At 72.3% G+C, this 55434-nt stretch carries 53 protein-coding genes and 1 tRNA gene (1 of these 54 only partly in view); 26 read left to right on the top strand and 28 right to left on the bottom strand.

Features of this window, described 5'->3' with window-relative positions:
• Window positions 1-1075 carry the 3' portion of a Zn-dependent alcohol dehydrogenase gene (locus tag AB0J12_RS26240; RefSeq protein WP_363266862.1) on the top strand. Its footprint begins 5 nt before the window's first position, so only the last 1075 of its 1080 coding nucleotides appear in the window; its start codon lies off the left edge, out of view; its stop codon occupies window positions 1073-1075.
• 194 nt (window positions 1076-1269) lie between these two features.
• Entirely contained in the window at window positions 1270-2592 is a 1323-nt protein-coding gene (locus AB0J12_RS26235) for an MFS transporter (RefSeq protein ID WP_363266861.1), read from the top strand.
• Here AB0J12_RS26235 and AB0J12_RS26230 read toward each other — a convergent pair.
• From AB0J12_RS26230 to AB0J12_RS26220, 3 genes are all read right to left on the bottom strand, one after another.
• A complete protein-coding gene (locus tag AB0J12_RS26230) occupies window positions 2584-3528 on the bottom strand; it encodes a DMT family transporter (protein WP_363266860.1) in 945 nt (314 codons plus the stop codon). The genes AB0J12_RS26235 and AB0J12_RS26230 overlap by 9 nt on opposite strands.
• 79 nt (window positions 3529-3607) lie before the next feature.
• Window positions 3608-4318, bottom strand: a complete 711-nt coding sequence (locus AB0J12_RS26225; protein WP_363266859.1) for a winged helix-turn-helix domain-containing protein — start codon at window positions 4316-4318, stop codon at window positions 3608-3610.
• Between the two features lie 47 nt (window positions 4319-4365).
• Entirely contained in the window at window positions 4366-4995 is a 630-nt protein-coding gene (locus AB0J12_RS26220; protein WP_363266858.1) for a TetR/AcrR family transcriptional regulator, read from the bottom strand.
• A 90-nt stretch (window positions 4996-5085) separates the two neighbouring features.
• Between AB0J12_RS26220 and AB0J12_RS26215 the strand changes: the two genes are divergently transcribed.
• The 3 genes from AB0J12_RS26215 to AB0J12_RS26205 all read left to right on the top strand — a co-directional run bounded on the left by AB0J12_RS26215 (window position 5086) and on the right by AB0J12_RS26205 (window position 7336).
• Window positions 5086-6237, top strand: coding sequence for an acyl-CoA dehydrogenase family protein (locus AB0J12_RS26215; RefSeq protein WP_363266951.1), 1152 nt, complete (start codon window positions 5086-5088; stop codon window positions 6235-6237).
• 69 nt (window positions 6238-6306) lie between these two features.
• Complete coding sequence (locus AB0J12_RS26210) at window positions 6307-6594, top strand: YiaA/YiaB family inner membrane protein (protein WP_363266857.1); 288 nt, start codon at window positions 6307-6309, stop codon at window positions 6592-6594.
• A 118-nt stretch (window positions 6595-6712) separates the two neighbouring features.
• A complete protein-coding gene (locus tag AB0J12_RS26205) occupies window positions 6713-7336 on the top strand; it encodes a TetR/AcrR family transcriptional regulator (RefSeq protein WP_363266856.1) in 624 nt (207 codons plus the stop codon).
• A gap of 17 nt (window positions 7337-7353) precedes the next feature.
• Here the strand turns inward: AB0J12_RS26205 and AB0J12_RS26200 are convergent, their stop codons facing one another.
• Window positions 7354-7815: a MaoC family dehydratase gene (locus tag AB0J12_RS26200; RefSeq protein WP_363266855.1), complete on the bottom strand. Its 462-nt coding sequence runs from the start codon at window positions 7813-7815 to the stop codon at window positions 7354-7356.
• Between the two features lie 130 nt (window positions 7816-7945).
• On the opposite strand from AB0J12_RS26200, the gene soxR reads away from it, so the two are divergent.
• On the top strand, window positions 7946-8407 hold the full coding sequence (gene soxR / locus AB0J12_RS26195; RefSeq protein ID WP_363266854.1) for a redox-sensitive transcriptional activator SoxR: 462 nt from the start codon (window positions 7946-7948) through the stop codon (window positions 8405-8407).
• 22 nt (window positions 8408-8429) lie between these two features.
• Here the strand turns inward: soxR and AB0J12_RS26190 are convergent, their stop codons facing one another.
• Both AB0J12_RS26190 and AB0J12_RS26185 read right to left on the bottom strand, forming a co-directional pair.
• Window positions 8430-9500: an RNA ligase (ATP) gene (locus AB0J12_RS26190; RefSeq protein WP_363266853.1), complete on the bottom strand. Its 1071-nt coding sequence runs from the start codon at window positions 9498-9500 to the stop codon at window positions 8430-8432.
• Between the two features lie 328 nt (window positions 9501-9828).
• A complete protein-coding gene (locus AB0J12_RS26185) occupies window positions 9829-10431 on the bottom strand; it encodes a hypothetical protein (RefSeq protein ID WP_363266851.1) in 603 nt (200 codons plus the stop codon).
• 258 nt (window positions 10432-10689) lie between these two features.
• Between AB0J12_RS26185 and AB0J12_RS26180 the strand changes: the two genes are divergently transcribed.
• Window positions 10690-13479, top strand: a complete 2790-nt coding sequence (locus AB0J12_RS26180) for a penicillin acylase family protein (protein ID WP_363266850.1) — start codon at window positions 10690-10692, stop codon at window positions 13477-13479.
• A 3-nt stretch (window positions 13480-13482) separates the two neighbouring features.
• Here the strand turns inward: AB0J12_RS26180 and AB0J12_RS26175 are convergent, their stop codons facing one another.
• Together AB0J12_RS26175 and AB0J12_RS26170 are read right to left on the bottom strand one after the other, a co-directional pair.
• Window positions 13483-14796, bottom strand: coding sequence for a serine-threonine protein kinase (locus AB0J12_RS26175; RefSeq protein ID WP_363266849.1), 1314 nt, complete (start codon window positions 14794-14796; stop codon window positions 13483-13485).
• A gap of 150 nt (window positions 14797-14946) precedes the next feature.
• Window positions 14947-16185 (bottom strand): DUF1343 domain-containing protein, encoded by a 1239-nt coding sequence (locus AB0J12_RS26170; RefSeq protein WP_363266848.1) that lies wholly within the window; start codon window positions 16183-16185, stop codon window positions 14947-14949.
• 165 nt (window positions 16186-16350) lie between these two features.
• Here AB0J12_RS26170 and AB0J12_RS26165 point away from each other — a divergent pair, with 165 nt between their 5' ends.
• Genes AB0J12_RS26165 through AB0J12_RS26155 form a run of 3 tightly spaced genes read left to right on the top strand, consistent with a single transcriptional unit; the run spans window position 16351 to window position 19395 of the window.
• The gene (locus AB0J12_RS26165; RefSeq protein ID WP_363266847.1) at window positions 16351-17112 is read left to right on the top strand and encodes an SDR family oxidoreductase; all 762 of its coding nucleotides are present in this window, start codon (window positions 16351-16353) and stop codon (window positions 17110-17112) included.
• Window positions 17109-18776: an AMP-binding protein gene (locus AB0J12_RS26160; protein ID WP_363266846.1), complete on the top strand. Its 1668-nt coding sequence runs from the start codon at window positions 17109-17111 to the stop codon at window positions 18774-18776. The genes AB0J12_RS26165 and AB0J12_RS26160 overlap by 4 nt, the downstream gene beginning before the upstream one ends.
• A 25-nt stretch (window positions 18777-18801) precedes the next feature.
• A complete protein-coding gene (locus AB0J12_RS26155) occupies window positions 18802-19395 on the top strand; it encodes a TetR/AcrR family transcriptional regulator (protein ID WP_363266845.1) in 594 nt (197 codons plus the stop codon).
• Here AB0J12_RS26155 and AB0J12_RS26150 read toward each other — a convergent pair.
• The 3 genes from AB0J12_RS26150 to AB0J12_RS26140 all read right to left on the bottom strand — a co-directional run bounded on the left by AB0J12_RS26150 (window position 19334) and on the right by AB0J12_RS26140 (window position 22686).
• Complete coding sequence (locus tag AB0J12_RS26150; RefSeq protein WP_363266844.1) at window positions 19334-20284, bottom strand: LysR family transcriptional regulator; 951 nt, start codon at window positions 20282-20284, stop codon at window positions 19334-19336. The genes AB0J12_RS26155 and AB0J12_RS26150 overlap by 62 nt on opposite strands.
• A gap of 158 nt (window positions 20285-20442) precedes the next feature.
• A complete protein-coding gene (locus AB0J12_RS26145; RefSeq protein ID WP_363266842.1) occupies window positions 20443-21657 on the bottom strand; it encodes an acyl-CoA dehydrogenase in 1215 nt (404 codons plus the stop codon).
• A 3-nt stretch (window positions 21658-21660) separates the two neighbouring features.
• The gene (locus AB0J12_RS26140) at window positions 21661-22686 is read right to left on the bottom strand and encodes a phosphotransferase family protein (protein WP_363266841.1); all 1026 of its coding nucleotides are present in this window, start codon (window positions 22684-22686) and stop codon (window positions 21661-21663) included.
• Window positions 22687-22868: 182 nt separating this feature from the next.
• Here AB0J12_RS26140 and AB0J12_RS26135 point away from each other — a divergent pair, with 182 nt between their 5' ends.
• Window positions 22869-23804 (top strand): NADP-dependent oxidoreductase, encoded by a 936-nt coding sequence (locus tag AB0J12_RS26135; RefSeq protein WP_363266840.1) that lies wholly within the window; start codon window positions 22869-22871, stop codon window positions 23802-23804.
• A gap of 115 nt (window positions 23805-23919) precedes the next feature.
• Here AB0J12_RS26135 and AB0J12_RS26130 read toward each other — a convergent pair whose 3' ends face one another.
• The 4 genes from AB0J12_RS26130 to AB0J12_RS26115 all read right to left on the bottom strand — a co-directional run bounded on the left by AB0J12_RS26130 (window position 23920) and on the right by AB0J12_RS26115 (window position 26430).
• The gene (locus tag AB0J12_RS26130) at window positions 23920-24258 is read right to left on the bottom strand and encodes a DUF202 domain-containing protein (RefSeq protein ID WP_363266839.1); all 339 of its coding nucleotides are present in this window, start codon (window positions 24256-24258) and stop codon (window positions 23920-23922) included.
• Window positions 24255-24647 (bottom strand): DUF202 domain-containing protein, encoded by a 393-nt coding sequence (locus tag AB0J12_RS26125; RefSeq protein ID WP_363266837.1) that lies wholly within the window; start codon window positions 24645-24647, stop codon window positions 24255-24257. The genes AB0J12_RS26130 and AB0J12_RS26125 overlap by 4 nt, the downstream gene beginning before the upstream one ends.
• 36 nt (window positions 24648-24683) lie before the next feature.
• Window positions 24684-25199, bottom strand: a complete 516-nt coding sequence (locus tag AB0J12_RS26120; RefSeq protein WP_363266836.1) for an NUDIX domain-containing protein — start codon at window positions 25197-25199, stop codon at window positions 24684-24686.
• A gap of 337 nt (window positions 25200-25536) precedes the next feature.
• The gene (locus AB0J12_RS26115; RefSeq protein ID WP_363266835.1) at window positions 25537-26430 is read right to left on the bottom strand and encodes a DMT family transporter; all 894 of its coding nucleotides are present in this window, start codon (window positions 26428-26430) and stop codon (window positions 25537-25539) included.
• Window positions 26431-26864: 434 nt separating this feature from the next.
• Here AB0J12_RS26115 and AB0J12_RS26110 point away from each other — a divergent pair, with 434 nt between their 5' ends.
• The 4 genes from AB0J12_RS26110 to AB0J12_RS26095 all read left to right on the top strand — a co-directional run bounded on the left by AB0J12_RS26110 (window position 26865) and on the right by AB0J12_RS26095 (window position 30845).
• Window positions 26865-27815, top strand: coding sequence for a hypothetical protein (locus AB0J12_RS26110; RefSeq protein ID WP_363266834.1), 951 nt, complete (start codon window positions 26865-26867; stop codon window positions 27813-27815).
• Between the two features lie 50 nt (window positions 27816-27865).
• Window positions 27866-29419 (top strand): APC family permease, encoded by a 1554-nt coding sequence (locus tag AB0J12_RS26105; RefSeq protein ID WP_363266833.1) that lies wholly within the window; start codon window positions 27866-27868, stop codon window positions 29417-29419.
• Window positions 29420-29497: 78 nt separating this feature from the next.
• The gene (locus AB0J12_RS26100) at window positions 29498-30232 is read left to right on the top strand and encodes a molybdopterin-dependent oxidoreductase (protein ID WP_363266832.1); all 735 of its coding nucleotides are present in this window, start codon (window positions 29498-29500) and stop codon (window positions 30230-30232) included.
• Window positions 30216-30845: a cytochrome b/b6 domain-containing protein gene (locus tag AB0J12_RS26095; RefSeq protein WP_363266830.1), complete on the top strand. Its 630-nt coding sequence runs from the start codon at window positions 30216-30218 to the stop codon at window positions 30843-30845. The genes AB0J12_RS26100 and AB0J12_RS26095 overlap by 17 nt, the downstream gene beginning before the upstream one ends.
• Before the next feature lie 33 nt (window positions 30846-30878).
• Here the strand turns inward: AB0J12_RS26095 and AB0J12_RS26090 are convergent, their stop codons facing one another.
• Together AB0J12_RS26090 and AB0J12_RS26085 are read right to left on the bottom strand one after the other, a co-directional pair.
• Entirely contained in the window at window positions 30879-32276 is a 1398-nt protein-coding gene (locus AB0J12_RS26090; protein WP_363266829.1) for a gluconate:H+ symporter, read from the bottom strand.
• 95 nt (window positions 32277-32371) lie between these two features.
• The gene (locus AB0J12_RS26085; protein WP_363266827.1) at window positions 32372-32893 is read right to left on the bottom strand and encodes a gluconokinase; all 522 of its coding nucleotides are present in this window, start codon (window positions 32891-32893) and stop codon (window positions 32372-32374) included.
• Window positions 32894-33023: 130 nt separating this feature from the next.
• Here AB0J12_RS26085 and AB0J12_RS26080 point away from each other — a divergent pair, with 130 nt between their 5' ends.
• On the top strand, window positions 33024-33725 hold the full coding sequence (locus AB0J12_RS26080) for a FadR/GntR family transcriptional regulator (protein ID WP_363266826.1): 702 nt from the start codon (window positions 33024-33026) through the stop codon (window positions 33723-33725).
• A 39-nt stretch (window positions 33726-33764) separates the two neighbouring features.
• Here AB0J12_RS26080 and AB0J12_RS26075 read toward each other — a convergent pair whose 3' ends face one another.
• Together AB0J12_RS26075 and AB0J12_RS26070 are read right to left on the bottom strand one after the other, a co-directional pair.
• Window positions 33765-34142 carry a YchJ family metal-binding protein gene (locus tag AB0J12_RS26075; protein WP_363266825.1) on the bottom strand — a complete coding sequence of 126 codons (378 nt, stop codon included), beginning with the start codon at window positions 34140-34142 and terminating at the stop codon, window positions 33765-33767.
• A gap of 75 nt (window positions 34143-34217) precedes the next feature.
• Window positions 34218-34302, bottom strand: a tRNA-Leu gene (locus AB0J12_RS26070).
• A 228-nt stretch (window positions 34303-34530) separates the two neighbouring features.
• On the opposite strand from AB0J12_RS26070, the gene AB0J12_RS26065 reads away from it, so the two are divergent.
• The 3 genes from AB0J12_RS26065 to AB0J12_RS26055 all read left to right on the top strand — a co-directional run bounded on the left by AB0J12_RS26065 (window position 34531) and on the right by AB0J12_RS26055 (window position 37225).
• The gene (locus tag AB0J12_RS26065; RefSeq protein WP_363266824.1) at window positions 34531-35856 is read left to right on the top strand and encodes a M20/M25/M40 family metallo-hydrolase; all 1326 of its coding nucleotides are present in this window, start codon (window positions 34531-34533) and stop codon (window positions 35854-35856) included.
• 154 nt (window positions 35857-36010) lie between these two features.
• A complete protein-coding gene (locus tag AB0J12_RS26060) occupies window positions 36011-36244 on the top strand; it encodes a chaplin (protein WP_363266823.1) in 234 nt (77 codons plus the stop codon).
• Window positions 36245-36418: 174 nt separating this feature from the next.
• Entirely contained in the window at window positions 36419-37225 is an 807-nt protein-coding gene (locus AB0J12_RS26055; protein WP_363266822.1) for a chaplin, read from the top strand.
• Between the two features lie 72 nt (window positions 37226-37297).
• Here the strand turns inward: AB0J12_RS26055 and AB0J12_RS26050 are convergent, their stop codons facing one another.
• A complete protein-coding gene (locus AB0J12_RS26050; RefSeq protein WP_190206279.1) occupies window positions 37298-37486 on the bottom strand; it encodes a DUF5703 family protein in 189 nt (62 codons plus the stop codon).
• A gap of 47 nt (window positions 37487-37533) precedes the next feature.
• Here AB0J12_RS26050 and AB0J12_RS26045 point away from each other — a divergent pair, with 47 nt between their 5' ends.
• Window positions 37534-38223 carry a hypothetical protein gene (locus tag AB0J12_RS26045; RefSeq protein ID WP_363266821.1) on the top strand — a complete coding sequence of 230 codons (690 nt, stop codon included), beginning with the start codon at window positions 37534-37536 and terminating at the stop codon, window positions 38221-38223.
• A gap of 106 nt (window positions 38224-38329) precedes the next feature.
• On the opposite strand, the gene AB0J12_RS26040 is transcribed toward AB0J12_RS26045, so the two are convergent.
• Complete coding sequence (locus tag AB0J12_RS26040) at window positions 38330-40567, bottom strand: helix-hairpin-helix domain-containing protein (protein ID WP_363266820.1); 2238 nt, start codon at window positions 40565-40567, stop codon at window positions 38330-38332.
• Window positions 40564-41550: an aldo/keto reductase gene (locus tag AB0J12_RS26035; RefSeq protein ID WP_363266819.1), complete on the bottom strand. Its 987-nt coding sequence runs from the start codon at window positions 41548-41550 to the stop codon at window positions 40564-40566. The genes AB0J12_RS26040 and AB0J12_RS26035 overlap by 4 nt, the downstream gene beginning before the upstream one ends.
• A 182-nt stretch (window positions 41551-41732) precedes the next feature.
• On the opposite strand from AB0J12_RS26035, the gene AB0J12_RS26030 reads away from it, so the two are divergent.
• A complete protein-coding gene (locus tag AB0J12_RS26030) occupies window positions 41733-42788 on the top strand; it encodes an LLM class F420-dependent oxidoreductase (protein ID WP_363266818.1) in 1056 nt (351 codons plus the stop codon).
• Between the two features lie 258 nt (window positions 42789-43046).
• Entirely contained in the window at window positions 43047-43835 is a 789-nt protein-coding gene (locus AB0J12_RS26025; RefSeq protein ID WP_363266817.1) for a ferritin-like domain-containing protein, read from the top strand.
• A gap of 30 nt (window positions 43836-43865) precedes the next feature.
• Here the strand turns inward: AB0J12_RS26025 and corA are convergent, their stop codons facing one another.
• Window positions 43866-44861 carry a magnesium/cobalt transporter CorA gene (corA, locus tag AB0J12_RS26020; protein ID WP_363266816.1) on the bottom strand — a complete coding sequence of 332 codons (996 nt, stop codon included), beginning with the start codon at window positions 44859-44861 and terminating at the stop codon, window positions 43866-43868.
• 62 nt (window positions 44862-44923) lie between these two features.
• Here corA and AB0J12_RS26015 point away from each other — a divergent pair, with 62 nt between their 5' ends.
• From AB0J12_RS26015 to mshC, 4 genes are all read left to right on the top strand, one after another.
• Window positions 44924-45610 carry a histidine phosphatase family protein gene (locus tag AB0J12_RS26015; protein ID WP_363266814.1) on the top strand — a complete coding sequence of 229 codons (687 nt, stop codon included), beginning with the start codon at window positions 44924-44926 and terminating at the stop codon, window positions 45608-45610.
• A gap of 71 nt (window positions 45611-45681) precedes the next feature.
• Window positions 45682-46272, top strand: a complete 591-nt coding sequence (locus AB0J12_RS26010; RefSeq protein WP_363266813.1) for a DUF3090 domain-containing protein — start codon at window positions 45682-45684, stop codon at window positions 46270-46272.
• Entirely contained in the window at window positions 46236-47057 is an 822-nt protein-coding gene (locus tag AB0J12_RS26005) for an SCO1664 family protein (protein ID WP_363266812.1), read from the top strand. Before AB0J12_RS26010 ends, AB0J12_RS26005 begins: the two co-directional genes overlap by 37 nt.
• A gap of 103 nt (window positions 47058-47160) precedes the next feature.
• Window positions 47161-48390 (top strand): cysteine--1-D-myo-inosityl 2-amino-2-deoxy-alpha-D-glucopyranoside ligase, encoded by a 1230-nt coding sequence (gene mshC, locus AB0J12_RS26000; protein ID WP_363266811.1) that lies wholly within the window; start codon window positions 47161-47163, stop codon window positions 48388-48390.
• 60 nt (window positions 48391-48450) lie between these two features.
• Here the strand turns inward: mshC and AB0J12_RS25995 are convergent, their stop codons facing one another.
• From AB0J12_RS25995 to AB0J12_RS25975, 5 genes are all read right to left on the bottom strand, one after another.
• Complete coding sequence (locus AB0J12_RS25995) at window positions 48451-49356, bottom strand: PAC2 family protein (RefSeq protein ID WP_363266810.1); 906 nt, start codon at window positions 49354-49356, stop codon at window positions 48451-48453.
• Between the two features lie 251 nt (window positions 49357-49607).
• Window positions 49608-51224 carry a glycerol-3-phosphate dehydrogenase/oxidase gene (locus tag AB0J12_RS25990; RefSeq protein ID WP_363266809.1) on the bottom strand — a complete coding sequence of 539 codons (1617 nt, stop codon included), beginning with the start codon at window positions 51222-51224 and terminating at the stop codon, window positions 49608-49610.
• 8 nt (window positions 51225-51232) lie between these two features.
• Window positions 51233-52771 carry a glycerol kinase GlpK gene (gene glpK / locus AB0J12_RS25985; RefSeq protein WP_363266808.1) on the bottom strand — a complete coding sequence of 513 codons (1539 nt, stop codon included), beginning with the start codon at window positions 52769-52771 and terminating at the stop codon, window positions 51233-51235.
• Window positions 52772-52882: 111 nt separating this feature from the next.
• Window positions 52883-53677: an MIP/aquaporin family protein gene (locus AB0J12_RS25980; protein ID WP_363266807.1), complete on the bottom strand. Its 795-nt coding sequence runs from the start codon at window positions 53675-53677 to the stop codon at window positions 52883-52885.
• A 362-nt stretch (window positions 53678-54039) separates the two neighbouring features.
• A complete protein-coding gene (locus AB0J12_RS25975; protein ID WP_363266806.1) occupies window positions 54040-54804 on the bottom strand; it encodes an IclR family transcriptional regulator in 765 nt (254 codons plus the stop codon).
• Window positions 54805-55434: the final 630 nt, after the last annotated feature.

Below are 55434 nucleotides of genomic sequence, written 5' to 3'. Positions count from 1 at the left end.
TCGCGCTGCCGTCCTGCCCGCCGTGGGCGCCCCGCTGGAGATCACGGACATCCAGCTGCCCGATCCCGGCCCCGGTCAGGTCCGGGTCCGTCTCGCCGCCGCCGGTGTCTGCCACTCCGACCTGTCACTGTCCAACGGCACCATGCGCGTGCCGGTGCCCGCCGTGCTCGGCCACGAGGGCGCCGGCACGGTCGTCGCCGTCGGCGAGGGCGTCACGCATGTGTCGCCCGGTGACGGAGTCGTCCTCAACTGGGCACCGGCCTGCGGAAGCTGTCCCGCGTGTGCGCGCGGTGAGGTGTGGCTGTGCGCCAACGCCCTCAACGGCGCCGCGGACGTCCACGCCCGCACCGCCGACGGCACCGAGCTGCACCCCGGGCTCAACGTCGCCGCCTTCGCCGAGGAGACCGTCGTCGCCGCCTCCTGCGTGCTGCCGCTGCCGGCCGGCGTCCCGCTCACTGACGCGGCCCTGCTCGGCTGCGCGGTCCTCACCGGCTACGGCGCCGTCCACCACTCCGCGCAGGTGCGGCCGGGCGAGAGCGTCGCCGTGTTCGGCGTCGGGGGAGTGGGGCTGGCCACCCTCCAGTCCGCCCGGATCGCCGGGGCGTCGACGATCGTCGCGGTCGACGTCTCGCCCGAGAAGGAGGAGCTGGCCCGCGCCGCGGGCGCCACGCACTACGTCGTCGCCTCCGAGGACACCGCCCGTGAGATTCGCGCCCTGACCGGCAAAGAGGGCGTCGACGTGGCCGTGGAGTGCGTGGGCCGCGCCGTGTCGATCCGGGCCGCCTGGGACTCCACCCGGCGCGGCGGCCGCACCACGGTCGTCGGCATCGGCGGCAAGGACCAGCAGGTCACCTTCAACGCCCTGGAGATCTTCCACTGGGGCCGCACGCTGTCCGGCTGCGTCTACGGCAACTGCGACCCGGCCGCCGACCTGCCGGTGCTCGCCGAACACGTGCGGGCCGGCCGCCTGGACCTGTCGGCGCTGGTGACCGAACGCATCGCGCTGGACGGCATCCCGGCGGCCTTCGAGAACATGCTCGCGGGTAAGGGAGGCCGCGCCCTGGTCGTGTTCTGACCCGGCGCGCACCCCCGTCCCCGGCCGTCAGCGGCGGCCGGGGACACCGGCGTGCGCGCTGCCGGAACGAGTGCCACGTACAGGTAAAAGTCGGGGTGCGCGACCCGTTGACGACCATACCGTCCGGTCAGTACGGTCCCGGGAATTCGAGCCGCCCCCCGTTCCGTCCCCCGCACCCACCGGAGTGTGCACGCATGGACACGGCACCCCCCGCTCAGCCGCTCCCCACCACCGCACCCGCCACCGGCAACCGCCGCCGCGTCGCCACCGCCGCGGCCCTCGCCTCGGCGGTGGAGTGGTACGACTACTTCGTCTTCGGCATCGCCGCCGCGCTCGTCCTCGGCGACCTCTACTTCCCCGCCGGCAGCCCCTCCGCCGGGGTCCTCGCCTCCTTCGCCACCTTCGCCGTCGGCTTCCTCGCCCGCCCCCTCGGCGGCATCGTCGCCGGACACCTGGGCGACAAGCGGGGCCGCAAGCCCATGCTGGTCCTCGCGCTCACCCTCATGGGCCTGGCCACGACCGGCATCGGCCTGCTCCCGACGTACGACACGATCGGTGTCGCCGCCCCCGTCCTGCTGGTCGTCCTGCGCGTCGTGCAGGGCGTGGCCGTGGGCGCGCAGTGGGGCGGAGCCATGCTGCTGGCCACCGAGTACGCCCCCGAGGGCAAGCGGGGCATCTACGGCAGCGTCGTCCAACTCGGCGTCCCCATCGGCGTGGTCACCGCCAACACCGTCTTCCTGCTGGCCGGCGCCTTCACCTCCGACGCCGCCTTCGCGTCCTGGGCCTGGCGCATCCCGTTCCTGGCGGGCCTGCTCGTGCTGGTCCTCGCCTGGTACATCCACACCCGCGTCGAGGAGACTCCCGAGTTCCGGCAAGCCGAACAGGCGCTCGCCCAACGGGAGAAGACCGAGACCGCCTCACCGCTGCGCGCGATCCTGCGCCACCACCTCGGCACGGTCCTGCTGGCCGGCGGCTCCTTCGCGGTGAACACCGCGACCTTCTACATCCTCATCACCGGCGTCCTCGACTACACGACCCGCGAACTGCACATGAACCGCGGCGCCGTGCTCACCGTCTCCCTGTGCGTCAGCCTCACCCAGCTGGTGCTGATCCCCGCCTCCGCCGCGCTGTCCGACCGGGTCGGTCGCATCCGGATCTACGCCTTCGGCGCGGCCGGCATCGCCCTGTGGGCCGTACCGCTGTTCCTGCTGATCGACACCGGCTCGCTGCTGTGGCTCGCCGTCGGCACCTTCGTCGCCAGCTGCTTCCTCAGCATCATGTACGGCCCGCAGGCCGCCCTCTTCGCCGAACTGTTCACGCCGGAGATGCGCTACACCGGTGCCTCCCTCGGCTACCAGATCGCCGCGGTGGCCGGCGGTGGTCTGGCGCCCTTCGTGATGGTGCTGCTGCTGGAGGCGACCGGCACTTCGATGTCCGTCGCCGGCTACATCATCGGCCTGTCGGTCATCGCCCTGCTGTCCATCAAGGTGCTCGCCTCACGCGCGCGTTCACGCTGACTCGCGGGCCTTCTCGGGTCGTGACGAACCTGCCGTCACGACCCGGGCGGCCCGCGACCGGGAGCGGGAGACCGCCACCCCGGCCAGGCACAGCACCCCGCCCACCAGCGTGAACAGCCCCGGCACCTCACCGAGCGCCAGCCACGACATCAGCACCACCAGCGCGGGCACCGCGTACGTCGTCGCGCCCATCCGGCTCGCCGTGGTCCGGGCCAGCGCGTACGCCCACGTCGTGAAGGCCAGCGCGGTCGGGAACACGCCCAGGTAGACCATGTTCAGCGTGGCCGACACCGGGGCGCCGGCCGCCTCGTGCACCAGCTGCCCGGCGAACGGCAGGCACACCACCGCACCGATCAGACAACCGAACGTGGTCGCCTGCAGCGGGGTCGCCTTCCCCAGCGCCGGCTTCTGCGCGACGACACCGCCCGCGTAGGCGATGGCGGCCAGCAGGCACAACGCCACTACGAGCACCGAGGAGCCGCCCTCACCGGACATCGACAGACCCACGGTCACCGCGCCCGCGAAGGACACCGCCATCCCCGCCAGCAGCCGCGGCGGCATCGGGTCGCCGAGCAGCCGGGAGCCGAGCAGCGCGATCAGGATCGGCCCGATGTTCACCACCAGGGCGGCCGTACCGGCGTCCACCTGCTGCTCGCCCCAGTTCAGCACGACCATGTACAAGCCGAACCACAGCACCCCGGACATCGCGATCCCGCGCCAGGCGGCCCGCGGTGGCCACCCCTCGCGCCGTATCAGGCAGATCAGGCCGAGCGCCAGCGCGCCCGACAGCAGGCGCCCGAGGGCCAGCGCGCCGGGGGAGTAGGCGGCGCCCGCGCTGCGGATGGAGACGAAGGCGGAGGCCCACAGGACCACGGTCACCGTGGCCGCGGCCGTGGCGAGCAGTTCGGTGCGGCGGGACGGGGAGGTGCTCATCATGCTCCCGAGGCTAGGGGGACCGAAGTCAGGGGTCTCGCGGTTTTCGGGCCTGACGGTGGGTGCCGTGCAGGAGGGACGGTCAGTGCAGCGCGGCGGGCTCGATGCCCAGGAGTTCCGACAGGGCGCGTTCGCCGCTCGCCGTCACCTTCACCGCCCGCTCGGAGCCGATCCGTACGCACCAGCCGGCGTCCAGGGCGTGCCGGCACAGGGCGGCGCCCGCGATTCCGGCCAGGTGCGGCCGGCGCTCGGTCCAGTCGAGGCAGGCCCGGGCGAGCGGACGGCGCGCCGAGCGCTTCAGGCCGATGCCGGCGCATCCGAACCAGGTCACCCCCGCGTCCGTGAGCGCGAACCCCGTGTCCTGCCGCAGCAGTCCGCGCGCGGTGAGGGCGTCCGTGACCGCGATGCCGAGCCGGCCGGCGAGATGGTCGTAGCAGGTGCGCCCGCGGGCCATGGCCGACCCGGCGCTCACCGCGCGCAGCGACCGCGGCCGTACGACGGCATCCTGCGCGACCTGCCCGGCCAGGTCCTCCACGAGCTGCGCGACCCGGGCGTCGGCGAGCCGTACGTACCGGTGGCGGCCCTGGCGTTCCTCGGCGAGCAGGCCGCCCGCGACGAGCTTGCCGAGGTGCTCGCTGAGCGTGGACGCCGCGACCCCGGCGTGCCGGGCCAGCTCACCCGCGGTCCACGCCCGTCCGTCGAGCAGCGCGAGCAGGCAGGCGGCCCGGGTCTCGTCCGCGATCAGCGCGGCCAGCCGGGCCAGGCCCGGGGCTTGGGGATCCCTGGTGGTCATGCGCTCCAGCATGCGGCACCGATGCTTCGGCGCTCACCGAAGTGTCGTTACAGCAGCGCGTACTGCTGGGCCAGTCCGTCCAGCAGTGCCGTCAGACCGGTCTCGAAGGCCCGCTCGTCGATCTTCTCCTGCTGCTCGGCGAGCAGATGAGCCTGGCCGAGGTGCGGGTAGTCGGCGGGGTCGTAGGCGCTCGGGTCCTCGACGAAGCCGGCCGCGAACGAGCCGAGCGCGGAGCCCATGATGAAGTACCGCATCAGCGCGCCGATGCTGGTCGCCTGGGCCGGTGGCCAGCCCGCGTCCACCATCGCGCCGTAGACCGCGTCGGCCAGCCGCAGGCCCGCCGGGCGGCGGCCGGGGCCGCGGGCCAGGACCGGGACGATGTTCGGGTGGTCGCGCAGGGCGGCCCGGTAGGAGACGGCCCAGTCGTGCAGCGCGGTCCGCCAGTCCCTGCCGTCCTCGAACATCGACAGGTCGACCTGGGCGCTCACCGAGTCCGCGACCGCCTCCAGGATCTCGTCCTTGGTGCGGAAGTGGTTGTACAGCGACGGCCCGCTCACTCCCAGCTCGGCGGCGAGACGGCGGGTGGAGACCGCCGCGAGCCCCTCGGTGTCGACGAGTTCCCGCGCCGTGTCGACGATGCGGTCGGTGCTCAGCAGGGGCTTGCGCGGTCGGGCCATGGCGCACATAGTAGGGCTGCACATCGAAACTAGCAGTGCTAATTTAAATGTGCAGCTTTCAAGGTCCTTTGTCTGTGGGGTGATCGCGTGGTGAACCTGGAGCTGAGCGAGGAGCAGGTGGCAGTCCGCCGGCTGGCGCGGGACTTCGTGGAGCGGGAGATCGCCCCCAACGTCGTCGCGTGGGACCGAGCCGAGGAGGTCGACCGGGCCATCGTGAAGAAGCTCGGCGAGCTCGGCTTCCTGGGCCTGACGATCGACGAGGAGTACGGCGGGTCAGGCGGCGACCACCTGGCGTACTGCCTGGTCACCGAGGAGCTGGGCCGCGGTGACTCCTCCGTGCGCGGGATCGTCTCCGTCTCCCTCGGCCTGGTCGCCAAGACGATCGCGGCCTGGGGGAGCGAGGAGCACAAGCGGCGGTGGCTGCCCGGGCTCACCGCCGGCGAACTCGTCGGCTGCTTCGGCCTCACCGAGCCCGGCACCGGCTCCGACGCGGGCAACCTCGCCACCCGGGCGGTGCGCGACGGCGGCGACTACGTCCTCAACGGCACCAAGATGTTCATCACCAACGGCACCTGGGCCGACGTCGTGCTGCTCTTCGCGCGCTCCACCGACGCCCCCGGCCACAAGGGCGTGACCGCCTTCCTCGTCCCCACCGACACGCCCGGCCTGACCCGCCGCACCATCCACGGCAAACTCGGCCTGCGCGGCCAGGCCACCGCCGAGCTGGTCCTCGAGGACGTGCGCGTCCCGGCGTCGGCGATGCTGGGCGAGGAGGGGCAGGGCTTCAAGGTCGCCATGTCCGCCCTCGCCAAGGGCCGGATGTCGGTGGCGGCCGGCTGCGTCGGCATCGCCCAGGCCGCGCTGGACGTCGCCGTGCGCTACGCCGGTGAGCGCGAGCAGTTCGGCAAGACCATCGCCCACCATCAGCTGGTGCAGGAGCTGATCAGCGACATCGCCGTCGACGTCGACGCGGCCCGGCTGCTGACCTGGCGCGTCGCCGACCTCATCGACCGCGGGCAGCCGTTCGCCGTGGAGTCCTCCAAGGCCAAACTGTTCGCCTCCGAGGCCGCGGTGCGCGCCGCCAACAATGCCCTGCAGGTCTTCGGCGGCTACGGCTACATCGACGAGTACCCGGCGGGCAAGCTGCTGCGCGACGCCCGCGTGATGACCCTCTACGAGGGCACCAGCCAGATCCAGAAGCTGGTGATCGGGCGGGCGCTGACCGGCGTGTCGGCGTTCTGAGCGGCTTTGAGTACGTCCTGAGTATCCCGGCGGATGTGGCGGGCGCCACGTCCGCCGAGGCTTGTCCCCATGAGTGACACACCGGTCAAGCAGCAGAGCACGGCAGCCTTCCACGGCCAGGCCGTCGCCTCCTTCGCCGTGGCCATGGCCGCCACCGCCGTCGGCATCTTCCGGCTGAACGCCGACGCCTGGGTGCGCGGCTTCCTCGCCATCGCCGTCCTCTACCTTGTCACCTCCGCCTTCACCCTGGCCAAGGTGATCCGGGACCGGCAGGAGGCCGGGCAGATCGTCAGCCGCGTCGACCAGGCCCGGCTGGAGAAGCTGCTCGCCGACCACGACCCCTTCGAAAAGCTGTGACGCCGGAGCCCGGCGCCGGGCCGCGAGTCTTCCGGCCCCGACCCGCCGCCTGCTCTAAGCGGCCGCTCAGCTTCGGCGGTATGGTGGTGTCCCTGTCACCGGAAGGGGCGAGCAGCAGATGAGTACGGCGGAGGAGACGGCCGGCGGCGAGAGTGAGCCGTGGGACGAGGTCACCCCTGAAGCGGCCCGGCGGCTGCTGGTCGCCGCCGTGGAGGCCTTCGCCGAGCGGGGCTACCACGCGACGACCACCCGCGACATCGCGGGCCGCGCCGGCATGAGCCCGGCAGCGCTCTACATCCACTACAAGACCAAGGAGGAGCTCCTCCACCGCATCAGCCGCATCGGCCACGACCGCGCGCTGAGCATTCTGCGCACGGCGGCCCGCGGCGAGGGCAGTGCGACCGAGCGGCTCGCCGAGGGCGTCAGCTCCTTCGTCCGCTGGCACGCGGGCCGGCGCACCACCGCCCGGGTCGTGCAGTACGAACTCGACGCGCTCGGCCCCGAGGCCCGCGCCGAGATCCTCGCGCTGCGCCGCCAGGTCGACGCCGAGGTGCGGGGCATCATCGAGGAGGGCGTGGCGAGCGGCGAGTTCGACGTGCTGGACGTGCACGGCACCACCCTCGCCGTGCTCTCGCTGTGCATCGACGTCGCGCGCTGGTTCAACGTGGACGGCCCCCGCACGCCGGAGGAGGTCGGCGCGCTCTACGCCGACCTCGTGCTCCGGATGGTGGGGGCCAAGTAGGCCACGCCGCGCGGGCTCTAGACGTAGTACCGGGCCACCGACTCCGCGACGCACACCGGCTTGTCGCCGCCCTCGCGCTCCACGGTGAAGGCGACGCTCACCTGCACCCCGCCCGGCACGTCCTCCACGCCCGTGATCGCCGCCGTGGCGCGCAGCCGGGAGCCGACCGGGACGGGGGCGGGGAAGCGGACCTTGTTGGTGCCGTAGTTGACGCCCATCTTCACGCCCTCGACCGCGATCAGCTGGGGGCCGAAGAGGGGCAGCAGCGACAGGGTGAGGTAGCCGTGCGCGATGGTGGTCCCGAACGGGCCGGAGGCGGCCTTCTCCGGGTCGACGTGGATCCACTGGTGGTCGCCGGTGGCCTCAGCGAACAGATCGATCCGCTTCTGGTCGATCTCCAGCCAGTCGGTGTACCCCAGCTGCTCGCCCACCGCCGCCTTGAGCTCGTCGGTGGACGTGAAGATCCTCGGCTCTGCCATGGTCCGGCCTCTCGCGTCGCCTGTCGGGGAATCGACCCCACAATGTCTAAGCAACTGCTTAGCATGGTCGCGCGAGCGGCCGCTGTCAACGACGAACAGTCCCCGCGGTGCGGTCGGTAGGCTTCGAGGAGTGCCTCAGATTCCGGAGAAGATCCACGAGCTCACCGTCGGGCAGCTGTCCGCCCGCAGCGGCGCCGCCGTCTCAGCCCTGCACTTCTACGAGGCCAAGGGGCTGATCAGCAGTCGCCGCACCTCGGGCAACCAGCGCCGCTACACCCGCGACACCCTGCGCCGGGTCGCCTTCATCCGCGCCGCCCAGCGCGTCGGCATCCCGCTGGCCACGATCCGCGACGCCCTGGCCCAGCTCCCCGAGGAGCGCACGCCGACCCGCGAAGACTGGGCGCGGCTGTCGGAGACCTGGCGCTCGGAACTGGACGAGCGCATCAAGCAGCTCAACCGGCTGCGCGACCACCTCACCGACTGCATCGGCTGCGGCTGCCTGTCCCTGGAGAACTGCGTGCTGTCCAACCCGGACGACGTGTTCGGCGAGCGTTTGACCGGGTCCCGGCTCATGGCGGAGCCGAAGCGCTGACGCTCCGGCTCCCGCCCGGGCCCTATTCGAACTCGGTGCCGCCCTTGCGGGTCAGATACGCCGGGCTCACCGCCTTGGCGATCGCCAGGCCCCCGGTCACCGGGCTGTACCGCTCGCGGGCGGGCCGCACGACCACGCCCTCCCGCAGATGCAGCCCGCGCCCGGAGACGGTCTCCCGCCCACTGGCCCACTCCAGCACCCGCTCGATGGCGAACGGCCCCTCGTACAGCCGCGGCACCAGCGGCAGCTCCCCGTCGAGCAGCGTGGCCGCGTCCAGCCACCGCACCGACCCGTCGATCTCCGCGGACACGTCGAACACGGCGTACCCCAGCGCGTGGTCCCGGCGCCCGTCGGCCCCGTACGCCAGGTCCTGCACGCCCGCCCCGTAGACCTCGCCGAAGATCCCGACCCGGCGCGCGCCCAGCCGCCGCGCGAGCCGGGCCGCCGCCCCGGCGACGCCGTGCGCCCGCACGGCCCGCCAGTACAGGTTGCGCGCGTCCTCCTTCAGCGCCAGCGATTTGGCGCCGAAGCCCTTGGACGACACGTACACGCGGTCGTCGTCGGCCACGTACGTCACCAGGCACGCGGACCCGTGCAGCTTCTCCGTGAGCACCACCGGCTCGCCCGGCGCGAAGACGTCCGGGTACCGCTGGATGTTCTCGATGTCGACCCACGGCAGCAGCTCGGGCGCGGACTCCACCTCACCGTCCATCGTGGGTGGCACCGGCGGCACCCACTTGGTGATGCCGAGCAGCGCCGCGAAGTCGGTGCCGTCCTGCGCGGCCTGCGCCAGGTCGACACCGGCCAGCGCCTTCGGCCGGCACACGATGCCCTGCGACAACTCACCGCGCAGCCGCACCGCCTTGACCCGGTTCGCCGCGCCACCCGCCAGCCGCCCGGTCAGCCCCAGCTCCTCGATCAGGTCCGCGGGCAGCACGGCCTGCTCGGGGATGTAGACGGCGGCCTCACCCGTGCGATACCCGCCCTTGGCGACCACCGCGCGGTACAGGCCCACCTGGGCCAGCTCCAGCGCGTCGGCGTCGGGATGCTCGTGCACGGTCAGCACTTCGGCGGTGACGCGGAGGGTCGACATCGGTAACTCCCTGCTCGATCAGCGGTGTTCATCACCTCCGACTCTCCACGAGCCAAACCGCTGGATCGAACGAATTACCGGCTGCTAACGTCCTGCGCGCCACGGCGTCGGCGCACCCGCGTACGGCGGGAAGGGGCCGGGGGGGGTGTCCGCCCCGGCCCCGACTCGCAACGCACCGCAGGCGCCACAGCGACCGGCCGCCGGACAGCGACGGGCCGCCGCAGGCACCCAAGGGGTGCGGGGAACGGGGCGAGCAACCACGACGCACCCGCACCGGCCGCCGCAGGCATTCACGCGGAGTCACGCCGCCGCAGGCATTCACGCCAGGTCACGCCGACACCAGCACCCTCCCGCTCCGGGCGTACGCCAACGCCTCCGGACTGAGCACCGGCCGCGGCACCAGGATCCCGCAGTGAACACAAACCGGCCCCGCGGAGGGCTCGTGGTCCAGGCCGTGGCGCCACACCAGGCGGGAGCCGTCGCACACCGGGCAGGTCGCGCCCGGCTCGCGCTCCAGCGCCGCGATGATCCGGCGCAGCACCTCCGCCAGCGGCTCGCGCGGATGCACCCGTGGGTCGTCGCACCAGGCGACCCCGAATCCGCCCCAGGTCATCCGGTGCCAGTCGTCCACGCTGCCCGGCCTGCGCAGCCCGTCGTGCTTCTCCTTCCTGCGCCGCTCGGCGAACTCCACCTCATAGGCGAGCCACACCGACCGCGCCTCCTCCAGCTCGCCCAGCGCGGCCACGAGCCGCGCCGGGTCGGCCGACCTGTCCTCGGGTCCGAACCCCCACCGGGTGCACAAGTGGTCCCAGGTCGCCCTGTGCCCGTAGGGCGCGAACCGTTCGAGGCACTTGCGCAACGAGTAGCGGCGTAGCGCCAGATCGCTCCGCGGATCACGTACCTGTCTCGCCAGACTCCGGAAACCGGCCATCGCCTTGCACCTCCGTCACACCTGCACCTGTACTTCGGTCACGTCGGCGTCGTCGTGCGGACGTCGCCGAATAGACGTATCGACACGCGATTCGGCTCCATCCGTTTTCCGATGCCGTCCATAAGCGCCCCCCGCTTGACGCCCGACTTCCCCCGCACCAGCAGGAGTTGACCTCCAAACTTGACGCATGTTCATCTTCAAACGCGGGGATACCGCCGGTAACATCCGGCCAGCCCCCCACGTCGGTAGGAGCCGCCCATGTCTTGGCGCACCGCACGAAGCACGCTGAACAGACTGAGAACTCCCCGCAGATTCCCCGGGTTCCTGAAGACCGCCTCGGTATGCGTCCTCGTTGCCGGGCTTTTGTCACCCTTTTCCCAAACCGTGGCGGCAGCCACCGAGGCTACCGCCGCCAACGACCACTGCACGGGGCAGTGTTCGGACATCCTGCCGCCCGGTGAGAACGGCAACGCCACCCTCGCCCAGATCCTGCTCAACCAGGCCTTCGGCACCCAGCCGGGCCACGCCGAGGACCAGCTCGGCCCCTACGCGAACCTGGCCGGCGGCTACCCGTCGCTGACCACCAACAAGATCAACACCTTCTTCAACGACGCCTCCTTCGGCGTGGCCGCCGACCAGGTCGCGTCCACGCTCAAACCCGCGGGCCGCGGCGACGTCACGATCGTCCGCGACAAGAAGACGGGCGTGCCGCACATCACCGGCACCACCCGCTACGGCACCGAGTTCGGCGCGGGCTATGCCGCGGCCCAGGACCGGCTGTGGCTGATGGACGTCTTCCGGCACGTCGGACGCGGTCAGCTGACCTCCTTCGCGGGCGGCGCGCCCTCCAACCAGGGCCTGGAACAACAGTTCTGGCGCAACGCTCCCTACACCGAGGCCGAACTGCAGTCCCAGATCGACCGGGCCGTCGCCACCGCCGGCGCCCGCGGGCAGCAGGCGCTGGCCGACGTGGGCGCCTACCTCGACGGCGTCAACGCCTACATCGACGCCTCCGACAGCGGCCGCTACTTCCCCGGCGAGTACGTCCTGACCGGCCACAAGGACTCCGTCACCAACGCCGGCACCATCGAGCACTTCAAGGTCACCGACATGGTCGCGCTGGCCTCCGTGATCGGCGCGCTGTTCGGTTCCGGCGGCGGCGGTGAGGTGAACAACGCGCTCTCCCTGCTCGCCGCCCAGCAGAAGTACGGCGTGACGGAGGGCACCCGGGTGTGGGAGTCCTTCCGTGAGCGCAACGACCCCGAGGCCGTCCTCACCCTCCACGACGGCGAGCGCTTCCCCTACGCCACCCGGCCCGACGACCCGCAGGGTGAGGCCCTGCCGGACGCCGGTTCGGTCACCGAGGAACCGCTCGTCTTCGACCGCACCGGCAGCGCGGCCACGGCCGGCGCGCGCACGACGTCCAGGACGGCCGCGAGCAGCGCCGTGTCCTCGGCCCGGCGCGGCATGTCCAACGCCCTCGTCGTCAGCGGCGCGCACACGGCGAGCGGTCACCCCGTGGCCGTGTTCGGCCCGCAGACCGGCTACTTCGCGCCCCAGCTGCTGATGCTCCAGGAGATCCAGGGCCCGGGCCTGAGCGCCCGCGGCGCCTCCTTCGCCGGGCTGAGCATGTACGTCGAACTCGGCCGCGGCCAGGACTACGCCTGGAGCGCCACCACGTCCGGCCAGGACATCATCGACACCTACGCCGTCGAGCTGTGCCAGGACGACCACCACTACCTCTACCGCGGCACCTGCACGCCGATGGAGCAGATCGAGCGGAAGAACGCCTGGACGCCGACCGTCGCCGACGGCACCGCGGCCGGCTCCTATGCGATGCGGGTGTGGCGCACCAAGTACGGCCCCGTGCAGTACCGGGCCACCGTGGGCGGCAGGAAGGTCGCCTACACCACTCTGCGCTCGTCCTACCTGCACGAGGCCGACTCCATCATCGGCTTCCAGATGCTCAACGACCCGGACTACGTCAAGGGGCCGAAGGACTTCCAGAGCGCGGTGCAGCACATCAACTACACCTTCAACTGGTTCTACGCCGACGCCGCGCACACCGCGTACTACAACAGCGGCGACAACCCGGTCCGCGCGGGCGGCGTCGACGCCGACTTCCCGGTGTGGGCGCGGGCCGCGTACGAGTGGCGCGACTGGGACCCGGCGTCCAACACCGCCTCCTACACCCCGTCCTCCGCGCACCCCAACTCCGTCGACCAGGACTACTACATCTCCTGGAACAACAAGCAGGCCGAGGACTACGCGGCCGCACCCTGGGGTGAGGGGTCCGTGCACCGCGGCAACCTCCTCGACGACCGGGTGAAGAAGCTGGTCGCGGCCGGCGGCGTCACCCGCGCGTCCCTGACGCGCGCAATGGCCGAGGCGGGCCTGACCGACCTGCGCGCCGAGGACGTCGCGGCGGACCTGCTGAAGGTCATCAACAGCGCCCCGGTGACCGACCCGACGGCCGAGGCGGCCGTCGAGAAGCTGCAAGGCTGGCTCGCCGCGGGCGCCCGGCGCACCGAGACCTCGGCCGGGTCGAAGACGTACGCCGACGCCGACGCGATCCGGATCCTGGACGCCTGGTGGCCGCTGCTGGTGAAGGCCGAGTTCGAGCCGGGCCTCGGCACCGACCTGTACACCGCCATCGGCCGCAACCTGCCGATCGACGAGGCCCCGTCGGCCGGCCACGGCCCCACCGGGGCGCACGCCGGAAGCTCCTTCCAGTACGGCTGGTGGAGCTATGTCGACAAGGACGTCCGCGCGGTGCTCGGGGAGCCGGTGCGGGGCCCGCTGGCGCAGAAGTTCTGCGGCGGCGGCAACCTCGCGGCCTGCCGCGACCTGCTCGTCAGCACGCTGAAGGAGGCCGCAGGCAAGTCCGCCGCCCAGGTCTACCCGGGCGACGACCAGTGCTCCGCGGGCGACCAGTGGTGCGCGGACGCGATCGTCCAGCGCACGCTGGGCGGCATCAAGCACGGGAAGATCAGCTGGCAGAACCGGCCGACCTTCCAGCAGGTCGTGGAGTTCACCTCACACCGGTGACGTTCAGGCGGCGGGCCGGGCGATCCGGCCCGCCGCCACCACGACCCGCGCCAGCTCGGGGTGCAGGATGTCGCCGTGTGCCCCGGCCGGCGGGCCGCCGTGGCAGACCACAGCCGCCGCGTCCACGTTCACACAGCCCGACGCGGGAAGCGGCCCGCGCAGCGCCTCGGCGAGCGTCATCGCGCGCGTGCCGGGCACCGCCTGCACTCCGTCGTAGCCCATCGCGCCCCACTTCACGCCGAGCAGCTGCCCGACGCCGAACTCCTCCACCGCCCCCTGCGCGTCTCCCGCCATCCTCGACGCCAGCGGGTAGAACGTGCCGAGCGCCGTGTCGTGCCGCGAGTGACAGCACACCACCGGGCCGTCCACCCGGTGCTGCTGGCCCTGGAGCACCCCTCCCGCGCGCGGGTCGTGCGGCAGCCGGGAGGCGAATGCGTAGTGCGAGAAGGCGCCCTGCAGCAGCGTCACCGAGGCCACCGCCCGCGCCCCGTCGGGCAGTCCGCGCAGCGCGAACGACACCAGCCGAGCGCCGAAGCTGTGCCCCACCAGATGCACCCGCACCCCGGGCACGGCGGCGGCCAGCTCCCCGACGACCCGCCCGAGCCCGCGCTCGCCGACGGTCCCCGCGCGCCGCTTCATCGCGTAGTACGCCGCCTGCCGCAGCAGCTCATGGGCCCCGTCCCAGGGGTTGGGCAGTCCAAAACCCTCCGCGCCCGCCAGCGCCCCCGCGAACTCGCCGCACACCTCCGCGGTCGGCCGCGTGAACATCGCCGGCTCGTCCTGCGGCACGCCCTCCGCCACCGTGTCGGCGGCGAACAGCGCCTGCGGGCCGGGCGCCACGACCTCCACCAGCAGCCGCACCAGCCGCCCGAACTCCGCCAGTTCGGCCTCCTCGCCCGGCTGCTGCTCCAGCAGCCGCCCGATCTGCTCGACGATCGGCGCCCGCCCGGGGAAGCTCTCCAGCAGCGCGTGCCGGGTGTCCTTGTCGAGCGCCGGGCGGCGCGGCGGCTCGGCGGCGAGTGCCCGCGGGAAGTCGGGGATCGGCTCGTCGGAGAACCGCATCGACGGCCAGATCACGCCCACGTACCCGATCCGCGCGCCCGGAGTCAGCTCGGGGAAGGGCGCGAAGAAGCGGCTGTAGATCCGGGTTGCGGCCGAGCGGTCCTCGTTCCAGCCGTGGGCGAACACCACCAGGTCGCGGACGCGGCGCCCGGCCACCTGGGCCAGCAGCCGGTCCCGCTCCGCGCGGTCGACGTCGCCGTCCGCGTCGAAGGTCAGCTCCCAGTACGGCGTCACACTCATCGCCGGCTCTGCCATGACGGACTCCTTCGTCCCCCGACGTGCTGCGCGTTGTGGCGCATCGTCCTGCGAGCGGGGGAGATTGGCCATACGTCACGGCAGCACCGGTACGACGGGTTTTCCCGGGTACGGGTGTTTCGGCGCGCCCTCGACACGGGTACGGCTGGGTCACCGGTACAGCAAATACTGCTCCCGCACCCGCCGGAAGGCCGCCAGCTCGTCCTGCCAGCCCCCGACGACCTCGTCCGTGTCCGCGCCCGCGTCGATCGCCGTGCGCACCGCGGTGGAACCGGTCAGCTTGTCGATCCAGTTGTCGGAGCGCCAGGCGAAGCCGCTCCACACCTGCTTGGCGGTCACCAGCAGCGCGATCCCGGTGCGCACCGGGTCGTAGGCCGCCCGGTCGTGCACATGGATCTGCACGCCACCGATCGTCCTGCCCTGGAACTTGGAGAACGTCGGCGCGAAGTACGCCTCCCGGAAGCGCACCCCGGGCAGGCCGAGAGCGTTCGCGGCCGCCGCCCAGCGCCCGTCGACGCCGTCCGCGCCCAGCAGTTCGAAGGGCCGGGTCGTGCCGCGCCCCTCGGACAGGCTGGTGCCCTCGAACAGGCAGGTGCCGGAGTAGACGAGCGCGGTGTCCGGCGTCGGCATGTTCGGGCTCGGCGGCACCCACGGCAGCCCCGAGGCGTCGTAGAACTCCGTCCGCTTCCAGCCGGTCATCGTCACCGTCTCCAGCGGCACCGGCGTGCTCAGGAACTCCCCGTTGAACAGCCGGGCCAGCTCCGCGACCGTCATGCCGTGCGCCTGCGCGATCGGCTGCCGGCCGACGAAGGTCGCGAACTCCTTGTGCAGCACCGGGCCGAGGGCGGCGCGTCCGGTGACCGGGTTGGGCCGGTCCAGCACCACGAACCGCTTGCCCGCGGCGGCGGCCGCCTCCATGCAGTCGTAGAGCGTCCAGATGTACGTGTAGAAGCGGGCGCCCGCGTCCTGGATGTCGAAGACGACCGTGTCCACGCCGGAGGCGGTGAACACGTCGGCGAGCGGCCCGCCGCTCTTGAGGTAGGTGTCGTACACCGGCAGACCGGTCGCCGGGTCGTCGTAGCGGCCCTCGGAGCCGCCGGCCTGCGCGGTGCCGCGGAAGCCGTGCTCGGGGCCGAAGACCGCCCGCAGGTCGACGCGGGGATCGGCGTGCAGGACGTCGACGATGTGGCGGGCGTCGCGGGTGACGCCGGTCGGGTTCGTGACGATCCCGACCCGCCGGCCGTCCAGCAGCGCGTAGCCGTCATCGGCGAGGCGCTCGAAGCCCGTGCGCAGCCGGCGGCCGCCGCCCGGCGGAGCCGCCTGCGCCGGGGCCGCCGACGCCGCCACCGCGGCGGCGCTCGCGAGCACGCTTCGTCTGGACAGCTTCATACGACGACCTCCGTAACCCGGCGTGTCATGCCCACGCACGCTAGCGCTCCGACGGCCCCCGAGGAACGAAGCCGACGCGAACAGGTCTTCCGCAGCAACATACCGACTGGTTAGTGTGGCCGTTCGCAAGGCGGGAGCCGTATCGCGTCGCGTCGAAGGAGACCGATGGTGGAAGCCGTTCAGGGTGCTGGAGTGGTCGTCACGGGGGCCGGAGGCGGGATCGGGGCCGCGCTGGCCCGCCGCTTCGCCGCCGAGGGGGCCCGGGTCGTCGTGAACGACCTGGACGCCGGGAAGGCGCAGGCCGTCGCCGACGAGATCGGCGGCACCGCCCTGCCGGGCGACGCCTCCGCGATCGTCGAGGCGGCCCTGGACGCCCTCGGCACGGTCGACGTCTACTGCGCCAACGCCGGCGTCGGTTCCGGCGGCTCGGAGGCGGCCGAGGAGAGCGTCTGGGAGCTCGCCTGGGACGTCAACGTCATGGCGCACGTCCGCGCGGCCCGCGCCCTCCTCCCGGGCTGGCTGGAGCGCGGCAGCGGCCGCTTCGTCTCCACCGTCTCCGCCGCCGGACTGCTCACCATGATCGGCGCCGCCCCCTACAGCGTCACCAAGCACGGCGCCTACGCCTTCGCCGAGTGGCTGTCGCTGACCTACCGCCACCGCGGGATCAAGGTGCACGCCATCTGCCCGCAGGGCGTGCGCACCGACATGCTGTCCGCCACCGGCAGCGCCGGCGACCTGGTCCTCAAGCCGACCGCGATCGACCCGGACGACGTGGCCGACGCGCTGTTCAAGGGCATCGAGGAGGACCGCTTCCTGATCCTGCCGCACCCCGAGGTCGCCGGGTACTACCAGGCCCGGGCCACCGACCCCGACCGCTGGCTGACGAACATGAACCACCTTCAGCGCAAGTGGGAGGAGTCCCTGTGACCGGGTCGCGGTACGCGGACAAGCCCTGGCTGGCCCTCCTCACCGACGCCCAGAAGGCCCCGGTCCGGCCCGCCGACTCCCTCGTGCACGCCCTGCGCCGGGCCGTCGCCGAGACACCGGAGCGCACCTTCCTCGCCTACTTCGACGGCCGGCTGACCTACCGCGAGGCCGACGCGCTCAGCGACTCCGTCGCCGGGCACCTCGCCGCGCGCGGCCTGGAGCCGGGCGAGCGGGTGGCGGTCCTGCTGCAGAACTCCCCGCACTTCGTGCTCGCCGTGCTGGGCGCCTGGAAGGCCGGGGCGGTCGTCGTCCCCGTCAACCCGATGTACAAGTCGGGCGAGGTGTCCCACATCCTGCGGGACGCCGAGGTGACCGCCCTGGTGTGCGCCGACCGCGCGTGGGAGACGTATCTGCGCGACACAGCTGCCGACTCGCCGGTGCGGATCGCGCTGACGGCCTGCGAGCTGGACTTCCAGACGCAGAACGACGCGCGCGTGCTGTCCTTCGAACGGCTGCCGCAGGCCCCGGACGCCGACGACCTGACCGCGGTCGCCCGCGCCGGCCACCGGGCGCCCGACGGCCGCGACCCCGTGCCCGACGGCATCGCCCTCATCAGCTACACCTCGGGCACCAGCGGCACCCCCAAGGGCGCCACCAACACGCACGGCAACATCATGTACAACGCCGAGCGGCAGAGCACCGGGCTCGCTCTGCCCGAGCAGCCCGTCTACTTCGCGCTGGCGCCGCTGTTCCACATCACCGGCATGGTCTGCGAGTTCGGCGCCTGCCTGGACAGCGCGGGCACCCTGGTGCTGGCCTACCGCTTCGAGGCGGGCGTCGTCCTCGACGCGTTCGCCGCGCACCGCCCGCACTACACCGTCGGCCCGTCCACCGCGTTCATGGCGCTGGCCGCCCACCCCTCCTGCACCCGGGAGCACTTCGCGTCCTTCACCGTCATCTCCTCCGGCGGCGCCCCGCTGCCGCCGGCACTGGTGGAGAAGTTCCGGGCGGGCTACGGGCCGTACATCCGCAACGGCTACGGCCTCACCGAGTGCACCGCTCCCTGCGCCTCCGTGCCGCCCGGCCTCGAGGCGCCCGTCGACCCGGCTTCCGGCACCCTCGCGGTCGGCCTGCCCGGACCCGACACCGTCGTGCGGATCGTCGACGAGCGCGGCGCGGACGTGCCGTTCGGCGAACAGGGCGAGATCGCCGTCCGCGGCCCGCAGGTCGTCCCCGGCTACTGGCGCCGCCCCGACGCCACCGCCGAGACCTTCCCCGGCGGCGAGCTGCGCACCGGCGACATCGGCTTCATGGACGAACAGGGCTGGCTGTACGTCGTCGACCGCAAGAAGGACATGATCAACGCGTCCGGGTTCAAGGTGTGGCCGCGCGAGGTCGAGGACGTGCTGTACACCCACCCCGCTGTCCGCGAGGCCGCCGTGGTCGGTGTGCCCGACGGCTACCGCGGTGAGACCGTACGGGCCTACATCAGCCTGCGCCCGGGCGCCGAGACCGACCCGGGTGAACTCGCCGCGTACTGCAAGGAGAGACTGGCCGCCTACAAATACCCTCGGCAGGTCGAGATCCTGCCCGACTTGCCCAAGACGGCAAGTGGCAAGATCCTCCGTCGGGAACTGCGTTCCCGCGCGCGAGACAGCCAGTAGACACACGGAAAGGCAGGTGGCGGCAGTGCCCAGGACGACGGACAAAGACGGCACCCCGGTGCCGCAGCGGCTCCTGGCCGCCGCCACCCGGCTCTTCGCCGAGCAGGGCTACGACCGCACCTCGGTGCAGGAGATCGTCGAGGCGGCCGGCGTCACCAAGGGGGCGCTGTACCACTACTTCGGCTCCAAGGACGACCTGCTGCAGGAGGTGTACGCACGCGTGCTGCGCGTCCAGCAGGAGCGTCTGGACCACTTCGCGGGGCTGGACGCGCCGGTGGACGAGCGCGTGCGCGGCGCGGCGGCGGACGTCGTGGTGACCACCATCGAGAACCTCGACGACGCGTCGATCTTCTTCCGGTCGATGCACCACCTCAGCCCGGAGAAGAACAAGCAGGTGCGCGCCGAGCGCCGCCGCTACCACGAACGCTTCCGCGCGCTCATCGAGGAGGGTCAGCGCGAGGGCGTCTTCTCCACGGCGACCCCGGCCGACCTCGTCGTGGACTACCACTTCGGCTCGGTCCACCACCTGTCGACCTGGTACCGCCCCGACGGCCCGCTCACCCCGCAGGAGGTCGCCGACCACCTGGCCGACCTGCTGCTGCGGGCGCTCCGCCCCTGAGACACCCCGGCTCGGGCGCTTCGCGCGTGAGGTGACGGACGAGGGCCGCGGCCGCCGGATTGCGCGGCTGCGGCCCCCGCCCCGCCAGCACGACCGTACGGCCGGGCTCGGGCTGCCGTATCCGCACACACGGCAGCCCGGCCCGCTCCCCGATGGCCCGGGGAACGAAGGCCACCCCGATCCCGGCCCGCACCAGATCCACGAGCAGCCCGATCTGGGTGACGTCACAGGTGATACGACGGTCGAGGCCGCAGTGGCTGGCCAGGCGCCGTACGGCCGTCTCCACGCCCGTCCCGGCGCGGAAGTCGACGAACGGCTCGTCGGCGAGGTCCTTGATGAGCGTGCGGCCGGCCCGGGCGAGCGGATGCCCCGGCGCGGTGATCAGCACCAGCTCCTCCTGCCAGGCGGCGTACCTGTCGAGCCCCTCGGGCAGTTCCCGCCCGTCCGGTGCCAGGAACGCCAGGTCCACTTCCCCGGCCCGCAGCGCGTCGGTCAGCTCACCGACCGGCGCGTCCCGGACGGACACCTGGACGCCGGGGAACTCCTGGTGAAAGGCGGCCAGTTCGGCGGGCAGGTCGACACAGGTCAGCGTCTGGATGGTCCCGACGGACACCCGGCCGGCGGCGAGGCCCGACACCGCGGCGACCGCGTCCCGCGCGGCCTCGGCCCCGGCGAGCAGCGCACGTGCCTGCGGGAGCAGGGCGCGCCCGGCCTCCGTGAGCACCACGCGGCGGCCCGTCCGCTCGAACAGGTCGGCGCCCAGCTCCCGTTCGAGGTTTCTGACCGAGGTGCTGAGCGCCGACTGCACGATGAGTTCGGACCGGGCGGCGGCCGTGAAACTGCCTTCGGTCACCACCGCCATGAAGTGGCGGAGCTGGCGGATCTCCATCCATCTATTCTAGAGATGGGCGCCAGCGAAACCATCTGTTGGACCGGTGGGAGTTCCGCGCGCCACGCTGGACGCATGACACGCAGACCTCTTGTCCACCGGCTCCTCACGTTCCTCCGCGCCCTGGCCCGCGAGGACCACCATTACTCCGGCGGTTACTAGACGTACTTCTTCAGCTCGCGCCGGGCCAGCGAGCGCTGGTGCACCTCGTCCGGGCCGTCGGCGAGCATCAGGGTGCGGGCGCCGGCGTACAGCTCGGCCAGCGGGAAGTCCTGGCTCACCCCGCCCGCGCCGTGCAGCTGGATCGCCCGGTCCAGGATGCCGACGACCGCACGCGGCGTGGCGATCTTGATGGCCTGGATCTCCGTGTGCGCGCCCCGGTTGCCGACGGTGTCCATCAGCCAGGCCGTCTTCAGCACCAGCAGCCGCAGCTGCTCCACGGTCACCCGGGCGTCGGCGATCCAGTTCTGGATCACGCCCTGCTGCGCCAGCGGCTTGCCGAAGGCGGTGCGGCCGACGGCCCGCCTGCACATCAGCTCGATGGCCCGCTCGGCCATGCCGATCAGCCGCATGCAGTGGTGGATGCGGCCGGGACCGAGCCGGGCCTGGGCGATGGCGAAGCCGCCGCCCTCCTCGCCGATCAGGTTCGTCACCGGCACGCGCGCGTGGTCGAAGATCACCTCGGCGTGGCCGCCGTGCGAGTGGTCCTCGTACCCGAAGACCTGCATCGCGCGCTTGACGGTGACGCCGGGGGTGTCGCGCGGGACCAGGACCATGGACTGCTGGCGGCGGATGTCCGCGCCGTCCGGGTCGGTCTTGCCCATCACGATGAAGATCTTGCAGTCCGGGTTCATCGCGCCGGAGATGTACCACTTGCGGCCCGTGATGACGTACTCGTCGCCGTCCCGCTGGATGTGCGTGGTGATGTTGGTGGCGTCGGAGGAGGCCACGTCCGGCTCGGTCATCGCGAACGCCGAGCGGATCTCCCCCGAGAGGAGCGGCTCCAGCCACTGCTTCTTCTGCTGCTCGTCGCCGAACTGCGTGAGCACCTCCATGTTGCCGGTGTCCGGCGCGGCGCAGTTCGTCGCGGTGGGCGCGAGCTGCGGGGAGCGGCCGGTGATCTCGGCGAGCGGCGCGTACTGGAGGTTGGTCAGGCCGGCGCCGTACTCGGTGTCCGGCAGGAAGAGGTTCCACAGGCCCTGGCGGCGGGCCTCGGCCTTGAGGTCCTCGACGACCTGCGGAGTGTCCCACGGGGAGGCGAGCGCGGCCCGCTGCTCCTCGGCCACCGCCTCGGCCGGGTAGACGTACTCGTCCATGAAGGCGAGCAGTTTGGCGCGCAGTTCCTCGGTGCGTGCGTCGAACGCGAAGTCCATGGCCTACTCGCCCTTCTGCAGAGTCGTCAGTCCGTGCTCGATGAAGACCGGGACCAGCTCGCCGATGCGGTCGAAGCCGCGGCCGACGGTCTGGCCCAGGGTGTAGCGGTAGTGGATGCCCTCGAGGATCACGGCGAGCTTGAACCACGCGAACGCGGTGTACCAGTCCACCGCCGACACGTCGCGCCCCGAGCGCGCGGCGTACCGTTCGATCAGCTCCCGCGGGGCCGGGTGCCCCGGGGCCTGCGCGGTGGTGGAGACGGGCGAGTCCGGCATCCCCAGCGGTTGGCTGTACATCACCAGCAGGCCGACGTCGGTGAGCGGGTCGCCGAGCGTGGACATCTCCCAGTCCAGGACCGCCTTGATCGTGTCGTCGGCGCCGATCAGGACGTTGTCCAGCCGGTAGTCGCCGTGCACGACCGTCGGCGCGGGGGAGCGGGGCAGCTCCCGGCCGAGCGCGGCGTGCAGCTCGTCGATGCCGGGCAGCTCACGGTTGCGGGAGGCGTCCAGCTGCTTGCCCCAGCGGCGCAACTGCCGGTCCAGGAACCCCTCCGGGCGGCCGAAGTCGCCGAGGCCGACCTCGTCGGGGTCCACGGCGTGCAGGTCGACGAGGGTGTCGACGAGCGACAGCACCGCCTGCCGGGTGCGCTCCGGGCCGAGCGGCGCGAGCTGTTCGGCGGTGCGGTACGGGGTGCCCTCCACGAACTCCATGACGTAGAAGGGCGAGCCGAGCACCTCCTCGTCCTCGCACAGCAGCAGCGGCTCCGGCACCGGCACCTTCGTCGGGTGCAGGGCGCTGATCACCCGGTGCTCGCGCTTCATGTCGTGCGCGGTGGCCAGGACGTGGCCGAGCGGCGGCCGGCGCACGACCCACTGCCGCTCGCCGTCGCCGACCAGATACGTGAGGTTCGACCGTCCGCCCTCGACCAGCCGGCCGGTCAGGGGACCGGTCACCAGGCCGGGCCGCTCGCGCTCCAGCAGACCGCGCAACCGGTCGAGATCGAGGCCGGGCGGGTGGTCGGGTCTCATCGTCGCTCCTACAGGCCGGTGAACGGGACTTGCCTCCATCATGCCGACCGGTCGGTATGTCGTCCAGTGCCTCAGCGCAACGTGATCGGAGCCACGATAGCCAACGCTCCCCGCCGAGGACCCCCGCACGCGTGGTCCATCCGGGCTTGCGCGCCGCCCGGGGACCCCGGAGGGTCGGTGCCATGAAGGCGATCAGCTACAGCCGGTACGGCGGACCCGAGGTGCTGGAGTACGGGGAGGTGCCCGAGCCCAAGGTCGGCCCCGACTCCGTGCTGGTGAGGGTGCGGGCGGCGGCCGTGAACCCGGTGGACTGGAAGTGCCGCGAGGGCTATCTGGACGGCATGTTCGAGACGGTCTTCCCGGTGGTGCCCGGCTGGGACGTCTCCGGCGTGGTCGTCAGGCCCGGCGTGTCCGTCACCGAGTACGCGGAGGGGGACGAGGTCATCGGGTACGTCCGCGAGGACTTCCTCTGCCGCGGCACCTTCGCCGAGTACGTGGCCGCGCCCGTGCGCACCCTCGCCCGCAAGCCGCGCAGCCTCTCCTTCGAGGAGGCCGCCGGCCTGCCGCTGGCCGGGCTGACCGCCTACCAGGTGCTGGTCAAGGCGCTCGGGGTCAAGCGCGGTGAGACGGTGCTGGTGCACGCCGCGGCCGGCGGCGTCGGCTCGATCGCCGTCCAGCTCGCCCGGCACTTCGGCGCCCGCGTGATCGGTACGGCGAGCGAGCGCAACCACGACTACGTGCGCAAGCTGGGCGGCGAACCGGTGAGCTACGGCGAGGGACTGGCCGACCGGGTGCGGGGGCTGGCCCCCGAGGGCGTGGACGCCGCCTTCGACACCGTCGGCGGCGACGCCCTCCAGGCCTCCGCGGCCCTGCTGAGCGCCGGCGGCCGGCTCGCCTCGATCGCCGACCCGGATGTGCTGACCTACGGCGGCCGCTACACGTGGGTGCGCCCGGACGCCGAGGACCTGCGCAAGCTGTCGGACCTGGCCGACCAGGGCGCGCTCTCCGTGCACGTCGACGCGGCCTACCCGCTTCAGCGCGCGGCGGACGCCCACCGGCACAGCCAGGAGGGCCGCACCCGGGGCAAGGTCGTGGTGACGGTGGCCGCGGAGGACTGACGCCCGCGCAGAGCGGAAGAGGGCTGGCACCCGCGCGGGGCCGAAGAGGGCTGGAGCCCTCGTGGGGCCGAAGAGGGCCGACATCCGCGCGGGGCCGAAGAAGGCCGTCGCCCGCTCACAGCACCAGTGCCGTCGCGCACACCGCCATCGCCACCGTGCACAGCACCGCCGCCGTGGCCAGCCGTGCCGGCATCGGCCGGGGGCGGCCCGTCGCCGCCAGCAGGCGGATGCGGTGATGGGCGACGAGCAGGAAGGCCACCCACAGCACGCAGCACAGGGCCCCCGCGACGACGCCGGCCGCCGAAGTGCCGCCGTGCGCCGCGGCCTTCACGGCGAGCACGGCCGCGACCGTCCACGCCAGCGTCGTACGCCGCCAGGCGAGCCGGGTCCGCTCGGGCTGCAGCCCCGGGTCCCGCTCGTCGCTCACCTGGCCCGCACGACGAGCACCGCTCACCCCTCCCACCCGATGAGCACGACGACGACCATCGCCACCGCGACCACGGCGATGACGAGGCTCAGCACGACGGGGAACCGGGACACGGGCAGGTCCTCCCCGCGCCGCATCGCCCGCTCGCAGCGCACCCAGTGGTTGACGGCCCGCAGGGCGCACAGCACGCCCGCCGCGAGCAGTGCGAGCGCGAGCCCCACGCGCCAGCCCCAGCGCAGGTCGGGCAGGAACTGGTCCACCGCGAACCCGCCGCCGATCAGCGCGAGCGCGGTGCGCAGCCAGGCCAGGAAGGTGCGCTCGTTGGCCAGCGAGAACCGGTAGTCGGGCGTCCCGCCCTCCTCCCGCACCCGCTCCGGTGCGAACCACAACCGGACGTTCCGCACGAGTTCGATCACGTTCAGGACCCTATCCCCACGGCCCGTGCCACCCACTCAGCCCGCCGAGCGATGGTCCGCCAGCCGCTCGTAGGCCGCCATGCCGTCCGGTACCCACTCCCACTCGGCGAGCCGCCCGCGCAGTTCGTCCTCCGTGAGGAAGGTGTGCCAGGCGACCTCCTCCGCCTGCGGCCGCACCGGCAGCTCGCAGCGGACCTCGTACACCGCCGACCACCAGCTCTGCCCCGCCCCGTCGTCGTAGAGGAACTTGAACAGGTACGTGGGACGGGGCAGCCCCGTCACGCCCAGCTCCTCCTCCGCCTCACGCAGGGCGGCGTCGTCGTATGTCTCGCCCGCGCCGACGACTCCGCCGACGAACATGTCGTACCGGGAGGGGAAGACCAGCTTGGTCGGGGTCCGGCGGTGGACGAAGACGCGGCCGTCCGCGTCCCGGGCCTGGATGAAGACACACCGGTGGCGCAGCCCGCGCGCGTACGCCTCGCCGCGCGGCGACTGACCGATGACCTGGTCGTTCTCGTCGACGATGTCGAGGATCTCGTCAGCAGGGTTCATGAGGCCATCCAAGCAGGGCCGCCGACACCCCAGCAGTACCCGGCACCCGTCCCCCGGCGACCCCGGCGCGGGCAGCCCGGCGGGATCCTGAGAGGGCGGCAGGTTCTCGTCTCCCGGCGGGGGCTCGGGCAGGCGCCAACGTCCTCGTCCTCCCGCGGGGTTCTTGGGCCGGCGGCAGGTTCCTGTCTTCCCGGGAGAGCCGTCAGCGGGCAGAGGCTTTCGATCCCGGCGCGGTCCGTCGAGCGCCCGCGCGGTCCGAAGCGCTCCCACGGTCCCGGGACGCGCCCCGGCGGTCCGTCAAGCGCCCCGCGGCCCCGCCGAACCCCCGCAGGGACTGTCACCGGCGCTGGAGTGCGTCCACCCGTTCGCCGCCCGCCGTGCCGTGGGGCAGGCACGGGTGCCGGCCCAGCAGCACGATGCCCGCGACGATCGCCGCCAGGCCCGCCGCCTCCCAGGCCAGCGCCCCGGTGTCGGTGTGCAGCCGGTCGCCGAGGAAGCCGACGCCGCAGGCGATCCCGGCGAGCGGCTGGGCGGCGGTGAGCGCGGGCAGCGACTTGCGCAGCGGAGCCGTCTCGAACGCGCTCTGCACCAGGACCAGTCCGGTGATCCCGAGCGCCAGCACCCCGTACGGCTGCCAGCCGGTGAGCAGTTCGGCGAGGCCGCCGTCGGAGAAGCGCTGCCCGCTGACGCGCGTCAGGGCGTCCTGGACGCCGTAGAGCAGACCGGCCGCGAGGGCCAGCAGGACCGGACCCCAGTTGAGCCGTGACCGCTTGGCGCAGGTGGTCAGCAACAGGGCCGAGCCGGTCATCACGCCGATGATCACCCAGTGGCGCACGGGATCGGTCACCGCGCTGCCGCCGCGCGGCTCACCCGCCAGGATGAACGCGCTCACCCCGCCCGCCAGCAGCGCCAGCCCCGCCCAGCCCTGCCGGCCCAGCGACTGCCGGGTGCGGTGCCGGGAGAGGGCGAGCGCGAAGAGCAGATTGGTCGCCAGCAGCGGCTCGACCAGCGACACATCACCCCGGCCGAGCGCGATCGCGCCGAGGACCATTCCGGCCACCATCAGGGCGAGACCGCCCAGCCAGCTGGGCACCCGCAGCAGATCCAGCAGCAGTCGCGGAGAGAGGAAGTCACCGAGCGGGGCCCGCTGCGCGGCGCTCTGCTGCAGGACGAAACCGAAACCCACACAGCACGCGGCACTCACGGCGAGAACAAGAACCAGAACCGACACACTGCGTCCCTCGATCGTCCGGTCGGGTCACGGGTCGTGAGGCCCGACTCTAATGCCCCGGCCTCCAGGGCGCCCCCGGAGTGCGCGGAACGGTCCCTTGCGGACACCCCCGCCCGGCCGGCTCCGGTCCGGCCCCGACGCCATGCTCGGCCGCGCCACCCGGCGCCGCCATGGCCCACGCCACACCACCCCCGGTGCCCGCGACCGCGCCGACCGTGCCCCATGTGCCGCCCGACCGCTCAAATCCCGCCAAGCAGGCGTCAGTTGACGCGTGTCATCGGCCCGTCGGCCCTTGACGTGCGTCACCCGCTGACGGTTGGCTGTGCGTGATCGCACGGTGGCAGGTGCATGCAGTCCGCGGAGGAGCCCGACCAGCCCTCCGGCAGCGGACCGCCATCACGCACCAGGAACACGGAACACGAGGTAGCCCCGCGGTGCCCCCACCCCCGCCTCCCCTGGGCCGCGCCCGCAGACGCGCCGCCCACGCCTTCGACGCCGCCCTCGACGACGCCGAACTCGCCGCCACCCGCGCCGCGCTGGCGCAGGGCCGGTGGCAGTCCGCGCGCTCGCTGCTGGCCCGTACCGGTGACGAGCACGACCGCCGCGGCCACCGCGTCGTCGTCCTGGCCGCCGAGTCCTACAGCGCCGCCTGGGCCAAGGACTGGCTCCTCGCCGAACCCGACTCCGTCGACGCCGCCGTGCTGCTCGCCGCCGCCCGCGTCCAGCGCGCCCTGCGCGGCAAGGACAAACCACCCGCCGCCCGCGAGGCCTGCCATGCCGCCGCCGCGCTCGCCCCGGCCGACCCCACCCCCTGGCTGGCCCTGCTCCTGCTCGAACGCACCCACGGGGACGACACCGCGGTCGTCCGCACGTTCGAGCACGTGCGCGCCCGCCACTCCGACCACCACCACGCCCACCATCTGATGGTCGCCCGGCTGGCCGAGCGCCGCGCCGACGTCGGCCCCGACCCGCTGCACGAGGTCTACGACTTCGCCGCCTGGGCCGCCGAACAGGCACCCGCCGACTCCCCGCTCGCGATGCTCCCGGTCATCGCGCACGCCGAGCGCTACCGCGTGCTCGCCACCGCCGGCCGCGTCTCCGCAGACCCGCAGGGTTCGGGTCACTGGACCGACCGCCGCGCCCGGCAGGTGATGAAGGCCGCCTTCGACTGGTGGCTGGAGTGGGAGCACGAGGGCCACCCCCGGCGCCTGGTCGACCTCAACCACCTCGCCCACGCCAAGGTCTGCGAGGGCCGCGGCGCCGAGGCCGCCGCCCTCTTCCACCGCATCGGCGAGCACCCCACCCCCGCGCCCTGGTCCTACCCCGACCGCGACCCCTACGCCGCCTTCCGTGCAGCCCGCGACCGCGCCCTCGGAACCGGCTGACGTCCCCAAGGCCCCCGCCCGCGAGGCCCCCGCCCCCGAAAGGACCCCGCATGACGACCGGCAGTCCCCGCACCAGCAGACCCTCCGCCGACGGCATCAGCACCTACCTCGGCCCCGACCGGGCCCTGCGCGCCGACCGCCTCGGCACCTCCGGTCTGCTGCTCTCCGTACTCGCCGCGACCGCGCCGCTCATGGTCGTCGCCGGTGTCATGCCGACGACGTACGCGGTGATGGGCATCGTCGGCCAGCCGCTGCTGTTCGTCGCGCTCGGCGCGGTCCTGGTCCTGTTCAGCGTCGGCTACGCCGAGATGAGCCGGCACGTCCACAACGCGGGCGCCTTCTACGCCTACATCGCCCGCGGCCTCGGCGGCACCGCCGGCGCCGGCGCCGCCCTGCTCGCCCTCGTCGCCTACAGCGCCCTCCAGGTCGGCATCTACGGCATCTTCGGCTTCGAGGTCTCCGGGCTGCTCGCCACCTACGCCGACCTCACCGTCGCCTGGTGGATCCCGGCGCTGCTGGCGGTCGCCGCCGTCGGCGCGCTGGGCTGGCTGAAGATCGACGTCAACGCGCGCGTGCTCGGCGTTCTCCTCGTCATCGAGGTCGCCCTCGTCGTGATCTTCGACATCGCGGCGATCTCCGACCCGGGCAAGGAGGGCCTCTCCCTGCACGCCTTCGACCCCGGCACCCTCACCGGCGCCGGTGTCTCCACCGCCCTGTGCTTCTGCATCGCCGCCTTCACCGGCTTCGAGCAGGCCCCCGTCTACGCCGAGGAGACCAGCCGTCCGCACCTGCTGGTGCCGCGGGTGATGTTCCTCGCCGTCGGCTCCGTCGCCGTGTTCTTCGCGATCAGCTCCTGGGCGCTCACCGTCGCCACCGGCCCCTCCGCGATCGTCGGCACCGCGCAGAAGGAGAGCGCCGGCCTGCTGTTCACCCTCACCGAGTCCCGGCTCGGCGCCACCTTCACCGACGTTCTGCACGTGCTGTTCGTGACCGGCATGTTCGCCGCCACCCTCAGCTTCCACAACGTCGTCGCCCGCTACGCCTTCGCCATGGGCCGTGAGGGCCTGCTGCCGCGCGCCTTCGGCCGCACGACCGGCGCGAGCGGCGCACCCGGCACCGGCTCGCTGCTGCAGACCGCCGTGTCCGCGGCCGTCGTGATCGTCTTCGCCGTCACCGACGGCAAGCCCTCGGGCGACCCCACCGCGCCCGTCCTGCACCTGTTCACCTGGTGCGGCAACCTCGGCGCGCTCGGCGTGATCCTGCTGATGGCCGCGGCCTCCCTGTCCGTCATCGTCTTCTTCGTACGCCGCGGCGCCGCCCGCGCCCAGGCCTGGCGGCTGCTCACCTCCGCGCTGGCCGGGCTCGCCCTGCTGGTGCTCGCCGGCTACACCGTCAAGGACTTCGACGTCCTGGTCGGCGCCGGCCCCGGCTCCGCCCTCAGCTGGGCGCTGCCCGCCGTCATCGGCCTCGCCCTGGTCGCCGGCCTGGCGCAGGGCATGCTGCTGCGCTCCCGCAACCCTGCGGCGCACGCCCGCATCGGCCTCGGCAACGAGGCGTTCCAGCTGGACAAGGCGGCCGCCACAGCCGTACCCGACGAGCTGTGATTTGAGCTGTGATTACGGAAAGCTGACGCGCACCCGTGAACCCTTCCTCCTGGGGTTCGCGGGTGCTCGAATGAAGGGGTGAACCCCGAACCACCACCCTCGCCCGGACCACCACCCGACCAGGAGGGCCGCCCGATCGGCCGCCGCGTCCTGCTCGGCACCCTGGGCCTGGGCGCGCTCGGCGTGCTCGCCGCGCCGACGCTGCAACCCGGCCTGGAGTCACTCTTCAGCAGCGACCCGACCGGCCTGACCGGTCTGCTGCCCAACGGCGGCGGCTTCCGGTACTACTCCGTCGCCTCCTCGGTCCCGCACCGTGGCGCACGGGACTACCGCCTCACCGTCGACGGCCTGGTCGACCACCCCCGCGGCTACACCCTCGCCGAGCTGCGGGCCCTGCCGCAGACCCGGCTCGTCAAGGACGTCCAGTGCGTCACCGGTTGGCGCGTCCCCGGCACCGCCTTCCAGGGCGTACGCCTGTCCCGGCTGCTGGACGCGGCAGGAGTGCGGGCGGGCGCCCGCGCGATCCGCTTGACCTGCTTCGACGGCACCTACAGCGAGTCCCTCACCCTCGACCAGGCCCGCCGCCCCGACGTCCTGGTGGCGCTGCGCATGCAGGACAAGGACCTGGGCCACGCCCACGGCGGCCCGGTCCGCCTCTACGTGGCCCCCATGTACTTCTACAAGTCCGCCAAGTGGCTCTCCGGCATCACCGTCACCGACGAGGTCCAGCCGGGCTACTGGGAGGAGCGCGGCTACGACGTCGACGCCTGGGTGGGCCGCTCGAACGGACGTGACGATGAGCCTACGAGCTGACGCCCCGGCGGCCCCCGCCACGGGGCAGGTGCGGCGCTTCGGCCCGGCCGAACGCTGGATCCACCGCACCACGGCCGTGCTGATGGGCGTCTGCGTGGTGACCGCGGCCTGCCTGTACGTCCCGCAGCTCGCCGAACTCGTCGGGCGCCGCGAGCTGGTGGTCCGGGTCCACGAGTGCGCCGGGCTCGCGCTGCCGGTGCCCGTACTGCTGGGCCTCGCCTCCCGGACCTTCCGCGCCGACCTCGGCCGGCTCAACCGCTTCGGCCCGCACGACCGCCGCTGGCTGCGCGCCGCCCTCCGCCGCGACAAGCGGCCTTCCTCGCGTCCGGCGGGCAAGTTCAACGCCGGGCAGAAGGTCTACGCCGCCTGGATCGCCGGAGCCACGCTGGTGATGCTCGGCACGGGGCTGCTGATGTGGTTCACCCATCTCACCCCGCTGAAGTGGCGTACCAGCGCGACCTTCGTCCACGACTGGCTGGCTCTGACGATCGGTGTCGTGCTGGCCGGCCACATCGGCATGGCCCTGGGCGATCCGGAGGCCCGCCGCGGACTGCGCACCGGCCTGGTCAGCAGGGGGTGGGCGGAACGCGAACACCCGCTGTGGCGGCCGTAGGCCACAGCGGGTGCACGGTCATCGCTGTCTTCCCTATATGACCAGGGAGAGCAGCAGCACCAGGCCGCCCCCGACCACCGAGATGATCGTCTCCATGATCGACCAGGTCTTGACGGTCTGGCCGACGCTCAGTCCGAAGTACTCCTTCACCAGCCAGAAGCCGGCGTCGTTGACATGGCTGAAGAACAGGGAGCCGGAACCGATGGCGAGGACGAGCAGGGCCGCGTGCGTGGTCGACATGTCGGCCGCGAGCGGCGCGACCAGACCGGCCGCCGAGACGGTGGCGACGGTCGCGGAGCCGGTCGCCAGCCGGATCGCCACCGCGATCAGCCAGGCCAGCAGCAGCGCCGGGATGTTCCAGTCCTTGGAGATGTCCAGGATCATCTGGCCCACGCCGGTGTCGATCAGCGTCTGCTTGAAGCCACCGCCCGCGCCGACGATCAGCAGGATGCCGGCGATGGGCGCGAGCCCCTTCTCGACCAGCGGTGAGACGCGGTCCTTGCCGAACCCGGCGGGCCGCAGCAGCGTGAAGATGCCGACGAGGACGGCGGCGAGCAGGGCGATCAGCGGCGAGCCGACGACGTCGAAGATCCGCTGCACGGTCTTGTCGGGGTCGTCGACCGTGATGTCGACCAGCGCCTTGGAGAGCATCAGAACGACCGGGAGCAGGATCGTGGCCAGCGTCGGGCCGAAGCCCGGCCGGGTCTCCAACTCCTGCGAGGCGCGCTGCGGGATCATCCGGTCGGGCGCCTGGACATCCACCCAGCGGGCCGCGACCTTGGAGAACAGCGGACCGGCGATGATCACCGTCGGGATGGCGATCAGCACGCCGAGCGCCAGGGTGACGCCGAGGTTGGCCTTCACCGCGTCGATCGCGACCAGCGGACCGGGGTGCGGCGGGACCAGGCCGTGCATCACCGACAGGCCGGCCAGGGCCGGGATGCCGATCCGCATCAGGGAGTAGTTGCCGCGCCTGGCGACCATCAGTACGACCGGGATCAGCAGCACGACGCCGACCTCGAAGAACAGGGGCAGGCCGATCACCGAGGCGATCAGCACCATCGCCCACGGCATCGCGCGCCCGCCGGCCTTGGCCAGGATGGTGTCCACGATCTGATCGGCGCCGCCGGAGTCGGCGAGCATCTTGCCGAGGATCGCGCCGAGGGCGATCAGGACGCCCACACCGGCCACCGTGGTGCCGAGCCCGGTGGTGAAGCTGGTGATGGCCTTGTCGAGGGGCGCCCCGGCGACCGCGCCGAGGACGAGCGTGCCGAGCGTCAGGGACAGGAACGCGTGGAGCTTGAACTTGGTGATCAGCAGGACGATGACGGCGATTCCCGCCAGCACGGCGATGCCCAGTTGGGCGTGGCCGGCCGAGGTGATCGGCTCGACTTTGTCCGCTGCCAGCATCTCGACGCTGAGTCTGGTCACGGGGGTTTCCTTGCGGTTACGGGGATGGGGGAGGGAACGGGGTCCCGTCCCGGCCCTCGGGGGAGGGCAGGGGGCGGGACCCCGGGGGAGGGGGGTTACCGGGTCGTCGGCTCGGGCAGCGTGGCCAGAGCGGACACGGCCCGCTCGGTGATCTGCTCCGGGCTGCCCTCGACGTCGACCTCGACGCCCGCCTCGTCCGCCCCGAGCGGCTGCAGCGTGGCGAACTGGGAGTCGAGCAGTGCCGTGGGCATGAAGTGACCCTGGCGGTGTGACATCCGGTCGGCGATGAGGGCGCGGTCACCACTCAGGTGGACGAACACCAGCCCGGGCGCGGCGGCCCGCAGCCGGTCGCGGTACGACCGCTTCAGCGCCGAGCAGCTGACCACCCCGCCGAGCCCCGCCCGGCCGTCCGCCCAGTCGCCGATGGCGTCCAGCCACGGCCACCGGTCCTCGTCGGTGAGCGGAACTCCGGCCGACATCTTGGTGATGTTGGCCGCGGGGTGGAAGTCGTCGCCTTCGGCGTACGGGACGCCGAGCCGGGCGGCCAGCAGAGGACCGATGGTCGTCTTGCCGGTGCCTGCCACGCCCATGACCACGACGACGTGGGGGGTGTTCATCGCTGCCTCGCTGTCTTCGTCGACACGTTGATGCCGGGCTACTGAAACCCATTAGGTACGACGAATTCAAGAGTGTGTGACAAATAAGTCTGACTTTTTAGTCCCGTGATCCGGCCCGTACTCTGTGTGCATGACCACTCCGGGCCGGGGGCTGCACGGCCATGTACTGGACACCCTCGGCCCCGCCATCACCGCGGGCGAGTACCCGCCGGGCAGCGTGCTGCGCACCGACGAGCTCGCGCAGCGCTTCGAGGTGTCACGCTCCGTGATGCGCGAGGCGGTACGGGTCCTGGAGTCGATGCACCTGGTGGAGTCACGCCGTCGGGTGGGCGTCACCGTGCGCCCGAAGCCCGAGTGGAACGTCTACGACCCGCAGGTCATCCGCTGGCGGCTGGCCGGCGCGGACCGGCCGCACCAGCTGCGCTCACTGACCGTGCTGCGCTCGGCCGTCGAACCGGTCGCGGCCGGCCTCGCCGCCCGCAACGCCACCGCCGAACAGTGCGCCGAACTCACCGAGTGCGCCCTCGGCATGGTCGCCAACTCCCGCGGCCACCAGCTGGAGGGCTACCTCCTGCACGACGTGGCCTTCCACCGGGTGATCCTCAACGCCTCGGGCAACGAGATGTTCGCCCGCCTCGGCGACGTCGTCGCGGAGGTCCTCACGGGCCGTACGGAGCACGAGGTCATGTTCGAGGACCCGGACCCGGCCGCCGTCACGCTCCACGTCCGGGTCGCGGAGGCGGTCCGCGCCCGCGACGCCGAGCGCGCGGAACAGCTGACCCGGGAGATCACGGTGGGTGCGCTGCAGGAACTGGACATCCTGGCGCCCTGAGGGGGAGCGCAGGTTCTCAGGAGGGCCGTCCCGAGGGGGCTAGGCGTCGGGGAAGTCCCCGTCGACGTACACCCACGCCCCGCCGACCCGCTCGAAGCGGCTGTGCTCCTGCAGCGCACCGCCCCGATAGGAGGCGCGGAACGTCACGGTCCCGGTGGAGTGGAACGCCGAGCCGTCGCTCGTGCCGATGATCTCCAGGCCCGTCCAGCGCATCCGGGGATCCGGATCCAGCCGCGCGGGCCGGGTCCGCGGGTGCCACGTGCGCAGCAGGTAGTCCGTGTCGCCCTTCACGAAGGCGCTGTAGCGCGAGCGCATCAGCGCCTCCGCCGTCGGCGCGGCCGCCTCGCCGCGGTGGTAGCGGCCGCAGCACGCGGGGTACGGCTCCGGCAGGCCGCAGGGGCAGGCACGCGTCGTCATGTCCGCCATTGTGCCCGGTCGCCGAGGGGGCGGGAAAACGCCGAAGGCCCCCGCTGAGCAGGGGCCTTCTCGCTGTGTCCGAGGGGGGACTTGAACCCCCACGCCCGATAAAGGGCACTAGCACCTCAAGCTAGCGCGTCTGCCATTCCGCCACCCGGACAAGGTGTCTGTCGTGCGGGGTTTCCCTCGCGGCGACGACGTAAACATTACCAGGCTTTCCGGGGTGGCCGATCACCCCCCGGTGCGGCCGTCGTCACGTGAACGGCGTGTGACGGGCCGGGACCGGTCTTGGGCCGGGGAGGGGAGCGGGGGGAGGATGAGGGGGACCCACCGGCGGGGACACTCGCAGGGACACCAGGGACACCGCTTGACACCGGGAGGAAGCAGCGTGAGCGAGACGGACACGGCCAGGGGCGTCACCGGCGAGGACGAGGTCGTGGACCTCTGCCGCGAGCTGATCCGGTTCGACACCAGCAACTACGGCGACCACTCCGGCCCCGGTGAACGCAAGGCGGCCGAGTACGTGGCCGAGAAGCTCGCCGAGGTCGGCCTGGAGCCGAAGATCTTCGAGTCCCATCCCGGCCGCGCGTCCACGGTCGCCCGTATCGAGGGCGAGGACCCGTCCCGGCCCGCGCTGCTGATCCACGGCCACCTCGACGTCGTCCCGGCCAACGCCGCCGACTGGACGCACGACCCGTTCTCCGGCGAGGTCGCCGACGGCTGCGTCTGGGGCCGCGGCGCCGTCGACATGAAGGACATGGACGCCATGACGCTCGCCGTCGTGCGCGACCGGCTGCGCTCCGGGCGCCGGCCCCCGCGCGACATCGTGGTGGCCTTCCTCGCCGACGAGGAGGCGGGCGGCACTTACGGCGCCCGTCACCTCGTCGACCACCATCCGGACCTCTTCGAGGGCGTCACCGAGGCGATCAGCGAGGTCGGCGGCTTCTCCTTCACCGTCAGCGAGCAGCGGCGGCTGTATCTGATCCAGACGGCCGAGAAGGGCATGCACTGGATGAAGCTCACCGTGGCCGGCACCGCCGGGCACGGTTCGATGATCCACCGGGACAACGCGATCACCGAGCTGAGCGAGGCCGTCGCCCGGGTCGGCCGGCACAAGTTCCCGGTGCGGGTGACCAAGACCACCCGGGCTTTCCTCGACGAGCTGGGCGACGCCTTGGGCACCGAGCTGGACCCGGAGGACATGGAGTCCACCCTCGTCCGCCTCGGCGGCATCGCCAAGCTGATCGGCGCGACCCTCAGCAACACCGCCAACCCCACCCAGCTGAACGCCGGTTACAAGGTCAACGTCATCCCCGGCGAGGCCACCGCGCACATCGACGGCCGCTTCCTGCCCGGTCACGAGGAGGAGTTCCTCGCCGACCTCGACCGGCTCCTCGGCCCGAACGTCCGCCGCGAGGACGTGCACGCGGACAAGGCCGTCGAAACCTCCTTCGACGGCGCGCTGGTGGAGGCCATGCAGTCCGCGCTGGTCGCCGAGGACCCGGCCGCCAAGGCGATCCCGTACATGCTCTCCGGCGGCACCGACGCCAAGTCCTTCGACGACCTCGGCATCCGGGGCTTCGGCTTCGCGCCGCTGAAGCTGCCGCCGGAGCTGGACTTCGCCGGGATGTTCCACGGCGTCGACGAGCGCGTGCCGGTGGACGGGCTCAAGTTCGGTGTGCGGGTGCTCGACCGCTTCATCGACGCGTCCTGAATAGGCGTCGATTGGGGCCTGGAATTCGGGCGTGCGTGCGGCAAGCACTGAGAAGAGTGAATGCGACCATATGCTCGTAGCCCCATTACTCCTTCCTCGTTACAGGTGATGCGATCCGCAAGGCTGGGATCGCTTTTGCCAACGAGGAGGAATAATGATCAAGAAGGTCGTCGCTGCTGCGGCTGCCACCGGTGGGCTGGTTCTCGCGGGCGCGGGCCTGGCCGTCGCCGAGTCCGGTGCCCAGGGTGCCGCCGTGCAGTCCCCGGGCGCCGTGTCCGGCAACGTCATCCAGGCGCCGGTGCACGTCCCGGTGAACGTGTGCGGCAACACTGTCAGCGTGGTCGGGCTTCTGAACCCCGCCTTCGGCAACCCCTGCGTCAACACCTGACCTCCCCTTTCGGGGGTTGGTCCTTCGCGGGTCGGTCCTCTGAGGGACGTCCGCACCGTCGGCCGCAAAGCGCGCGCCATGCGCTCCGGGTCGTTCGGTCTCTTGCGCATTTCAATGATGCGACTTGATCTGCGAGTTGATGTACGAGACATCGCGGAAGGCAGGAATTCAGCAATGCGACAGGTCACCCGCAAAGGCCTCATGACGGTGGCGGCCGCGACCGGCGTGCTCGCCGCCGCCGGCGGTTACGCCCACGCCGACTCGGGCGCGAGCGGCTTCGCCTCCAACTCGCCGGGCGTGCTGTCCGGCAACTTGGTCCAGGCGCCGGTGCACATCCCGGTGAACGTGTGCGGCAACACGGTCAACGTCGTCGGGGTGCTCAACCCGGCGATGGGCAACTCCTGCGCCAACCAGGGCGCCCAAGGCGGCTCCGGCGGCGACGACGGTTCCGGTGGCTCAGGGGGCGCGCAGGCAGGCGGAGACACCGGAGACTCGCCCGGTGTCGGCTCCGGCAACCACGTCGAGGCCCCGGTCGACGTACCGGTGAACGTCTGCGGCAACAGCGTCGACGTCATCGGCGTCGGTAACCAGGCGATGGACAACAACTGCGCCAACGGCGGCGGGAGTGGTCCCACCACGCCTCCGGGCGGCGGGGACACCCCGCCGGGCACCCCTGGAACTCCTGGCACCCCTGGAACTCCCGGCACCCCTGGCACCCCTGGAACTCCAGGCACCCCTGGAACTCCTGGCACCCCGGGCAACCCCGGTACGCCGGCCACCCCGACCACTCCGGGGCAGGAGACGCCCGGCGTTCCCGGCCCCTCCAACCACCCCGGCACCCAGTCGGTCAGCCGTGCCGGGGGCTCGGCCGAGCTTGCCCACACCGGCAGCGACGTGCCCATGGGCGTCGTTCTGCCCGTGGGCGCGGGCGCGCTGCTCGTCGGTGCGGTGATGTACCGCAAGGCGCGCGCATCGATCTGAGCGGCTCGGTGCCACGGCGGCAACGAACGGGACGGGCCCCGCACCAGCGGGGCCCGTCCCGTCTGCCTCACGTCACCACGTGGCGCGCACCTGGCGGATGATCCGCCGCCGCAGCCGCACCCTGCGGCTGCCGTCGCGCAGCAGGCTCAGACGGTACAACTCCCAGTGTCCGTACTCGGCATGGTCGGTCAGCAGACGTGTCGTCTCCTTGCGGGAGACCCCGCGCGGTAGGTACACGTCGACAAATTCGTATTCCGGCATCGCATCTATTGTGCGGGCTGGGGCCCGGTACGGATAGCGTCTGCACTATGTCTGATGCTGCGCAGCCCACCGCTGCCGAGGTACGCGCCGCCGCCGAGGCGGTCAAGACCGCGCTCGACCGCCACCTGGCCGCGGTCGAACGCAGGTCCGGCGAGGACGACCCGGATGTCTACGAGGCCTTCAACCAGCTGGCCGCGGCCGCCGAGGCGTACGACGAGCTGCTCTACGACCGCTACGACGAGGTCACGCCCTTCGAGATCCCGGGAGCCGACGACTCGCTGCCGCCGTACACGGGCCCGGAGGAACCGAACGCGCTCAGCGTGCTGATCCGCCGCGACTACGCGGTCGCTCAGCCGCAGCGGCTGCGGGCGCAGGCCCAGCGCATCGAGGCGGCGGACGAGGAGAGCACGGGCGAGGGGATCTCCGGGACGGTGCACGGGGCGCTGGGCATCCTGTTCGGTGAGTTCGAACCGGACGAGATCGCTTCCCGGCACAAGGAGTTCGGCCTGGAGGAGGGCGACTCCACGCTGTGGGTGGTCGCCGCCGACGAGCCGGCCGATCCCGGCGAGTGGCTGGAGGCGCCGTTCGAGCAGATCGATCCGCAGCGGGCGGTCTGCCGCTTCGACGTCAGCGCCGTGTTCGACGACGACCTCGACGCGGACGAGGACGACGACCCGCACCCGGATCTCGCCGCGGACGAGGACGACGACCTGGAACCCCTGGACGCCGACCGCTGACAGCACCCCGCACACCCTGCGACCGGCCCGGGACGACATGTCCCGGGCCGTACGCGTGCCCGGCCGTACGCCCCCGCCCCGGGGCCGGGGGAGGGCCGGTGCCCGGTCAGCCCGCTGCCGGGACCTGCGTGCGCAGCAGCAGGGGCAGGCGGGTGGTGCGCGGCTTGGCCGGGACCTCGGCGACCGCTCTCGGGAGCGCCTGTTCCACCCCGTGCACCACGGACAGATGGCGCTCGCCGCGGCCGAACGCCGTGTAGACCCACGGCCGGCTCAGGGTCTGCGCCGCATCCCCCGGCAGCACCACGACCGCCGCCGGCCATCGGCTGCCCACCGCCTGGTGCGCGGTCAGTGCCCAGCCGTGCCGCACAGTCTGCTCCACCCGCTCACGCGGTACGACGACGGGGACGCCCGCGCACGTCAGATGCAGTCCGTCGGCGTCGGCCCCCGTCACCTGTCCCGGCACCGTGCGCCCCGGCGCGGGGGAGTAGGCGATCCGGTCGCCCGCGTCGAAGCCGCCGAACCGGCCGGGACCGGGGTTCAGACGCTCCTTGAGCGCGGCGTTGAGCGCCCGTGTGCCGACCGCGCCGCCGTGGCCCGGGGTGATCACGACCGTCTGCTCCGGGGGCACACCGAGCGCCCGCGGCACCGAGTCCGCGACCAGCTGCACGGTGCGGTGCACGGCCTCGCCCGCGTCCCGCACCGGCACGATCACGATCTCCTTGCCGGGCGCCTCGACCTGGTTCAGCTCGCCGACGCCGATCCCGGACACCAGCTCGCCGATCGGGCCGGGGTCGGGCGTGCGGGAGACGATGTGCGGGCACACCCGCGCGGCCAGCAGATCGGCGAAGACCCGCCCGGGCCCGGCCGACCACAGCACCGCCGGATCGCCGCTCAGCACCAGCCGCGCCCCGTCCGGCAGGGACTCCACCACCATCGCCGCGCTCTCCACGTCGAGTTGGGGAGCGTCCAGCACCACCAGCAGATCAAGATCGAGCGCACCGTCGGCGTCCCGGCCGGGGCCCTCGGCACCGGAGAGCAGCCCGGCGACGGTCACGACGCCCGCAGCGGCCTCGGCATCGTCGCCCGGGAGCAGCGCGGCGAAGCGGCGCCGGCCGTCCGGCGTGTGGCAGGCGGCGACGGCCCGCAGACCCAGGGTGCGGGCGGCGGAGACGAGTGCCGCCGGTTCCGCGCGCGCCGCCTCCCCGCCGGTGTGCAGCACCAGTCCGTGCCCGGCGACGGCGCGGATCAGTTCCGCCGCACTGCCGGACGCCGACGCGGCGGCCGGCGCCCAGTCGGCGCCGTCCTCCTCGGCCTGGGAGTTGGCCACGCGGGCGAGAGAGTCGGCGAGGCTCTCCTCCGCGAGCGCGTACCGCTCGAGGCCGATCAGGACGCGCACCGGGCGCTCGGGCTCCTCCTCGTCGCCCTCCTCCCCGGCGACGGCGGGCGGCTGCTCATCGAGGGCGTCCTGGAAGGCCAGCGCCTCACCCTCGGCGAGCGCGTCCTGCACGGTGGCGTCCGGATCGGGCACCCCGCGCCGCTCCAGCGCGGTGGTCAGCGCGGCCGGCTCCAGCGCGGTGTGTCCGGCGACGGCCGCCTGTTCCAGCAGCCAGCCGGTCAGCGCACGGCCCCGCCGCTCGTCGTCCGGGCCGCAGTCCGCCCCGAGCAGGGCCCGCGCGAAGCCGTCGGCCTGCTCGGGGCGCACCCCGGCGACCCGCAGCAGCTGCCAGGGGTCCTCGCGCAGCACCTCGGCCGTGCCCGCGCCCAGCACCGCGGCGGCCTGCGGGGCCAGCGCCTCGGGCGCGCCGCCCTCGGCCAGCACGCGTCCCACGGCGGCGACGGTCTCAGCGGAAGCAGACGCGGGAGCCGCCGGCGTGGGCTGAGCCGGAGCCGGCTCCGGCCGCCGTACCGGTTCCGGGGCCGGGCGGCGGGGGGCGGCCGGTTCGCCGAACGCGGTCCGCGCGGGCTTCTGGCCGCTCTCCACGGCCCGCACGGCGGCGAGCAGGTCGGCCGCCGTGCCGCTGAGCTTCGTACCGCTCTCGATCCGCCCCTGCTTCTCGGCCTTGCGCCGCTCGATCCGCTCCCTCTCGATCCGCTGAGCCAGCAGCTCGGCCTCCGTCTCGGACAGCTCACCGGCGCCCTTGCCGGCGGCCCCGCCGGCTTCCTCGCCGCCGGCCTCTTCACCGCCGCTCTCCGCACCGCCCTCGCCCTGAGCGCCCTCGGCAGCGTCCCCCGCGCCCTCGGTCCCGGTGTCCGGGGCCGGCTCCTCCTGCGGAGTGCCGGGCTCCGCCCCGGTGTCCGGCGTCCCCGGCCCGGCGTCCTCCGTGGTCTCCGGCTCCGTGCTCACAGCGTGCTCCAGTCGTGATCGGGATAGCGGTGCTCGGGCGCCGACACATCGTCGAGCGCCCGGCAGATCTCGTCAGGAAGACTAAGCGCCTCCACTGACAATGCGGCCGTGAGCTGCTGCGCCGTGCGCGCGCCGACGATCGGCGCGGTCACGCCGGGCCGGTCGCGGACCCATGCGAGGGCGACTTGGAGCGGGGTCACGGCGAGCCCGTCCGCGGCCGTCGCCACCGCGTCCACGATCCGGCTCGCGGTGTCGTCGAGGTACGGCGCGACGAAGGGCGCCAGATGCTCCAAGGCACCGCGGGAGCCCGGCGGCAGGGCGTCGCCCCGGTACTTGCCGGTGAGCACCCCGCGGCCCAGCGGCGAGGACGGCAGCAGCCCGATTCCCAGGTCCAGCGCGGCCGGCAGCACTTCCCGCTCCACCCCGCGCTGCAGCAGCGAGTACTCCATCTGCGTCCCGGCCAGCCGGGTCCGCGTCCCCGGCGCCGCCAGCTGCCAGGTGCCCGCCTTGGCGAGCTGCCAGCCGCAGAAGTTGCACACCCCGGCATAGCGCGCCCGGCCGCTGCTCACCGCGATGTCGAGGGCCTGAAGGGTCTCCTCCAGCGGCGTGTACGGGTCATAGGCGTGCAGGTGCCACAGGTCGACGTAGTCCGTGCCGAGCCGGTCCAGTGAGGCGTCCAGCGCGGCCAGCAGATGACCGCGCGAGCCGTCGAACCGGCGGTCCGGGTCGGGCACGCCCCCCGCCTTGGTCGAGATGACCAGCTCCCGGCGCGGAACCAGCCCCTCTATGAGCCGCCCGAGCAGATACTCGGCCTCCCCGTCGCCGTACACGTCCGCGGTGTCGACGAGGGTGCCGCCCGCCTCCCAGAACGTCTTCAGCAGGTCCACGGCGTCGTGCTCGTTGGTGTCCCGGCCCCAGGTCAGGGTGCCGAGCCCGATGCGGGACACACGCAGGCCGGTGCGGCCGAGATGCCTCTGCTCCATGAACGCCGAGATTACTGGCCAGGGATGCGCCGTGGGTTGCCTGTGGACAACGAGAATCCGGGCTTTCCACAGGGGTTGCGCGGCGCGCGGGGGCGACGCTCACCACACCACCCTGCCCCGGCGGCGGGCCCCGCGCTAAGGTCGGCGCACACGGGACATTACTGATCGGTAAGGGAGCGGGTATGCAGCTCGGGATCAACCTCGGCTACTGGGGCGCCGGGATGGACGCGGACAACCTCGCCGTCGCCCAGGAGGCCGATCGGCTCGGCTACGCGGTGTGCTGGGCCGCCGAGGCCTACGGCTCGGACGCGGCCACCGTGCTCAGCTGGGTCGCCGCCCAGACCGAGCGCATCGACGTCGGCTCGGCCATCTTCCAGATCCCGGCGCGTCAGCCGGCGATGACCGCCATGACCGCCGCGACCCTGGACTCCCTGTCCGGCGGCCGCTTCCGGCTCGGCCTCGGCGTCTCCGGCCCGCAGGTCTCCGAGGGCTGGTACGGCGTCAAGTTCGACAAGCCGCTGTCCCGCACCCGCGAGTACGTCGAGATCGTGCGCCGGGCGATGAGCCGTGAGCGCCTGTCGTTCGAGGGTGAGCACTGGACGCTGCCGCTGCCCGGCGGCCCGGGCAAGCCGATCAAGCTGACCGTGCACCCGGAGCGCGAGCACATCCCGCTGTACATCGCCGCGATCGGCCCGAAGAACCTGGAGCAGACCGGCGAGATCGCCGACGGCGCCCTGTTGATCTTCCCCTCCGCCGACCACCTGGAGGAGACCGGCATCCGGTATCTGCGCGCCGGACGCGAGAAGGCCGGCAAGACCATGGACGGCTTCGATGTCGCGCCCACCCTCCCGCTGCACCTGGGCGACGACAAGGACGTGACCCTGCTCGCCGACGCCTTCCGGCCCTACACCGCGCTGTACGTGGGCGGCATGGGCAGCGCCAAGCAGAACTTCTACAACCAGCTCGCCCGGCGCATGGGCTACGAGCAGGCCGCCGCCGAGGTCCAGGAGAAGTACCTCTCCGGCGACAAGCAGGGCGCCGCGGCCGCCGTACCGCACGACCTGATCGACGCCACCACGCTGCTCGGTTCCGTGGACCGGATCGCCGACCGGATGAAGGCGTACGCGGCGGCCGGCGTCACCACGCTGAACCTCAATCCCGCCGGCTTCACCCTCGACGAGCGCGTCGCCGCGCTGCGCGCCGGCATCGAGGCCCTGGAGCGCGCTGGCCTGGCGTAGGCCCTGTCGTAGGCCTTGTCATTCGGATCAGCCAGGCGTCGCGGGGGTGAGGAAGTCTTTACGGCCGTGGTGGGGGCTCGGGGGTCTTCCCCGCCACGGCCGTCACCGGGAACAACGCGTCCGGCGCCACCGGGTTACGGCCTTTTCGGTGAGCCGGGCGGTCCCCCGTCCGGCTCAGCGGTCCGACACCCGTGTTGCAGCACCTCTCCCACCGCACTTGACTCGTTCTTTGCGGAGTCCTGCAGAGAGGTGCCTCAGATGCTTTCGGCGAAGAGTCTGTTCCAGGAGATCCTCGACAACGACGAGTCCTTCGCGCTGTTCTGCTCCATCGCGGCGGGCGGGGAGTCGCAGGGGGGCTGGGAGAACGGCCGGATCGCCGCCCTCGTGCCTCCGGGCGAACGCGCCATGGCCCCCAAGATCGCCCGGCACGGAGCCGACGAGGACAAACACGGCCGCATCTTCAACGCCCTCATGAAGAAGCGCGGCCTGCACCCCGTCCCGGTGCCGCCCGAGACCGACTACACGATGCTGCTGGAGAAGCACGGCATCGGCCTGTCGCACGACAGGCTCAGGGCCGACCGGACGCTCACCGCGGAGGACATCGTCGTCTACCTCGCGCACAGCAGGGTCACCGAACAGCGCGCCGCGGAGCAGATGGCCATGCTGCGCACGTACTTCGCCGACGCCCCGGACGTCGGCAGGGCCGTCCGGATGATCTCCGCCGACGAGGACAACCACCTGGCGTACACGCACGAGGAGCTGCTGCGCCTCGCGGCCGCCGGGCACGGCCGGCTCATCCAGCGCTCCCTGCGCGCGTGCGCCCTCGCGGAGATCCGCATCTACCGCGACGTCAGCATCGCCGTCATGGCGCACATGGGCCGCATCCTCGGCTGGTCCCGGGCGAGGTCGGCGCTGCTCGCGGCCGGCATCCACGCGGTGTACGCCTGGGAGCGGTTCGCGGGCTGGCACCGGATGGTGTCGCTGCGCATGCCCGAGCGCCGCGACGCGCTCGGCGGTGCCCCCGCCCCGGCCCCCGGGTTCGCCTGACCGCCCCCGCGCACCCGCTCACCGCGCGCGTCACATCCAGCCCCGCCGCTTGAACAGCCGGTACAGCAGCACCACCAGGCCGACCATCACGATGATCACCGCCGGGTACGACCACACCCAGTGCAGCTCGGGCATGTGGTCGAAGTTCATGCCGTAGATCCCCGCGATCATCGTGGGCACCGCGGCCATGGCCGCCCACGCGGAGATCTTCCGCATGTCGTCGTTCTGCCGGACGCTCATCTGCGCCAGATGCGCCGACAATATGTCCGACACCAGCCGGTCCAGCCCCTCCACGGACTCGTTCACCCGGGTGAGATGGTCGCTGACGTCACGGAAGAAGGGCCGCGCCTTGTCGTCCACGAACGGCACGTTCACGCCGTACTCGCCCGCGCCCGCCATCCGGCTCAGCGGCTTCGCCAGCGGTCCGGTCGCCCGCCGGAACTCCAGCACCTGCCGCTTGAAGGTGTAGATCCGCGACGCCGTGTGCCGGGTGCCGCCGCTGGACGGCGAGAACACCTCCGTCTCGAGCTCCTCCAGGTCGGTCTGCAGCTCCGTCGCCACGTCCAGATAGTGGTCCACGACGGCGTCGGCGATCGCGTACACCACCGAGGTCGGCCCCTTGCCGAGCAGTTCCGGCTCGTGTTCCAGCCGCTGCCGCACCGCCCCCAGCGGCGAACCCTCACCGTGCCGCACGGTGACCACGAATCCGTCGCCGAGGAAGACCATGACCTCACCGGCCGAGACGGTGTCGCTCTCCGGCTCGTACACGACCGGCTTGAGCACCAGGAACAGCGAGTCGTCGTACACCTCCAGTTTGGGCCGCTGGTGCGCCTTCAGGGCATCCTCCACCGCCAGCGGATGCAGCCCGAACTCCTGGGTGACCCGGTCGAACTCCGGCTCGGAGGGCTCGTACAGACCCACCCACACGAACCCGCCCGCGGCCCGTGCCTCCTCCAGGGCGTCGGAGAAGTCCCCGGGCCCCTCGGTCCGCCTGCCGTCGCTGTAGATGGCGCAATCGACGATCACGGAGCGCATTCTCCTTCCTGCGGGCCGCCGACGCGGCCCTGCGTACGCCTACCCTGGGGCGCATGCCCACGTTGATCCTCGTAAGGCACGGACGCTCCACCGCCAACAGCGAGGGCCTCCTCGCCGGCTGGACCCCCGGCGTCGCCCTCGACGAGCGCGGCGCCGCGCAGGCCGCGGCGCTGCCGGCCCGGCTCGCCGCGCTGCCGCTCGCCGAGATCGTCACCAGCCCGCTGCAGCGCTGCCAGGAGACCGTCGCGCCGCTGCTGGCGGCCCGCCCCGGTCTGACGCCGCACACCGACGAACGCATCGGCGAGTGCCACTACGGCGACTGGTCGGGCCGCAAACTCGCCGAGCTGAGCGACGAGCCGCTGATGGAGGTCGTCCAGGCGCACCCCTCCGCGGCCGCCTTCCCCGGCGGGGAGTCCATGCGCGCCATGCAGACCCGTGCCGCCGAGGCGGTCCGCGAGTGGAACGCGCGCGTGGAGCGCGACCACGGCGCCGACGCGGTGTATCTGATGTGCTCCCACGGCGACATCATCAAGTCGCTCGTGGCCGACGCACTGGGCCTGCATCTCGACCTCTTCCAGCGGATCTCTGTCGAACCGTGTTCCATCACCGCCATCCGCTACACCCGGCTGCGACCGTTCCTGGTGCGCCTCGGCGACACCGGCGACTTCGCCTCCCTGGCCCCCCGCGAGCAGCCGCCGGGCGACGACGCAACGGTGGGGGGTGGTGCGGGCGCACCGTGATCGTCGGCCGCAGTAGGGTGAAGCGGTCGCAGTAGCGCCGCGATTGCCCACCACGATTCTTGGAGCTGGACGTGTCCCGTCAGGTGTTCCTCTACGACCAACCGGACCGCTTCGTGGCCGGTACGGTCGGACTGCCCGGGCGCCGTACCTTCTTTCTGCAGGCCAGCGCCGGTGCCCGGGTGACCAGCGTGGCCCTGGAGAAGACCCAGGTCGCCGCGCTCGCCGAGCGCATGGACGAGCTCCTCGACGAGGTGGTGCGCCGCAGCGGCGGCAACGCCGCCGTCCCGGCCGTCGCGCCCACCGAGATCAACGACAGCGCCCCCCTGGAGACTCCCATCGAGGAGGAGTTCCGGGTCGGCACCATGGCCCTCGCCTGGGACGGCGAGGAGCAGCGCATGATCGTCGAGGCGCAGGCCCTGGTCGAACTCGACGCCGAGTCCGACGAGGACCTCGCCGAGGCCGAGGAGCGACTCCTTCAGGACGAGGAGAACGGGCCCCCGATGCTGCGGGTCCGCCTCACCGGCGCCCAGGCCAGAGCCTTCGCCAAGCGCGCCCTCGACGTCGTCAACGCCGGCCGGCCTCCCTGCCCGCTGTGCAGCCTGCCGCTCGACCCGGAGGGACACGTATGTCCGCGCCAGAACGGATACCGCCGCGGAGCGTGACCGCGGCGCAGCTCCTCGCCGACGGGGAGCTGACCGTCCGCGGGCGCATCCGCGAGGCCTCCAACGCGGCCCTGTACTGCACGGTGGCCCTCGACGGCCGGGAGGCCGCCTGCATCTACAAGCCGATCGCCGGTGAGCGTCCCCTGTGGGACTTCCCCGACGGTGACCTCGCCCGCCGCGAGGTCGCCGCGTACGAGGTGTCCGAGGCGACCGGCTGGCACCTGATCCCGCCGACCGTGCTGCGCGACGGGCCGTACGGCGAGGGCATGTGCCAGCTCTGGATCGACGTCGAGCCCGAGGGCGCCGAGCTGCTCGCCCTCGTCGACGGCGAGGAGCCGGAACCGGGCTGGAAGGCGATCGGCTTCGCGGAGGTCGGCGAGGGCCGCACCGCCCTGCTCGTGCACGCCGACGACCCGCGGCTGCGGCGGCTCGCCGTCCTGGATGCCGTGATCAACAACGCCGACCGCAAGGGCGGCCATCTGCTGCCCGCCGCCGAGGGGCGGCTGTACGGCATCGACCACGGCGTCACGTTCCACGTCGAGAACAAGCTGCGCACCCTGCTGTGGGGGTGGGCGGGGGAGCCGCTGGCCGAGGAGGCCGTCGAGGCGCTGACCCGGCTGCGCGCGGAGCTGAAGGAGGGCGGGGCGCTCGCCGAGCGGCTCGCCGCCCTGGTCAGCCCCGCCGAGGCCGACGCCACACGCGCGCGTGTCGAGGCGCTGCTCGCCTCCGGAAGACATCCCGAACCGAGCGGGGAATGGCCGGCGATTCCCTGGCCACCCGTGTGACACACCGGACTGCACATCGGCGGGGAAGACACAAGAGCGCCTTCCCGGCCATACGGCCCGCTCCGGTTCGTATGTGAAACCCCGGTCCGGTTAGGCTCATGACATGCATGCCTGGCCCGCTTCCGAAGTCCCCGCCCTGCCCGGTCAGGGCCGCGACCTGAGGATCCACGACACCGCGACCGGCCAGCTGGTCACCCTCCAGCCCGGTCCCGTCGCCCGTATCTACGTCTGCGGCATCACCCCTTACGACGCCACCCACCTGGGGCACGCGGCGACCTACAACGCGTTCGACCTCGTACAGCGCGTGTGGCTCGACACCAAGCGGCAGGTTCACTACGTCCAGAACGTCACGGACGTCGACGACCCGCTGCTGGAGCGCGCGGAGCGGGACGGCGTCGACTGGGTCGCCCTCGCCGAGAAGGAGACGGCCCTCTTCCGTGAGGACATGACGGCCCTGCGGATGCTGCCGCCCCGGCAGTACGTAGGCGCCGTCGAGGCGATACCCGGCATCGTCCCGCTCGTGGAGCGGCTGCGCGACCTCGGCGCGGCCTACGAGCTGGAGGGTGACATCTACTTCTCCGTCGAGTCCGACCCGCACTTCGGCAAGGTCTCCCGCCTCGACGCCGCCGCCATGCGGCTGCTGTCCGCCGAGCGCGGTGGTGACCCGGACCGCCCGGGCAAGAAGAACCCGCTCGACCCGATGCTGTGGATGGCCGCCCGTGAGGGCGAGCCGAGCTGGGACGGCGCCACCCTCGGCCGGGGGCGCCCCGGCTGGCACATCGAGTGCGTCGCCATCGCCCTGGACCACCTCGGCATGGGCTTCGACGTCCAGGGCGGCGGCTCCGACCTCGCCTTCCCGCACCACGAGATGGGCGCCTCGCACGCCCAGGTGCTCACCGGCGAGTTCCCCATGGCCCAGGCGTACGTCCACGCCGGCATGGTCGCCCTGCACGGCGAGAAGATGTCGAAGTCCAAGGGCAACCTGGTCTTCGTCTCCCAGCTGCGCCGCGACGGCGTCGACCCCGCCGCCATCCGTCTGTCGCTGCTCGCCCACCACTACCGCGCCGACTGGGAGTGGACCGACCAGGTCCTCGCCGACGCCGTGGCCCGGCTCGGCCGGTGGCGCGCGGCCGTCTCCCGGCCCGACGGCCCGTCCGCCGACGCGCTCGTCGAGGAGATCCGCGACGCCCTCGCGCACGACCTCGACGCCCCGGCGGCCCTCGCCGCCGTGGACCGCTGGGTCGCGCTCCAGGAAGAGCGGGGCGGCACGGACCCCGGCGCACCGGGCGTCGTCTCACGCGCCGTGGACGCGCTGCTGGGCGTCGCTCTGTAAGGGCTTCCGGCAACGACGAAGGGCGGTGCGCCTGGCGCACCGCCCTTTTTCGTACTCCGCTCAGTCCTCCGCGTCGTCCTCGTCGTCCTTGGCACCGCCGGAGGCAGGTGGCTTGGGCGGACGGGCGCCGTCACGGCGCCGCAGATACCGCTCGAACTCGCGCGCGATCGCCTCGCCCGACGCCTCCGGCAGCTCCGCGGTGTCCCGGGCCTCCTCCAGCGTCTGGACGTACTCGGCGACCTCGCTGTCCTCGGCGGCCAGCTGGTCCACGCCCACCTGCCAGGCGCGCGCGTCCTCGGCCAGCTCGCCCAGCGGGATGCGCACGTCGATCAGGTCCTCCAGGCGGTTCAGCAGCGCCAGCGTGGCCTTCGGATTGGGCGGCTGCGACACGTAGTGCGGCACGGCCGCCCACAGCGACACCGCCGGCACGCCCGCGTGCGTGCACGCCTCCTGCAGGACACCCACGATGCCGGTGGGACCCTCGTACTTGGTCTCCTCCAGATCCATCCGGCGTGCCAGGTCCGCGTCGGACGTGGTCCCGCTGATCGGGACCGGACGGGTGTGCGGGGTGTCGCCGAGCAGGGCGCCCAGGATCACCACCAGCTCCACGCCCAACTCGTGCGCGAAGCCCAGCAGCTCGTTGCAGAACGAGCGCCAGCGCATGGACGGTTCGATGCCGCGGACCAGGACCAGGTCGCGCGGCTTGTCGCCGCCGACGCGCACCACGGACAACCTTGTCGTCGGCCACGTGATCTTCCGGACGCCGCCGTCCATGAACACCGTGGGGCGGTTCACCTGGAAGTCGTAGTAGTCCTCGGCGTCCAGCGCCGCGAACACCTCGCCCTTCCACTCCTTCTCCAGATGCGCGACCGCGGTGGAGGCGGCGTCGCCGGCATCGTTCCAGCCCTCGAACGCGGCCACCATGACCGGGTCGATCAGCTCGGGAACCCCCTCGAGCTCGATCACCCAGCGCCTCCTTCCGACGTGCCCTCGCTTGACCACCCAACCTTACGGCGTGCGGCGGGGGCGCCCGCAGCCCCCTTGCACGGGGGAGTGAACGGAACACTGCCCCGATCAACACCCCCGAACACCCTGCCCGCCGCCGGTCCCGCTCCTCACCGCCCGCCGGCCCGGCGCGCGCGGAAAGGGGCGGCTCCGTGCGGGGAGCCGCCCCTTACCTGGCGCAGGGCCGTCCGGCCGTCGAACCTTTGCCGGCCCTACTTCTTGTCGAGCAGGTCCTGGACCTTCCCCCGTACCTCGTCCGTGGCCAGACCGCGGATCGTCAGCGTCGTACGGCGGCGCAGCACGTCGTCCGCCGTCTCGGCCCACTCGTGGTCGCGGGCGTAGACGACCTGCGCCCAGATCTCCGGGGCGTCGGGGTGGACCCGCTCGCCCAGCTCGGGGTTCTCGTTGGCCAGGCGGGCGATGTCGAACGCCAGCGAACCGTAGTGCGTCGCCAGGTGCCGGGCGGTGTCCGCGGCCATGCGCGGGCCCGGCGCCGGGCGGTCGATCAGCAGGCGGTGCGCGATCGCGCGCGGGTTGGCGACACCGGGCAGCGGCAGCTTCTTCGGCAGCGAGGCGATCGGCTCGAAGTCGTCGCCCAGCGGGTGGCCCGGCAGCGCCTCCAGCTTCTTCATCACGGTACGGCCGATGTGACGGAAGGTGGTCCACTTGCCGCCCGCGACGGACAGCATGCCCCCCTTGCCCTCGGTCACGACCGTCTCGCGCTTGGCCTTGGCGGTGTCGCCGGGGCCGCCCGGCAGCACCCGCAGCCCCGCGAAGGCGTACGTGATCAGGTCCCGGTCGAGCTGCTGGTCGCAGATGGAGAACGCGGCCTCGTCGAGGATCTGGGCTATGTCCTTGTCGTTGACCGCGACGTCCGCCGGGTCGCCCTCGTACTCCTCGTCGGTGGTGCCGAGCAGCAGCATGTCCTCCCAGGGGAGGGCGAAGGTGATGCGGTACTTGTCGATCGGGGTGGCCAGCGCGGCCTTCCACGGCGAGGTGCGCTTGAGGACCAGGTGCGCGCCCTTGGACAGACGGATGGAAGGCGCCGCGTTCGGGTCCTCCATCCGGCGCAGGTGGTCGACCCAGGGGCCGGTCGCGTTGAGCACCAGGCGGGCGTTGACGCCGAACTCGTCACCCGAGGTGCGGTCCTTGAGGTCGGCCCCGGTCACCCGGCCCTGGGTGAAGCGCAGTCCGGTCACCTCGGCGTGGTTGAGGACGACCGCGCCCGCGTCGACGGCCGCGCGGACCGTCATCAGCGCCATGCGCGCGTCGTTCATCTGGTCGTCGCCGTACACGGCCACGGCCTTGAGGTTCTCGGTGCGCAGCTCGGGGACGTCCTGCTGTGCCTTGGCCGGGGAGAGCAGGTGGCCGACGCCGTCGCCGAACGCGGAGAGCGCGGAGTAGGCGAAGACGCCCGCGCCGAGCTTCGCCGCGCCGTGCGGTCCGCCCTTGTACACGGGGAGGTAGAAGGTGAGCGGGTTCGCCAGGTGGGGCGCCACCTGACGGGAGACCGCACGGCGCTCGAAGTGGTTCTCCGCCACCAGCTTCACGGCGCCGGTCTGCAGGTAGCGCAGGCCGCCGTGCAGCAGCTTGGAGGAGGCGGAGGAGGTGGCGCCGGCGAAGTCGCCGGCGTCGACCAGAGCCACCCTGAGGCCGGACTGCGCGGCGTGCCAGGCCGTGGAGATGCCGAGGATGCCGCCGCCGATGACAAGAAGGTCGTACGACGCCTTGGAGAGCTGCTCCCGGGTCTCGGCTCGGCTCGGGTTCGAGCCGGAGGCCGGGTGGGTGCCCAGGGCAGGTACGGAACTCAGGGTGGACTGCGTGGTCATAGCGGGTATTACTCCTCGTCCTCGAGCCAGCCCATGGTCCGCTCGACGGCCTTGAGCCAGTTCTTGTACTCACGGTCGCGGGTCTCCGCGTCCATGCGGGGGGTCCACTCGGCGGCCCGGCGCCAGTTGGCACGCAGGTCGTCGGTGCTGTTCCAGAAGCCGACGGCGAGACCGGCGGCGTAGGCGGCGCCGAGGCAGGTGGTCTCGGCGACCATCGGGCGCACCACCGGCGCGTCCAGGACGTCCGACAGCGTCTGCATCAGCAGGTTGTTGGCGGTCATGCCACCGTCGACCTTGAGGGTCACCGACTCGACGCCGGAGTCCTTCACCATGGCGTCGGCGATCTCCCGCGTCTGCCAGGCGGTGGCCTCCAGGACGGCACGCGCGAGGTGCGCCTTGGTGACGTACCGGGTCAGGCCGGCGATCACACCGCGGGCGTCGGAGCGCCAGTGCGGGGCGAACAGGCCGGAGAAGGCCGGCACGAAGTACGCGCCGCCGTTGTCCTCGACCGACAGCGCGAGGGTCTCGATCTCGGCGGCGGTGGAGATCAGGCCCATCTGGTCGCGCATCCACTGCACCAGCGAGCCGGTGACGGCGATCGAGCCCTCCAGGGCGTAGACCGTGTCCTGCTCGCCGATCTTGTAGCCGACCGTGGTGAGCAGACCGGCGTAGGAGTTGATGATCTTTTCGCCGGTGTTCATCACCATGAAGGTGCCGGTGCCGTAGGTCGACTTGGTCTCGCCCTCGGAGAAACAGGTCTGGCCGAACAGGGCCGCCTGCTGGTCGCCGAGCGCGGAGGCGACCGGGATGCCGCCCAGCAGGTCGCCCAGCTTGCCGCCGGTGATCTCGCCGTAGACCTCGGCGGAGGAGCGGATCTCGGGCAGGATCTGCTTCGGCACGCCGATCGACTCGCAGATCTTGTCGTCCCACTCCATGGTGTGGAGGTTCATCAGCATGGTGCGGGAGGCGTTGGTGACGTCGGTGACGTGCTTGCCGCCGTTGACACCACCGGTCAGGTTCCAGATGACCCAGGTGTCCATGGTGCCGAAGAGGATGTCCCCGGCCTCGGCGCGCTCCTTGAGGCCCTCGACGTTGTCGAGCAGCCAGCGGGCCTTGGGCCCGGCGAAGTAGGACGCCAGGGGCAGACCGGTCTCGCGGCGGAAGCGGTCCTGGCCGACGTTGCGGCCGAGATCACGGCACAGGGCGTCGGTGCGGGTGTCCTGCCAGACGATGGCGTTGTGGACGGGCTCGCCGGTGTTCTTGTCCCACAGCACGGTGGTCTCGCGCTGGTTGGTGATGCCGATGGCCTTGATGTCGTCGCGGGTGATGCCGGCCTTGGCGATCGCGCCGGCGACGACCTCCTGGACGTTGGTCCAGATCTCGGTGGCGTTGTGCTCGACCCAGCCCGGCTTCGGGAAGATCTGCTCGTGCTCCTTCTGGTCGACGGAGACGATCCGGCCGTCCCGGTCGAAGACGATGCAGCGGCTGGAGGTGGTGCCCTGGTCGATGGCGGCGATGAAGGGGCCGGCGGTGTGCGCGTCGGTCACTGTGTGCTCCTGGAGGATCCGTCGTTGGGGGGCTGATGGATTCGGCGCGTGCGGTGCTCGGGGGTCCGCGGGGACGTCTCGCTGTTCCTTACGAACATCCTGAGCTGGCTCCTACGCGAATACGACGTTGTAGAGGCCTGCGGCTATCGCGCCGCCGATCAGCGGACCGACCACCGGGATCCACGCGTAGCTCCAGTCCGAGCCGCCCTTGTTGGGCAGCGGCAGCAGGGCGTGCACGATGCGCGGGCCGAGGTCACGGGCCGGGTTGATGGCGTATCCGGTGGGACCGCCGAGGGACAGACCGATCGAGACGACCACCAGAGCCGTGATCAGACCGCCCAGGACGCCCAGGCCGTTGCCCTTGTCGTTGAGGCCCTGCGTGAGGACCGCGAGGATCAGCACGACGGTGCCGATGATCTCCGTCAGGAGGTTCTGCACCGTGTTCCGGATCTCCGGACCGGTGGAGAAGACGCCCAGGACCGGGCCTGCGCCCTTCTCCTGCGCCTCGACGGCCTTGGCCGTGGTGGCCTGCGCACCCGGACCGCCGACGATCTCCTTGTCGGTCAGGTGCGCCTGGAACTGGCCGTAGTAGGTGACCCAGACCAGTGCGGCGCCGATCATCGCGCCGAGCAGCTGGCCGGCGAAGTAGACCGGGACGTTCGTCCAGTCGCTGTCCTTGATGGCCAGGGCGACGGTGACCGCCGGGTTGAGGTGGGCTCCGGAGAGCGGGCCGGAGATGTACACCGCCGTCATCACGGCGAAACCCCAGCCGAAGGCGATGGCGAGCCAGCCGGCGTTACGGGCCTTGGATGCCTTCAGGGTCACGGCGGCGCAGACGCCGCCGCCGAGCAGGATGAGTATGGCGGTACCTATGGTCTCGCCGATGAAGATGTCGGAGCTGGACACCCGCGACTCCTTTGTCCTTCGTCCAGGGGAGAAGCCGAACTCCCGGGTCCCTCCGGGGGTGCGGCGCCCTCGGGGGTGAGAGCGAATTCCGGCCCTTGGCGTTGTCACACTCTAGCGCGTATTGCCGGTAGGTGTTCGACAATGCCGACCGATGGACGGGAGTCTTGCTTTGGCCTCAGCTACCCGTCAAGAGGTCTGTAATCGAAAGCACGATCGTTATTGATCGCTTCCGGCTGTCGCGGACAGACACGGGTGCGTCCCTGCCCGGGTGCGGACACGTACGGCTGCCTTCCTGCCCGGGTCCGGACACGCCAACAGGGCCGGAACGCCCGTACGGCGTCCCGGCCCTGTGGGTACGTCTGTCAGAAGCGTCCGGCGCCCAGGTCCCGCGACACCGCGCGGGCGCAGTCCCGCACCGCCGCGATCAGCTCGGGCCGCAACTCCCCGTCCCGGCGTACCCGCTCCACGGCGCCGGTGATGCCGACCGCGCCCACGGGCATGCGCCGCCGGTCGTGGATGGGTGCGGCGATGGACGCGACGCCCTCCCAGGTCTCCTCCACGTCGGCCGCGTAACCACGCGCGCGTGTCACGTCGAGGAGGTGCTCGAACCTCTCCAGGTCGCACACCGTGCGGTCCGTGAAGGCCTTGCGATCGGACTCCAGCGCCTCGCTGTGCGCCACCGGGTCGTAGGCGGACAGCACCTTGCCCAGGGCGGTGGAGTGCAGCGGCTGCATCGCCCCGATCTCCAGCACTTGCCGGCTGTCGTCGGGCCGGAAGACGTGGTGCACGATCAGCACGCCCTGCTGGTGCAACACGCCCAGGTAGACGCTCTCACCGCTGGAGCGGGCCAGGTCGTCGGTCCACACCAGGGCGCGCGCCCGCAGCTCGTGCACGTCCAGATAGGTGGTGCCCAGGCGCAGCAGTTCCGCGCCCAGCTGGTAGCGCCCGGAGGCATCGTCCTGCTCCACGAAGCCCTCCTGCTGGAGGGTGCGCAGGATGCCGTGGGCGGTGCCCTTGGCGAGGCCGAGCGCGGAGGCGATGTCCGACAGGCCCAGGCGTCGCTCGCCGCCTCCGAGCAGCCGCAGCATCGCGGCCGCCCGCTCGAGCGACTGGATGTTCCGTGCCATCGCCGTCCTGCCTCCGTCCCCTTCGACCGCTCACGCACGGTGCTGCCACCGCCGTTCGGCAATGTCGAACACTACCGGTCCATGCCGACCTCCCGCCAATGGTCGGACGGTACTTGTTACGCCATGCGCGGCGTGTCGGCCATACGGGGGTGTCCCCCGGACACCTCGATCATCCACGCCGGCGCCCCGCACGATGGCCATCCACCGGCCGGGGCGTCCCCCGGCAGGGGCGTACGGCCCGGCGTACGCCCCCGCGCCCCTCACCCGCACGCCCTCCGTGCCTTCACCCGGTCGCCTCGGAATCCGCACCCACCTGCGCAGCCGCTCGCGGCCATATGCCCGCGCACCCCACCCGTCCGCCTCGTGGACGCTCCGCCCATCCTCGGCGAGTCCCGGTTACGCTGACGCCGTGCGCCTCGCCTGAAGACCGCCGCGAAGCCGCATAGCCGACAGCCGTCGCATTCAAGGGAGCCCCTTCATGGCCTCGTCGCCGCTGACCCCTTCCGCCGACAGCCGGACCCGTGTGTCCGCGCTCCGAGAGGCGCTCGCCACCCGTGTGGTGGTCGCCGACGGTGCGATGGGCACGATGCTCCAGGCGCAGGACCCCACCCTGGAGGACTTCCAGCAGTT

It is taken from the genome of Streptomyces sp. NPDC049915 (assembly GCF_040656475.1).
In the GTDB taxonomy this organism is placed as follows: domain Bacteria; phylum Actinomycetota; class Actinomycetes; order Streptomycetales; family Streptomycetaceae; genus Streptomyces.
Note: the sequence above shows the minus strand (reverse complement) of the source record. Positions and strands in the feature narration are given on the sequence as shown.

Bases quoted from the DNA above. Each gene is read 5' to 3' on its own strand.
- AB0J12_RS26235 (WP_363266861.1), top strand. From the start codon at position 1,270: ATGGACACGGCACCCCCCGCTCAGCCGCTCCCCACCACCGCACCCGCC.
- AB0J12_RS26230 (WP_363266860.1), bottom strand. From the start codon at position 3,528: ATGATGAGCACCTCCCCGTCCCGCCGCACCGAACTGCTCGCCACGGCC.
- AB0J12_RS26225 (WP_363266859.1), bottom strand. From the start codon at position 4,318: ATGACCACCAGGGATCCCCAAGCCCCGGGCCTGGCCCGGCTGGCCGCG.
- AB0J12_RS26220 (WP_363266858.1), bottom strand. From the start codon at position 4,995: ATGGCCCGACCGCGCAAGCCCCTGCTGAGCACCGACCGCATCGTCGAC.
- AB0J12_RS26210 (WP_363266857.1), top strand. From the start codon at position 6,307: ATGAGTGACACACCGGTCAAGCAGCAGAGCACGGCAGCCTTCCACGGC.
- AB0J12_RS26205 (WP_363266856.1), top strand. From the start codon at position 6,713: ATGAGTACGGCGGAGGAGACGGCCGGCGGCGAGAGTGAGCCGTGGGAC.
- AB0J12_RS26200 (WP_363266855.1), bottom strand. From the start codon at position 7,815: ATGGCAGAGCCGAGGATCTTCACGTCCACCGACGAGCTCAAGGCGGCG.
- AB0J12_RS26190 (WP_363266853.1), bottom strand. From the start codon at position 9,500: ATGTCGACCCTCCGCGTCACCGCCGAAGTGCTGACCGTGCACGAGCAT.
- AB0J12_RS26185 (WP_363266851.1), bottom strand. From the start codon at position 10,431: ATGGCCGGTTTCCGGAGTCTGGCGAGACAGGTACGTGATCCGCGGAGC.
- AB0J12_RS26180 (WP_363266850.1), top strand. From the start codon at position 10,690: ATGTCTTGGCGCACCGCACGAAGCACGCTGAACAGACTGAGAACTCCC.
- AB0J12_RS26175 (WP_363266849.1), bottom strand. From the start codon at position 14,796: ATGGCAGAGCCGGCGATGAGTGTGACGCCGTACTGGGAGCTGACCTTC.
- AB0J12_RS26170 (WP_363266848.1), bottom strand. From the start codon at position 16,185: ATGAAGCTGTCCAGACGAAGCGTGCTCGCGAGCGCCGCCGCGGTGGCG.
- AB0J12_RS26165 (WP_363266847.1), top strand. From the start codon at position 16,351: ATGGTGGAAGCCGTTCAGGGTGCTGGAGTGGTCGTCACGGGGGCCGGA.
- AB0J12_RS26150 (WP_363266844.1), bottom strand. From the start codon at position 20,284: ATGGAGATCCGCCAGCTCCGCCACTTCATGGCGGTGGTGACCGAAGGC.
- AB0J12_RS26145 (WP_363266842.1), bottom strand. From the start codon at position 21,657: ATGGACTTCGCGTTCGACGCACGCACCGAGGAACTGCGCGCCAAACTG.
- AB0J12_RS26140 (WP_363266841.1), bottom strand. From the start codon at position 22,686: ATGAGACCCGACCACCCGCCCGGCCTCGATCTCGACCGGTTGCGCGGT.
- AB0J12_RS26135 (WP_363266840.1), top strand. From the start codon at position 22,869: ATGAAGGCGATCAGCTACAGCCGGTACGGCGGACCCGAGGTGCTGGAG.
- AB0J12_RS26120 (WP_363266836.1), bottom strand. From the start codon at position 25,199: ATGAACCCTGCTGACGAGATCCTCGACATCGTCGACGAGAACGACCAG.
- AB0J12_RS26105 (WP_363266833.1), top strand. From the start codon at position 27,866: ATGACGACCGGCAGTCCCCGCACCAGCAGACCCTCCGCCGACGGCATC.
- AB0J12_RS26095 (WP_363266830.1), top strand. From the start codon at position 30,216: ATGAGCCTACGAGCTGACGCCCCGGCGGCCCCCGCCACGGGGCAGGTG.
- AB0J12_RS26085 (WP_363266827.1), bottom strand. From the start codon at position 32,893: ATGAACACCCCCCACGTCGTCGTGGTCATGGGCGTGGCAGGCACCGGC.
- AB0J12_RS26080 (WP_363266826.1), top strand. From the start codon at position 33,024: ATGACCACTCCGGGCCGGGGGCTGCACGGCCATGTACTGGACACCCTC.
- AB0J12_RS26075 (WP_363266825.1), bottom strand. From the start codon at position 34,142: ATGACGACGCGTGCCTGCCCCTGCGGCCTGCCGGAGCCGTACCCCGCG.
- AB0J12_RS26060 (WP_363266823.1), top strand. From the start codon at position 36,011: ATGATCAAGAAGGTCGTCGCTGCTGCGGCTGCCACCGGTGGGCTGGTT.
- AB0J12_RS26055 (WP_363266822.1), top strand. From the start codon at position 36,419: ATGCGACAGGTCACCCGCAAAGGCCTCATGACGGTGGCGGCCGCGACC.
- AB0J12_RS26050 (WP_190206279.1), bottom strand. From the start codon at position 37,486: ATGCCGGAATACGAATTTGTCGACGTGTACCTACCGCGCGGGGTCTCC.
- AB0J12_RS26045 (WP_363266821.1), top strand. From the start codon at position 37,534: ATGTCTGATGCTGCGCAGCCCACCGCTGCCGAGGTACGCGCCGCCGCC.
- AB0J12_RS26035 (WP_363266819.1), bottom strand. From the start codon at position 41,550: ATGGAGCAGAGGCATCTCGGCCGCACCGGCCTGCGTGTGTCCCGCATC.
- AB0J12_RS26030 (WP_363266818.1), top strand. From the start codon at position 41,733: ATGCAGCTCGGGATCAACCTCGGCTACTGGGGCGCCGGGATGGACGCG.
- AB0J12_RS26025 (WP_363266817.1), top strand. From the start codon at position 43,047: ATGCTTTCGGCGAAGAGTCTGTTCCAGGAGATCCTCGACAACGACGAG.
- AB0J12_RS26015 (WP_363266814.1), top strand. From the start codon at position 44,924: ATGCCCACGTTGATCCTCGTAAGGCACGGACGCTCCACCGCCAACAGC.
- AB0J12_RS26005 (WP_363266812.1), top strand. From the start codon at position 46,236: ATGTCCGCGCCAGAACGGATACCGCCGCGGAGCGTGACCGCGGCGCAG.
- mshC (WP_363266811.1), top strand. From the start codon at position 47,161: ATGCATGCCTGGCCCGCTTCCGAAGTCCCCGCCCTGCCCGGTCAGGGC.
- AB0J12_RS25990 (WP_363266809.1), bottom strand. From the start codon at position 51,224: ATGACCACGCAGTCCACCCTGAGTTCCGTACCTGCCCTGGGCACCCAC.
- AB0J12_RS25975 (WP_363266806.1), bottom strand. From the start codon at position 54,804: ATGGCACGGAACATCCAGTCGCTCGAGCGGGCGGCCGCGATGCTGCGG.